The sequence below is a fragment of the Chitinophaga sp. CF118 genome, from assembly GCF_900112615.1.
Lineage (GTDB): Bacteria > Bacteroidota > Bacteroidia > Chitinophagales > Chitinophagaceae > Chitinophaga.
This window is the reverse complement of sequence record NZ_FOMK01000003.1, coordinates 922,745-980,415: the sequence shown is the minus strand read 5'-3', so window position 1 is coordinate 980,415 and position 57,671 is coordinate 922,745. Positions and strand designations below refer to the sequence as shown.

Sequence of the window (57,671 nt, the reverse complement as noted above, 5' to 3'; positions counted from 1 at the left end):
CACGACAGTAAGCCAGTTACAGGCAGCAGGATTAATACCGGTGCAGGACTATGAGAAAACGTATGCCCGTAAGCTGGACAGTACGGAATATACCATCAACAGGAAATTAGGGTTCATTACATTAAACAGCCAGCTCACATCAGACCAGGTGCTGGCTGTTGCCTATGAATACAGTTATAATGGCCGCACCTATAAGGTAGGAGATTTTGCACAGGACGTTCCTCCAGATGATAACAATAATGCAAACAGCCGGGTGCTGTTTCTGAAAATGCTGAAAGCAACTGCTGTAAGAACAAGGCTGCCTATATGGAATCTGATGATGAAAAACATCTATTCCACAGGTGCATATCAGCTAAGCAGCACCGATTTCACGATGGATGTATATTACAACGATCCCGGAACAGATACACGAGCTGCCAGTCAGCGACGTTATCTGCCCGATGCTGTAAATGAATACAGCGGAGCTCCCATCATTTCTATCCTCAACCTGGATAATCTCAACAATAATAATGACCCACAGCCCGATGGCGTATTCGACTTTGTAAGCGGATATACTGTAGATGCCTCTAACGGACGCATTATCTTTCCTGTACTGGAACCATTTGGCAAAGACCTGGCAAAAGCTTTCGGTGGTAATGCAGCACTTGAGAAACAATACCTCTATCCACAACTGTATGATTCTACCAAAACAGCGGCAGAACAATATTCCGCCCTCAACAGATTCGTAATTAAAGGTAGCTACAAAGCTGGCAGTTCATCTGAAGTATCGCTGAATGCATATAATATCCCTTCAGGTTCCGTCACTGTTACTGCAGGAGGTAAAACACTGATAGAAAATCTCGACTATACAGTAGATTATAATTTAGGCAGGGTAAAAATTATCAATGATGGCATCCTCAGTTCAGGATCTGCCATTAATATTGCATTTGAGAACAGCGGTGTATACGGGCAGCAGGTAAGGAATTATATGGGTACAAGGCTGGATTATACAGTGAATGATAAGTTATCACTCGGATCTACGATCGTTCACATGAGCGAACGCCCCTACACCACCAAAGTAAACTATGGAGAAGATCCTATTAATAACACTGTAATAGGACTGGATGGAAACTATAATTCAGCCTCTAAAACACTTACCCGTTTACTGAACAAACTTCCTAATTATAAAACTACCACACCCTCCCAGATAAGCCTCACAGGAGAAGTGGCAAGACTGTTTCCCGGACACAGTAAACTGATAAATTCATTTGGCAGCAGTGAAGGACAAGTATACATCGATGATTTTGAAGGAACAGAAAGTAATTACGATCTGAAATCACCTTCTTCCAGCTGGGCACTCGCCTCCACTCCTGCCGGTGCCACAGATACTACAGGAATGGAAATGTTTCCTGAAGCAACCCTGATCGATTCACTGGATTATGGGAAGAACAGGGCACTCATGGCCTGGTACATTATAGAACCAACACTACAGATCACCACCAATACGGGATTACCCGCAGGTATTACGAAAGATGATCAGTCAGATCCGCGCGTAAGAATCGTATATGAAAAGGAAATATTCCCAAATGTTTCTACTGAGTATACACAGTCCCAGCTCACAACACTCGATCTTGCCTATTATCCTGACCAACGGGGGCCTTATAACTTTGAAGCGGACAGAGCGCAGATAAATACAGACGGCACGCTTAAATCGCCTAAAAAACGCTGGGGAGGGATTATGCGTTCACTTGACAATACCGACTTTGAAGCATCCAACGTCCAGTACATAGAATTCTGGGTACAGGACCCTTTTATAAAAAATCCATCAAGCAGCGGCGGTGACCTTTATTTTAATCTCGGCAGTATTTCAGAAGATATCCTAAAAGATTCACATAAATCATTTGAAAACGGGCTGAAAGCACCCGGCTCTACTACTTATGATTCTACCACCTGGGGAAGGATGCCCACCTACGAGCAACAACTGACAAAGGCATTCGACAATGATGCTAATATCAGACAATACCAGGACGTGGGCTATGATGGACTAACCACCGCCGACGAAACCTATTACCGCAATAATTACCTGCAACAGTTGCGTAATAACTTCGGAGCAAATTCCGCGGCTTACCAGGCAGCACTGGCAGATCCATCCAATGACAACTACCACTATTACCGGGGAGATGATTATGATGCCAGGAAATTATCTATCCTTGAACGTTATAAACGCTTTAGCATGCCGGAAGGGAACTCTCCTGCTACAAGCAATAATGCATCTTATTCTTCTGCTGCTACCAATATACCGGAATCTGAAGATCTGAATTTTGATAATACAATGAATGAAACGGAAGCCTATTTCCAGTACCGTGTGCATATGAAGCCCAATATGCCTATTGGGTCCAACTACATCGTGGATAAAATCAACACTACCGTATCACTGGCAAATGGCACTTCCAATACAGAAACATGGTACCAGTTCAAGATTCCGGTAGATCAGTATAATGCGGCTATAGGGGGCATTGCAGATTTCAAATCCATCCGCTTTATGCGTATGTACCTGACCAACTTTGAAGATTCTGTTGTATTACGCTTTGGTAAACTGCAACTGGTACGTAACCAATGGCGCCAATATGGATATGAACTACAGGCAGGCGCAGGAGATATGGTGACCGCTGCCACTACAACGTCTTTCAATAACACCGCGGTTAACATAGAAGAGAATGCTACCCGTACACCGGTGGCATATGTACTGCCTCCAGGCTTGCAACGGGAAAGCAGTTTGAGTACCAGCAATTCCACCCTCCTGCTCAATGAACAATCATTGTCTCTCCAGGTCTGTAACCTGCAGGATGGAAAGGCAAGGGCTGTATATAAATCATTGGGAATGGACTTTCGCCGTTATAAGAAGTTACAGTTATTCATTCATGCGGAAGCCGTAGATAATGAGAATACATTAAAAGACAAAGACCTCGAAGCAGTAATCCGCATAGGAAGCGACTATACGGAGAACTTTTATGAATACCGTATTCCACTAAGAACTACAGCCTTTGGTGCTAAATCACAAACAGACGTATGGCCCACTGCGAATGAGCTTGATCTCACCCTTACAGATCTCAGCAGCCTGAAACAAACCCGTAATAACGCAGGCGCCTCAACTACTACTCTGTATGAGAAAGTACTTGCAAACGGTAACACGATTGCTGTGATTGGGAATCCTAACCTGGGAGATGTGGAAGGTATGATGATGGCAGTATCTAATCCGGCGAACGATGGTATATCTAAATGCGCGGAAGTATGGTTTGACGAACTGCGCCTCACCGGGCTGGAAGAGAAAGGAGGTTACGCAGCTACCGGCAGGATGAATGTGCAACTGGCAGATCTCGGTACACTGGCTGTTAGTAGCAGTATGCACACATCCGGTTATGGTGCGGTAAACCAGAGCCTGAATGAACGCTTCCAGGATAATCTCCTGCAATATGATGCTTCCATAAACCTGGACATGGGGAAACTACTGCCCAAAAAAGCACGTTTATCCATTCCGGTATATGCGGGTAAATCGCAATCTTCCAGTATGCCTGAATACGATCCTTTCGATATCGATATCAAACTGAAAGAAAAATTAAAACTGGCGGCAAATAAACACGAAAGGGATTCTATCAAAGAACAAGCACAGGATCTGACTACCATTACCAGTCTGAACATCACCAACCTGCGAAGAGTGAGTGATGGTAAGAAAAAGCTCAAGCCCTGGAGCATTGAGAACTTTAATCTTACCTATGCTTACACAGGAACAAAACAGCATAATCCGGCAACTGAAAATTATGAGCTGATCAAAAACCGTGGAGTACTGGGGTATGATTTTAACGAACAAAGTAAATTCAAAGAACCATTCAAAAATCTCATCAAAAGCAAATCTCCCTGGCTGGGATTGTTGAAGAGCTTTAACTACAACCTGCTGCCTTCCAATGTGAACTTCCGGGCAGATATTTCACGCCAGTTCAGCGCATCAAGGCTGCGCAATGTGGGGAGCGATTACAAGCTCAGAGAAACGTTTAGCAAGTACTTCAACTTTGATCGTTATTATGGTATTAAATGGGATCTTACCCGTAATCTCAGCTTCGATCTTACAGCAGTAAACAATGCCAGGATTGATGAACCGGATGGCCGGATCAATACCAAATCAAAGAAAGACAGCGTATGGAACAACCTGAAGAAACTTGGGCGTAACACCAATTATTTCCAGACGTTTAACAGTACTTATACCCTACCGCTGGCAAAGTTCCCTCTGTTAAGCTGGACCAATGTAGCAGTTAATTATGCGGCACAATACCGGTGGACAGCGGCTTCGCTGGCCAACAGGATCCAGGGGAATACCATTGAGAATACACAGACCACTGCTATCATTGCTGAGTTTAAATTCAGCGAATTGTATAACAGGTCTAAATTCCTGAAACAAATTCAGGGAACAGCCAGCAAGCCACAGCCCGGAAAAAAGGCAGCTAAAGAATCTGAGTTAAAGGTATCTCCTTTACTGAAAAAACTAATCAGACCACTGCTGGCTATCAAACGAATCAATATCAACTATTCAGAAAATAACTATACACGCTTACCGGGGTATATGGACAGTACACAATTACTTGGAATGAACTGGCATAGTAATCAACCCGGAATGGCATTTATATTCGGTTACCAGCCTGATTCAAAATGGCTGGATAACAAGGCTAAACGTGGACTGATCAGTAAAGACACTCTCTTTAATTCACAGTTTCAGCAACAGTTTACACAGGCACTGAATATACAGGCGCAACTGGAACCAGTTCCCAGTTTGCGGATAGACCTTACACTCACCAAATCATTTTCCAAGAATCATTCGGAACTATTCAAAGACCGTTATGGCTCTGGAGAATATGAACATCTTGACCCGTATGAAACCGGTGGTTTTGAAGTGACCAACATCATGCTCAAAACACTGTTCCTGCATAACGGTCTTACACAAAGTTTTACCAATTTCAGGAATTACCGCGCCATTCTTTCCAGCCGTTACTGGGCTGCCAATCCTTATACAAGAGACCCTACCCTGCCAGTGAATGATACAGGTGATGCGGCTTATAAATACGGTTATGGAAAGTATGAACAGAATGTTCTGATCTCTGCATTTCTTGCTGCGTATACAGGGAAAGATCCCAATAAAATCGGGCTGATAGCTACTTCCGGCCTGGATAAGATCCGGAGTAACCCTTTCAGGAGTATGATTCCCCTGCCCAACTGGCGTATTACCTACGATGGACTTAGCAGGCTGCAGGCATTCAGTGATCTTGTGCAAAGCCTCACGCTTACACATGCCTATATCAGCAGTCTGAGTATGAATTCCTTCAATACATCATCCAGTTACATGGATGAAAAATCACTGGGATCCCCAAGTTTCAGGGATTCCATTTCCGGCAACTACGTTCCTTATTATGCAGTGCCAAATGTTACCATGTCCGAGCAGCTATCACCTTTACTGGGGATAGATGTTACGCTAAAGAATAACCTGAACATGCGCATGGAATATAAGAAGACCCGCGCATTAAGTCTGAGCCTGACCGACTACCAGTTAACGGAGGCCCGTACCAGTGAAATTACAATAGGTGGTGGTTACCGGGTAAAAGGACTAATGCTGCCTTTCGCCGTGGGAAAAAGCGGTTCGCGTAAACTGGATAATGATCTTAACTTCAGGATGGATCTGAGTTACCGTGATGAGAAGTCGGTCAACAATCAACTGGATGGAGGTGTATCTGTTCCCACTTCAGGACAGAAGGTAGTCAGCATTGCCCCTTCGATAGATTATGTAATCAATAAAAAAGTAAATCTTAAATTCTATTATACCCGCAAACAAACGATTCCCGTATTATCGACTTCCAGTCCTACAATTACCACTACAGGAGGCTTAACATTACGGTTTATGCTGGGACCATAATCTCACATCGCATCTACTCCCCTGTGATAACTTTATTTTATTATTTTTATGTCAACAGGGAAAGAGGGGCCTACCAGCATGCCAGATACTTCACAGCATAAAGCACTTTTACAATTAATTTCGGAGGGCGATGAAAATGCATTCCGCAGTTTCTTCCATGCATGGCAAGGGCGACTTTTCCATTATATCCGGACTATCATCAAATCTCCACAGGTAGCAGAAGAGGTAGTTATGGATGTGCTAACCAAATGCTGGCTGGGCAGGGACCTTTTACCCCGTATCGATAACCTGGAAGGTTTTATGTTTCGCATTGCCTATCATCGTGCCATAGATTTTCTGCGGGCCGCCAACCGTGATCCCAAACTGGTAGACCTGCTCATGGAGCAAATAGAAATGGCAGATGCTTCAGCTGCAGACAACCGGGTCATCTCCAAAGAATATGATCAAAAGTTAAGGGAAGCTATAGGACTGCTAAGTCCACAGCGCCGCAAAGTATACCTGCTCAGCCGGGAAAACGGGTTATCCCATAAAGAAATAGCCTCCCGCCTTGGTCTATCCAAACATACCGTAAGTAATCACATCACTGAATCCCAACGCTTTATCCAGCAATACCTGGCAGAGCATCTCAATCTGGTACTGGTATTTTTGCTGTTCTATAAATAATTTTTCAATTGCATTAGTTGTACCCTCTTTTTCCGGCGTCTTGCTATAGAAGGCGGTCAATTTCTGCCTGTACATATGAATAGGATTAATCTTTTATGGCAACGATACCTGGATAATACCTGTACCCGTGAAGAACTGGAAGAACTGCTGGCAGCTACAGACAATGATGAGCTACGTAAAGTCATGGAACTGCACTGGCATAATAGCAGTGAACAGGAAGGCATTCCTGATGCAACAGCCAAACTGGAAGCCATACTGGCCAATACACCGAAGCCCTATAAAGTTAACTGGCGTCCCTATGTCGCAGCTGCATTAATAATAGGTATCATTGCTGGCATATACCTATATACCCAATCTACTGAAACCAAAACTATCGGTATCGTAAACAATACTCCCCACAATATTAAGACCGACATACAACCCGGTAGTAATAAGGCTATACTAACACTTGCAGATGGCTCTGAGGTTCCACTCGACAGTAGTGGCAGCAAACTACTGCAACAGGGAAATACTACCATCCGGCGTCAGCCGGGGCTTCTTCAATATGCCAGTACAAAGGAACATTCCGCAACGGCGAGTTTTAATACGCTTTCTACGCCCCGTGGCGGACAATACCAGATAATGCTGCCAGATGGTACAAAAGCCTGGTTAAACGCCGCATCAAAGCTTAAATACCCCACTGTGTTCAATGGGAAGGAACGGGTGGTGGAACTGGATGGCCAGGCATACTTTGAAATAGCAAAAAGTGGCAGTCAGCCGTTTAAGGTCCGGGTAAACAACACAGAGATTCTTGTATTAGGTACCAGCTTTGATGTAATGGCTTATTCTGATGAAAAAACGATCAATACCACCCTGCTGCAAGGTGCTGTAAAAGTGGTGGCTAATAATAATACCCAATTATTACATCCCGGAGAGCAGGCATTGGTCGCCATCGGCGCAGCTGCGATAGGAATTAAAAAAGTGAATACGGATGATGTGATAGCCTGGAAAAACGGGTACTTCTCTTTCCGGGATGCTGATCTGCCAATGGTTATGCGCCAACTCGCAAGATGGTATGATGTAGAGATCAGTTACCTGGGAGCCATCCCACAAGGCACCTTTTCAGGAGAAATAGGCAAAACGCTTTCCCTTGAACAGGCATTACAAATACTTGAACAAACAAGAGTACACTTTAAAATAGCTGGCAGGAAAATCGAGATCCTGCCCCAGTAATTTAAATATAAACTACTACCGTCAACCGGTGGTGAACAATTTTCCATGTTATGAAACTGACAGCTCTGCTACTGACATTTGTCTTGCTGAAGGCAAGCGCCAACTGTAATTCCCAACCGGTCACTTTTTCAGGTACTAATGTTCCCCTGGAAAAGGTTTTTGCCGCTATTAAACAACAGACCGGGTATGTATTTTTTCACCGTAATGAGGATATGATAGCGGCCCGCCCCGTATCTGTATCCCTCAATAAAGTTCCTTTGGAAACTGCGTTACGTAGTATTCTGAAAGACCAGCCACTCGCATTTGCCATCCAGGGCAATACTGTTGTAATTAGCCGTAGAACCAATATGGCAACACCGGTAACACCTGAGGCTCAGGTAGACAAACTCCAGGGAAAGGTCGTAAACGAAAAAAACGAACCGATTCCTGGTGCTACCATTCAGATCAAGGGAACACATCGTGGTACCGCTACCAATGAGGCAGGTATCTTTACACTCACAGATGTGCCTGATGATGCCGTGCTGGTGGTATCGGCACTCGGACTTAAAACCCAAACCATCACGCTTACAAAAAATCAGTCTACCATCACCATCACACTGGAAAGTGGTACAGAAGCCCTCGGAGAAGTGATTGTTGTAGGTTACGGACAGGTAAAGAAAACAGACCTTACCGGTTCTGTAACAACAGTATCCGTCAATGAAATAAAGAAGGTGGCCGTCACCTCACTGGACCAGGCATTACAGGGCCGGGCTGCAGGTGTACAGGTAACACAAAACTCCGGTGCCCCAGGTGGTACCACCACAATCCGAATCAGAGGAGGTAACTCCATACAGGGCGATAATGAACCACTCTACGTGATAGATGGAATCCCTTTTAAAAATGACGGAGCTTCAAGTGGTTCCAGCTTCAACGTACTGAGTACGCTCAATCCTTCAGATATTGAATCCATGACCATTCTGAAAGATGCGTCGTCAACCGCTATCTACGGTTCCAGAGGATCTAATGGTGTAGTGATCATTACAACCAAACGTGGCAAGGCTGGCAAATCAGTTATCAACTTTGATACTTATTATGGCATACAAAATGTACGCAGAAAATACCCGGTATTAAATGCACAGGAATATGCCAGATTTGTTAATGAGGCAAATACCAACGATGGGCTGGCTCCTGTATATACAGATGCCCAAGTCTCCGCCTTGGGTAAAGGGACAGACTGGCAGGATGAAATATTCAGACAGGCCCCCACTGCCAACTACCAGTTATCAATCAGTGGTGGTGATGAGAAAACGCAATATGCCATCTCTGCCGGATACTTTACACAAAAAGGAATTGTAGTCAATTCTGATTTTAACCGCTACTCATTCCGCATCAACCTGGACAGAAAACTAACCAACAAAATAAAGATCGGTAACAGCCTGTCAGTCAACCGTACACTCAATAACCAATCACGTACAGATGGTAGTCTTGGAAGCGCAGGGCTGGTAACTATGGCGGCTTTACAATTTCCGCCATTACTGCCGGTATATAAAAATGGCAGTTACCTCATTACAGATCCGGCGCTGAATTTCACAGCAGATAATCCCGCGGCACTTGCAAAAGAAAGTAAGAACAAGAACACCGCTTACCGTATTTTCGGAAACGTATTTGCTGAATACCAGGTAATAGAAGGGCTTAGCCTGAAAGTATTGCTCGGTATAGACGGTATTATGCAAAAACAGGACAGCTACCTGCCACGGAGTGTATCGAGCGGACTGGCACAGGGCGGAGCAGGATCTGTTTACAATGCACAATCTCTTACATGGCTCAACGAAAACCTGCTAACCTACACCAAAACAATCAATAAAATCCATAGCTTTTCATTCCTTGCAGGTTATACTCAACAGGCGAACCGTACAGAGAACAGTACAGCTTCGGCCAGAAGTTTTGTAAATGATAACCTTGGCACAGGTAATTTAGGCGCAGGTGCTGTAGCAGTAACACCTTCTTCAGGCATCGGTACCTGGGGGCTGGTATCATACCTTGGAAGAATTAATTACAGTTACAGGGATAAATACCTGCTCACTACATCTTTCCGTGCAGATGGATCTTCCCGTTTCGGTGCGAATAAACGGTTCGGGTACTTCCCTTCAGCTGCTATAGCCTGGCGTGTATCCGAAGAACCTTTTTTGAAATCTCTCAAGGCAATTAATGATCTGAAACTGAGAGTGACTTATGGATCAACAGGCAACCAGGATGGTATTGGTAATTACCCTGCTTATTCTCTTTTAAGTACACAAAACTATGTGCTGGGGAATAACGTAACCACGGGTATAGGGCCCTCTCAGATAGCTAATCCTGATCTCTCCTGGGAAACAACTACACAGTCAGATATTGGTCTGGATCTGGCACTTTTCAACAGCAGGATCAATATCACTACTGACGTTTATTTAAAGCGGACAAAAGACCTGTTGCTGAATGTAACCATCCCCGGAACATCCGGTTATTCCAGTGCTATTAAAAATCTTGGAGAGGTAGAAAACAAAGGAATAGAACTTAGTATCTCCACTAAAAACCTGGATGGTGTTTTTCAATGGACTACTGATTTCAATATTGTATCCAACAAAAATAAAGTGCTGAATATAGGCGGATCCCCGCAGATCTTTGCAGGAGAAGTAGCCAACATAGCACAAAACGTTAATTCCGGTATCATCCGTGTGGGTGAACCTCTGGGATCTTTTTACGGATATGTTACCGATGGCATTTATCAAACGGCGGCAGAGCTCACAGCGCTTACAGATGCCAGTGCTAAAAAAGTAGGCGACCGCAAATACCGCGACCTTAACAACGATAAAAAGATTGATGATAATGACCGTACTATTATAGGAAGAGCACAGCCGTCATTTCTTGGTGGCATCAGTAATACCTTCTCCTATAAAGGAATTGATCTCACCATCTTTTTCCAGGGAGTATCCGGCAATAAAATATTAAATGCAAACCGTTTTGAACTGGAATACCTGAACGGCACAACCAATCAGGATCGCGATATGCTTGACCGCTGGACACCAACACACACTAATACCGATATTCCACGTGCAGCCACTACCCGCCCGGCGAATCGTATTTCCACCAGGCAAATTGAGGATGGTTCTTACCTCCGGCTAAAGAATGTGCAACTGGCCTACAACTTACCAGCTGCTGCACTGAAAAGTTTGCATGTGCAATCTGTTCGTGTATACGTTACCGCTCAGAACTTTGCCACATGGACAAAATACAGCGGCTATGATCCGGAGGTAAACCGCTTTGGGCAAGACAGCCGTAGTCAAGGCTTTGACTACGCCAGCTATCCTGCTGCCAGGACTTTGCTTTTCGGACTAAACGTCAACTTCTAAACAACACTACGTATGAAAAACTACCTTCCTCTTATATTAATATTCCTTTGTTCCTGCAATCTGCTCGATCAAACATCCGAATCAAGTTTTACACCGGACAACTTCTATAAAAATGCAGATGATGCGAAAGCCTCAGTGAATGCGGCATATGATCCATTAAACACCCAGAACATGTACAACCAGGTAATGTGGGTATTGCAGGATCAGGCAACAGACGACGCTGAATGGGGAGGTGGACGTTCTACGGCCAACCAGGCAAAGAATGATCTGGACAAATACACCTTTACTGCTGCTACCAGCACATTCCAATCTATATGGACAACCGCCTATCAGGGTATCAATCGCGCTAATACCGTACAGGACCGTATACCCGCCATCGCTATGGACTCCGCCGTAAAAAGCCGTTTACTGGCAGAGGCCCGGTTCCTGAGAGGCTTTTACTACTTTACACTGGTAAGACTGTTTGGTGGTGTACCGCTAATCTTGCAGGAAACAACATCACTCAATAACCTGGCTGTTTCAAGATCTACGGAAGACGAAGTATATACACAGATTATTGCAGACTTTACAGCTGCTGAAAGTGCACTGCCACTCACTTATACAGGTGCAGATGCCGGCAGGGCTACAAAGGGTGCAGCAAAAGCATTTCTCGCCAAAGTATATTTAACCAGGAAGAACTGGCCGGATGCTGCAGCTAAATCAAAGGAGGTAATCGATCTTGGTATTTACAACCTGTGGGATAACTTTGCAGATGTCTTTGCACTACCTAATAAGAATGGCAAAGAAGCCATTTTTGAAGTGCAGGCCGTAGGCGGTGGATTAGGAGAAGGAAGTTATATGCAGGGTTATATGCGGCCTAATTTTGACCGCGTAAATGGTATTTCCGGCTTTGGAGATGATCCTGTTACTGCCAACCTCTATAATACTTATCGCCCGGAAGATAAACGCAGAGATGTTACCATAAAACTATATACTGCCACCAGTACACCGGCAGCACCTGCCAGCATCACCTTTCCGGCATATGTTTACAAATACCTGGACCCTTCGGCTACAGCCAATGGAGAAGGCAGTAATAACTTTCCCATTCTCCGTTTTGCTGATGTATTGCTGATGTATGCAGAAGCGTTGAATGAACAGGCTGCCGGTAACACAGCTGCTTACGATGCTATTAACCGCATCCGTAAAAGAGCAGGACTGGAAGATCTTCCGGCTACACTTACCCAGGATCAGTTCCGCGATAGCGTACTTCTGGAAAGAAGACTGGAACTGGCATTTGAAGGACACCGCTGGTACGATCTTGTAAGAACCAAAAGACTGATCAGTGCCATGAAGGCTCAGAATCCAGGCATCAGCGTTAAAGGAAATAACTATTTATATCCTATTCCACAAACAGAGAGAGATGTAAATCCTAACTTATCACAAAATCCGCTTTACTGATATGCATCGCCGTAGTTTTTTACAAACAGGACTACTCACTACTTCCCTGGCTTTCCAGGAGAAATACTTTCCTGCAAAAAAAGGTTTCTCAGGTTCTTCAGAAATTGTGAATGCCGGCATAGGTGGAAACAATACAGCCGATCTCCTGAAACGGATAGATACCGATTGCCTGGCACTTCATCCGGATCTCACTATCCTTATGATAGGAACAAACGACATGAACAGTAGGAAGTATATTCCGTTAACTGCTTATGAAAAGAACCTGCGGGAAATCGTTTCAAAAATCAGGGGGATTAACAGTCAGGTATTACTCATGAGTATCCTGCCTGCCTATGAGCCTTATTTGTATACCCGTCATCCGCAATCGTTTTACGCACCTGAAGGCCATAGCGGCAGGAAGCAGAAAGTGAACGAAGTGATTAAGAAGGTGGCAGAGGATTATCGTCAATCCTTCCTGGACATGGACCATATTTTCCAACGGATAGGCAATGTGGGCACCGGTCCGGATAGCCTCATACAGAATGAGGCTAATAGTAAAAAAACGGATGGTATTCATCCTACTCCGGAAGGTTACCGTACAATGGCTGTGGCTATCTTTGAGTATCTTACAGAGCGGCAACTTCCGCTAAACCGTATTGTTTGTTTTGGAGATAGCATCACATTGGGTGATGGAGGTACTGAAGGGAAAAGTTATCCTGCTTATTTAAAAAGATTATTATGAAAAAACTGATCGTTCTTATTACAACATTATTTTCTGCTCACGCTTATGCCCAACAAGCAGATGTAATTATCTACGGAGGCACAGCAGCTGCGGTTACAGCAGCCGTACAGGTAAGCAAAATGGGTAAATCAGTAATCATTGTTTCGCCAGACACTCACCTGGGAGGGTTATCATCCGGTGGATTAGGCTTTACTGATACCGGGAATAAATCCGTGATAGGCGGACAGGCTCGCGAATTTTATCACAGGGTATACCTTCACTACCAGCAACCTGATGCATGGCAATGGCAAAAACAATCTGAATATGGCAACAAAGGACAAGGTACTCCTGCCATGGATGGTACTGAGCGTACTATGTGGATCTTTGAACCGCATGTAGCGGAACAGATCTTTGAAGATTTCATTAAAGAAAATCACATTAAAGTATACCGGAATGAATGGCTGAACAGAACCTCCGGTGTATTGAAGAAGGCAGGAAAGATTGTATCTATCACAACACTAAGCCATAAAACTTTCTCTGGTAAAATGTTCATCGATGCTACCTACGAGGGAGATCTCATGGCTGCTGCAGGTGTAAGCTATCATGTAGGCAGGGAAGCCAATAGTGTATACAATGAACAATGGAATGGTATACAGGTAGGTGTATTACATCATGGTCATCATTTTAAAACGAACATTAGTCCGTATAAAATTCCGGGCGATGCTTCCAGCGGATTATTACCCCGTGTTTCTGATCAGCCTCCCGGCAAAAAAGGAGATGGTGATAATAAGATCCAGGCATACTGTTTCCGTATGTGCCTCTCAGATAATCCGGATAACAGGATCCCTTTTCCCCGCCCTGCCGGTTATGATTCCACGCAATATGAGTTACTGGTAAGAGTGTTTACCACAGGGGGCTGGCGTGAAACGTTCAATAAATTTGATCCTATCCCCAATCATAAAACAGATGTAAACAATCACGGTCCTTTCAGTACGGATAATATAGGAATGAATTATGATTACCCTGATGCTTCTTACAAAAGAAGAAAGGAGATCATTAGTGAACATGCACTTTATCAGAAAGGACTTATGTATTTTCTGGCTAACGATACCCGTGTACCTGTTGAAGTACATACTGCTATGCAGAAATGGGGATTGCCCAGGGATGAGTTTAAAGATAATGGTAACTGGCCCCACCAGTTATATATCCGGGAAGCCCGCCGTATGACAGGCGTTCATGTAATGACAGAGAATGACGTGATGGGGAAAAATGAGGTGAGTCAGTCTGTAGGTATGGGATCTTATACCCTCGATGCTCATAATGCGCAACGTTATGTAAAAGAAGATGGGTTTGTACAAAATGAAGGTGATATAGGAGTAGATATCAAACAACCTTATCGCATCTCTTATGGCGCTATTATACCTAAAAAAGAAGAATGTCAGAATTTACTGGTACCGGTATGCGTATCAAGTTCCCATATTGCCTTTGGGTCTATCCGAATGGAACCTGTTTTTATGATTCTTGGCCAGAGTGCGGCTACAGCTGCGGTATTAGCAATTGACGGGAAGAAAGCGGTGCAGGATGTTGATTATGAAAAACTGAAAGCACAGTTATTAAAAGATAAGCAAAGATTGGAAGCGGGTAATTAATTTTAATTACAGCCCCTTCTATTAATTTAATGAGGCCGGCCAAAAAGACTTTTTAGCCGGCCTCATTAAAATGGACTAATTATTTCTTCAGTAAATTATTCTTCACATAATCGTAACTCTTCTTAATGCTTACAAAAGGATCAATTGTGATTTTGTCCTGTTCTACAAAAGCATATTTCAAACCTGCGGTACTCGCATTTGCAAAGATCTTTTTGAAATCTACCGCACCTGTTCCCACTTCAGAAAACTTCACTGTTGGGAGAATTTCCATAGATGGTTTATGATCAGCCTCTCCTCCTGTGATTTTATCTGTAGCAGATTTATCTATATCCTTTACATGCCACATAGGAAAGCGTCCTGGATATTTCTTAAATAAAGTAACAGGATCGCTACCTGCTTTTATGGCCCAGAAAAGATCCAGTTCAAAACTTACCAGTGATGCTTCTGTTTCTTTCAACATGATTTCATATCCACTCATTTTTACATCCGGCTGCTGTTTAAACTCCCAATAGTGATTGTGGTATCCTATTTTTAAACCGGATTTTTTAGCCAGTTCACCTGCCTTATTTAACTGCGCTGCTATGAATTTAAAATCGTCGGCGGTCAGTTTATCCCATAAAGCATACGGTGGCACAGGCACTATCAGATATTCCTGCCCCAGTTCCGCCGCAATAGCAAGCTGTTCTTTTAGTGCTTCATCCTTACCGTTACCAGGGGTTAAGAAGTCATTCAACTGGTAATGTCCACTGTGAGAAACCAGGTTATTTGCTTTCAGCAATGCTTTCAGACCTTTAGGATCCAGTCCCCAGAATTGGTCTTCCTGATTAGGGCCTTTGTAACCATAATAGGTTTCCACATGCGCATATCCTGTCTTAGCCACCTGTTCTATAGTACCTTTTACATCTTTTGTAAGCTGGTCGCGCAGGGTATATAATTGAATTCCAATCTTATTAATGGTATTCGCATTTCCTCTGCTAAAGATATCGGATGGATTAATCATTAATCCTGCGGCAATCAAGCCGGCCTGTTGCATAAAAATTCTCCTGGAGCTCATGATTTTTAGTTTAAACGTGGCATATTATACCGGAAAATACCAAAAATAATAATAATCCGGGCATAATTTGGAGCAACGGTCATTTTTTGGTGCCGGAAAAAATAAGGGCTGCTACTCAAAGCAGCCCTCTTCGTAGGCATAGGGATATAGGATAGATAATATTCTTGGTTCTTACGGAATGTTTACTGTTACTCCAAACCGGAGTGTATTGGATAGAGGACTTCTTGTAATACCGTTGCCTGAAGGAACTACATACGCGATATTAAACATGGCTGTAGTATACTTATAACCAATACCTGTAGTGATATAGTTACGACCTCCATGATATTTATCTTCATAGAAATAACCTGCTCTTATAAAAAATTCATTATTATAGCTGTATTCTGCACCCAGAGATGTCTGGAAGGCCTTTAATCCACCGTTATTACTCCCGAAAGACTTAAAATAACTTTTCAACACATTGTATTCGTAATAGTTGGCAATGCCTACTGAATCAGTTGGGGGCACAGGTGTCAGTAATTTATTCACGTCAAGCCCAAACTGAAATTTACTTTTGCCATCCATAGGCAGGCTGTAGGCTGCCCCCAGGCCAAAGTTGGCAGGAAGGTATTCTTTGGAATTAGAATTACTGCTGTAGTTCATTCTTGAACCCAGGTTTGTTAAAGTAAGACCAGCAGCAATCCCTTTCCCATCTTCGTTTACTGCATTATAGAACATGGAAACATCCATACCAAAGGCATTCCCTGCCTTATATGAAATCAATGAATTACTGGCGGTTCCACTAGCCAGTTTGGAATAAATATAGCGGGCCGCCAGCGCAAGACTTAGCTTGCCGCTCAGCTTACGGGCATATCCTGCTTCCAGTGAGAATTCTTTGGGATGAGAACTACCAAGTGGATTACCGGAAACATCAGAGAACTGGAGGTTACCCAGGTTGAAATATCTCAGAGAAGCACTGATAGCCTGCACCTCATCCAGTTTGTGATAACCGGTAATGGTTGCCAGGTAGATATTACTACTGATATCCCTTAACCAGGGAGTATAACTGGCTCCTACCCCATTGGCTTCTTTATTAAATACAATTTTAGAAAGATTATAGAAAGATGCATTCGCATCAGGAGATGTAGCAATTCCTATTTCCCCCATCCCACCCGCACGGGCATCCGGAGATACCCGCAGGAACGGAGCAGCAGAAGTAGCAACATTGATGATTTTATTCTGTGCCTGGATCGTCACCGGAATTCCCATCGCAAACAAAGCAGCCAGTGAGGCGGAACGGAAAGAAAATCGTATCATCTGATAAATTTAATAGTCTATAAAAGTCCCGGCAACAATAGCTGCCGGGATAACTTTTGGCTTATCTGGCTATAACAACTGTTGTATTATAACTGTCTTTCTTAGTCTTTACCAACAGTACATAACTACCTGAAGGCAATCTCTGCACATTTATACTCAATACTCCATTCATAATAGTAGCAGAACGGTTTTGTAATACCTGGCCGGCCATGTTCGTCATGGAAACAAAGACATCCTCTCCTGTAATACCATCAAAACGTACGTTGATAACATCTGTTGCCGGCATCGGATATACCTGGCTAATACCTGCCGGAGTACGCATATCCAGTGATAATAACTCAGATGCGCTGTTGCCATTTCCAATAACATCTACACCCGCACCTGCTGGTACAGTTACTGTTACAGTACCATTAACTGCAGGAGAAATCATTATCTGGTAAATACCTGAAGATACCTGCAGGAAACCGGTTACTTTACCATTCGTTACTACTACATCATCCCAGCTAAATTCACTCACACTTTCAGAGAATGTAGCCGTTACAGTTACTGTACCATTTACAACAGTACCATTAGCCGTATTGGTACTCAGCTTAACCGTAGGACCAACAAGGTCTATCGTTAATTTAACTGTTTCACTATGTCCGCTCTCATTGCTACCATCCAGTTTAGAGGCAGTAACATTGATATTATGAACGGATTCAGACAGCGGAGGATTGTAAGTATAGGTCCAGTTGCCATTTGCATCTACCAGTGCAGTACCACTCTTTGAACCATCTGTATATATGGTGATCAATGTTCCTGGTTCTCCCTGGCCGGTAATAGCCGGTGTGGTTGTATTTACAGAACCATTTACACCTGGCAGTCTCGGAGGAAGCGGAACAGCCGGGAAGAAAGAATCCACAGCGAAAGGTAAGTCCGCACTCTTTCCACTTGTATTACCCGCAGCATCTGTAGCTGTTACAGTCACTACATGCAGACCATTTTTAATGGCTGGATCAAAAGTGTAAGTCCAGTTGCCATTAGCATCGGCGGTAGTAGTACCCACTGCAACATCACCATCATATATAGTAACAGTACTATTAGCTTCTGCTGTCCCTATTATGGTAGGTTTATTAGTTTTTATTACTCCATTTATGCCATCCACCAGAATTGGTGTTGTAGGCGTAGATGGTGCTTTTGTATCTATTATAATATCCAGTGCAGGACTGCTTTCACTTATATTTCCAACAGCATCTGTAGCGGTTACCGTGATAGTATGTGGGCCATCAGGTACTGCTGTAGGGAAAGTAAAGGTGTAGTTGCCACTGGCATTTACCGGAGCGGTACCTGCAATTACGCCGTTGTTATAAACAGTTACAGTACTGTTTGGCTCTGCTTTACCTGTGATTGTTGGATTTGAACTATTAATAAGACCATTATCGCTACCTACCAATACCGGAGCTGTTGGCCTGCCCGGAGCATGTGCATCTACAGAGAAGTTAAGGGCAGGACTCACAGGACTTATATTACCTGCTGCATCTGTAGCAGTGACAGTAATTATATGATCACCATCTGTCAGGTTTGTAGTAAAGGTATAAGTATAATTACCGCTGGCATCTGCTTTAGCAGTACCTACGGCTACCCCTTCACTGTAGATTGTAACTATGCTGTTAGCTTCTGCCTTACCACTAATGTCAGGCGTAGCATCAGCTGTAACACCATTCACACCACCTATTAGAACGGGTGCCGGTGGTCTTGCAGGACCATGTGCATCAACTGTAAAATTCAGCGCAGGACTAGCAGCGCTGGTATTACCTGCTGCATCAGTAGCCGTTACCGTAACACTGTGCACCCCATCTAATAACTCATTAGTAAAGGTATAAGTATAATTACCGCTGGCATCTGCTGTAACAGTAGCTACCATTGCACCATCGCTATAAATAGTAACGGTGCTGTTGGGCTCTGCAGAACCTTTAATATCAGGTGTAGGATCGGTGGTGAGATCATTAGTTCCACCTACTAATAAAGGTGCTGGCGGAGTAGCCGGCGCTTGTGTATCTACTTTAATATTCAGTGCAGGACTGGCGGCGCTGGTATTACCTGCCGCATCGGTAGCGGTAACAGTAATAGCATGTGCACCATCCGTCAGGTTTGTTGTAAATGTGTAGGTATAACTACCACTAGCACCAGTCGTAGTAGTACCTACCTGAACACCGTCGCTATAGATAGTAACAGTACTGTTAGCTTCTGCAACACCTCTGATGTCGGGAGTAGCATCATTAATCACACCATTAATACCGCCTACCAAAACCGGAGCTGGTGGAGTTGCAGGTGCACCGGTATCTATAGTGATACTCAGCGCAGGACTCATAGCGCTCACATTACCAGCTGCATCTTTATCTTTCACGGTGATACTGTAAGTACCATCTACCAGGGCTGTTGCGAATGTGTAAGTATAATTTCCACTAGCATTGGCAATTACAGAATCAAGAACTACACCTCCTTTATAAATGATCACAGTACTGTTAGCTTCTGCAGAACCGGTAATTGTTGGTTTGTTATTACTGATCACACCATTAATGCCGCCTACCAGTACAGGAGCAGGTGGTGTTGTTGGTGAAGTCGTATCTACAGTGATGTTCAGTGCAGGACTCATGCCACTCACATTGCCAGCTGCATCAGTAGCAGTTACTGTGATAGCATGTGCACCATCTGTCAATCCTGCTGTAAATGTGTATGTGTAATTACCACTTGCATCAGCAGTAGTAGTACCTACTGACATACCATCACTATAAATGGTAACAGTGCTGTTAGCTTCTGCAGAACCGGTAATAGTTGGTTTATTATTATTAATCACACCATTATTGCCGCCTACCAGTACAGGAGCAGCAGGTGTGGAAGGAGCATTGATATCTATGGTGATGTTCAGCGCAGGGCTCATGCCACTCACATTACCAGCTGCATCAGTAGCAGTTACTGTGATGGAGTGTACACCTTCTGTCAGTCCGGTAGTAAAAGTATAAGTGTAATTACCACTTGCATCAGCGGTAGTGGTACCTACTTGTACACCATCACTGTAAATAGTAACAATACTGTTAGCTTCTGCTACACCCTTAATATCCGGCGTAGCATCATTAATCACACCATTATTACCACCTACCAATACAGGAGCAGCAGGAGTAACAGGTGCGTTAGTATCTACTGTGATACTCAGTGCGGGGCTCATAGCACTCACATTCCCGGCAGCATCCTTGTCTTTCACCGTAATACTATAGGTAGCATCCGGCAGGGCTGTAATAAATGTATAAGTATAGTTACCACCGGCATCGACGGTAACAGAATCAATAGCCACGCCATCTTTAAAGATAATGACTGTACTATTGGCTTCTGCCACACCAGTGATTGTTGGTTTGTTATTATTAATCACACCATTATTGCCACCTACCAGTACAGGAGCAGCAGGTGTAACAGGTGCACTGGTATCTACTGTGATGCTCAGCGCAGGGCTCATAGCGCTCACATTACCTGCGGCATCCTTGTCCTTCACCGTAATACTATAGGTTGCATCTGGCAGTGCTGTAACAAATGTATAAGTATAGTTACCACTTGCATCGGCAGGAACAGAATCAACAGCCACACCATCTTTAAAGATGATCACTGTGCTATTGGCTTCTGCCACTCCCTGAATAGTTGGTTTACTGGTATTGATCACACCATTATTACCACCTATCAATACAGGCGCTGATGGCGTTACCGGTACACCGGTATCTATGGTGATGCTCAGCGCGGGACTGGAAGCACTCACATTACCAGCTACATCTTTATCTTTTACTGTAATGCTATAAGTACCATCAGCAAGCGCGGTAATAAATGTATAAGTATAACTACCACTTGCATCGGCAGGAACAGAATCAAGCACTACCCCATCTTTATAGATGATCACAGTAGTATTAGCTTCTGCTATACCTGTGATGGTCGGTTTGTTATTATTAATGACACCATTATTGCCACCCACCAATACAGGCGCTGCTGGCGTTACAGGTACACCGGTATCTATGGTGATGCTCAGCGCAGGACTGGAAGCACTCACATTACCAGCTGCATCCTTATCCTTTACTGTGATGCTATAAATAGCATCTGGCAGTGCAGTTGTGAATGTATAAGTATAGTTACCACCTGCATCAGCTGTTACAGAATCAACAGCTACACCATCTTTATAAATGATAACAGTACTATTAGCTTCTGCAGAACCAGTGATGGTGGGTTTATTATTATTCGTCACACCATTGTTACCGCCTACCAATACCGGCGCGGATGGCGTTGTTGGCGCAGTAGTATCAACGGTAATGCTCAGCGCAGGACTGGCAGCACTCACGTTACCTGCAGCATCTTTCGCCTTTACCGTAATGCTGTAGGTTGCATCAGGCAGCGCAGTAACAAATGTATAAGTATAATTACCGCTTGCATTTGCTACAACAGAATCAACTGCTACTCCATCTTTAAAGATGATAACAGTACTGTTGGCATCTGCAGTCCCCGTGATAGTTGGTTTGTTATTATTGATCACCCCATTATTTCCACCTACCAGCACTGGTTTTGCCGGAGTGGCAGGAGCTGTAACATCTACTGTTAGTGTAAATATATCACTGGCAACACTGACATTACCTGCTATATCTGTTGCTGTAACAGTAATATTGTGAGAAGTGACAGTTAAAGTACTGGAAGTAAAAGTCCATTTACCTGTAGAATCTGTTGTAACAGTACCCAGAGAAGTAACTCCATCATAAATAGTTACCTCTGTGGCTGGCTCGGCAGAGCCGGTCAATACAGGCGTCTGGGTATTAGTAGCATTACCACTACCAGCAGCCAGTGCTGGTGTGCCAGGTTTAGCCGGAGCTGTAAGGTCTATTGTAACCTGGAATACTGTACTCACAGCACTTTCTACAGAAGCAACCGTAGCAACAGCTGTAAAGTTGTAAGTACCATCTGTTAATATGGTACCGGTATAATCAAACATCCAGTTACCTCCACCATTAGCGGTTGTAGTACCTATCCCACCAAGATCCTCCCGGGTTAGTGTAATAATGGCATTTGAGGGACTGGTTCCCCTGATCACCAGTGTAGCATCATTTGTGATCTTGTCTGAATTGCTACTGCCACCATCAGTGGTTATCCTTACAATAACTGGCGCTGCAGGAGCACTCCTCATTATTCTGCTATAGTCAATATTCAGTACAACATCACTCGCATAACCACCATATTCAACTACATAACCCAGCAAGGAAGTGAGAGGAAGGTCATTCCATTTACCGTTATTAGTAGAATATAACTGTACAAACTGCTCGTTCGTATTTTGGTAATTATTAGGTTCTCCAGCATTCCAGTTCATGAAAGCGCTACCTACAGCCACAGGATTTGTAAGCGTAGTAGAAATGGCCTGTCCTTTTTCCGGACCTGTTATCCAGTAATAGCGTCCATCTGCAGCAGTTTGGTTTGCATATAGCGTACTCCCTGCAGCACCATTGATCTCCTGATAATTGCAGGATGCCCCCACCCAGCCATCAGATGAAAGTTTGGCCTTTATAAAATCATTTTCAATTTGTGATGAACTCGTAGCAAGATATCCCTGTAATCCATACAATGTTCTGGTTGCCGCTGCAGCTTTTGCATTAATCCAGTTCATTGGAGTAGTAACATATTCGTAATAATGCGGCTTTGAACCTACAGTATAACTTACAACACTCCCTAATACAAACCGGATAGTTCTGTCTGCAATGTTGCCACTGGTGGTTCTGAATGTAACAGTTCTGTACAAATCCTGCCATTGAGCAGCCGTAGCTGTTCCTGTAAATGCCAGGATACCTGTTCCTGTATTGTAGGAGGCTGTTACTCCAGAAGGTAAAGCTGCCGCTGTCCAGGCAAGCAAATCTCCTGATACAAAACCTGTATCAACATATACCTGTCCGTTAGTAATGTTATCACTACCTTTTACCTGGATCTGGTTATCAACAACTGTTGCAGCTGTAAAAGCTGATTTCTGAAATAAACCTTCATTAGGAGAAGTAATAGACGAAGCATTACTGGTAGCAGCTACTGTAGCTAATGTAAAGTAGTCTCCTTTTGTAATACTTACATTAGAGATACATACCCTGTCTACAAATATTGTAATACCGGTACTCACAACTGTGGCATCACTAAAATTACCATCCTTATCTATCAGTAAAGCAAAATTACCTGAATTGGATACGTCAATACCTAATCCTTCCAGGTTAAAACAAATATCTACTGTTCCGATGTTACCGTTAAGATCTGCTCTCCACTTCTGTGTTAAACGGGAAGTGTAAAGAGGAGGTGTTTCGGAAGAAGAAGCATATCCCTTGCGGTCATTGGCAAATGTTAAGACAACACCTGCTGTAGAAGTAGAAGACGGATTAGTCACCATCACAATATCACTGGAAGCAGTGCTTATTGTATAATTACCGCCACAGGCCGATGCAGGTTTACCTACACCATTAATATCATTATTAATAGGAACACCTAATGTATAATTTGCACCTACGTTAATGAAGTCGACTGTATATTTATTAGCCAGATAACGGTTCACGGTTTCAAGTTCACAATCTGTCAGTTTACGATTATATATGATGATCTCACTAACATCTCCATTGAAATAATTATCATCACCATCCAGCCCTATCTTAAAAACAGATTGACCGCTGGAGGCAGCAGTCATGTCAGTAAACGTTGATAATTTCTTTCCATTAATATAAACGGCTGATGCGTTACTGGCCCCGGTATTCACTCCGGTTGTCACCTGTCCGCTATAGATTCCGGTTACCAGCCTCGTTTCGCCCACAGCGGAGGCCCCTGCGATGACGGCCGCTGTACCTCCTGTAGATAAACTACCATCTGTGGTCCCTGTACTCCATTTAGAATTAAAGAAGCGCTGCTGGCTGCCATTATCATTACCCCATACAGCCTGGTTGCTACCATCATTGGTTCCCTGTCTATATACAGCAAAAATGGTAACTACCGGAGCAGTAACAGCCCTGATATCCAAACCACTTACTGTAAACCCGGTACCCACTGAAGAAGATGTTCTGTTGAAGTGTATAACAGGAGTACTATTCGCTCCTCCACTGGTATAAGTAGCTGTATTGGTACCTGAAGATGTAGCATTATGATTATTGCCTGACTTGTCTTTCCATGTAGTAACCGTACTTCCAACTGTTGGAGTGGCTCCTCCCGCGTTCACATCAGATGCATCCAACCACAGAACGGTACCACTATTAACTCCAGCGGGGCCTGTCTGTGCTGATAAAACAATGCTGTACAGACAGCACAATAAAGTGATGCCCAAACATTTAAGTAGAAATAATCTCATTTTTACATTTAATTAATTAGTAGATCCTACGCCACGACGAATGTGGACATTAGTCTATCAGCACATATGTTTATTAGAATTAAAAGAAATTTCATAATCGGTATAGGTTCGCATATAACGCAAAAATACATAATATAAAAAGATGTTTTATTATAATTTTTTTCAATACATTGTAGTACTATTACTACAAATAATAGATGTCGTAACATGTTCGTACACTTCTTTTTTATTTTCTTAGGTATATGTACTTGAAAATCTGATGTTGTAACGTATTTTTACACAATAACCTCGTTATGCATAACATTTTGGTTGTAGATGATCAGGAAGTAGTTCGCTACGGAACAACGCTCATTCTACAAAAAACGATTGAAAATGTACAAGTCAGCGAAGCCGGAAATTTCGACGATACGCTAAAAATGCTATCGTCAAAGCCATTCGATCTGGTAATCCTTGATATTGACATGCCAGGGGGGAATAATCACCAGATGCTGGATGTTATAAGGCTCAGACATCCTGATATCAAGATCCTTATATTTTCCAGCTACGATGAACAGATTTACGGATGGCGTTACCTGGAAGCAGGTGCCGATGGTTTCCTTTCCAAAAAAATGGGAATAGAGGAGATAAAGAATGCCGTAAAAAGCCTGCTGAGGAATGAGAAATATCTCAGCCCCCTGTTAAAACAAACGTTGCTGAATAACATCAGCAATAAAAAATCAATTACCTCTAACCCGTTAGACCGTCTTTCCAACCGGGAAAGTAATATCATGCAATTGCTGATCAAAGGCACCAGCGTAGCAGAAATTGCACAGCAACTCAGCTTACAGATTTCTACTGTAAGCACCTATAAAAAAAGAATCTGTGAAAAGCTGCAGGTGTCCAATATTGTGGAGATGATAGACAAGGTGCAGCTATATAGCTGATTATTTCAAATACTTATTTAGTGATAGTCCTTTCAAAGATTGAATACCGGCTATTACTTCTGCGGCATTTAACTTTGCACCAGCTTCCACTGTATGTGTATGATCTTTAGTCCCAAAGTAAGTGCTGGCAACTTTTGCCTCTCCTTCTTTATCATAAATATCTGCGATCAACCCGTTTAACTCAATAAATAAAGCACCTTCTTTTTCTGCAGTCGTTTTGGCCCATAATCCATAATCTGTTGTTGCACGTGCCACCTTTCCATCTTTCCATACATTACGGGGTATTGGAGAGCAAACTACAGGAATAGCACCCTTTGCTTTTGTTTCACTGATTACTTTGGCGAGATACCATCCATAGGTATGTACTACTTCCTGTTGTTTAGTAATAGGATTAAATATCTCCCTGCTTTCCGGTCCGGTGCCTTTAATAGTTCCACGGGCACGGGCTGTATCATCCAGTGGGCCGCCATCATTATGACCGAATTGCATAATTACATAATCGCCTGGTTTTAACCTGGTAAGAATACTGTCCCATAAACCTTTGGTCTGGTAAGAGCGACTACTGGTACCTCCCAGGGCACGATTGCTGACGGTGATCTTTGCAGTATCAAAGTAATCTCCTATAAAATGGCCCCAGCCCCATTGATCATTATCTCCTTTATCTTTACCATTCTTAACAGTGGAATCACCAATCAGGAATAACGTGGGCTTACTTTGCTGGTTACCAAGCAATAAAACAGATGTGATAAAAGTTAAAAACAGTTTGTACATAACGTTAAAATAATTGATAAATTCTTAAATGGTTAATCTCCTGTCGAGACCAGGTGGAACGGAATCCGAAATATCCTGATTTTAAGGGTACAGGATCTGCATATTTAAAGTAAAGTACATCATCTACCCAATAACTACTAACTCCATCTTTTACTATTATTGTAATCTTGTATTCCTTTCCTTTTTGTAATAAGTGGTCTGCATCCTTATACTCCTGTAATAGTGTTCTGGTGCCATTGCCTTCGTACTTGCGAAAGCGGGTAGTACTGTTGGTATTACCTCCCATCCCTACATAATACAATTGCAGTGAATCATATTGCTCCAGCACACCGGTACGCGTGAACAGATTTTGGTTGCGCGGATCTTCTGCCATCCAGAACTGATTAAGATCTGAAAGCCTGTCGTTTTCTTTACCATCTACCAGCACTTTTCTTTTATATTCAATCTTTATATTTCCACGTAAACGCAGATTTAACCAGACTGTCACGCCCCCCTTTGTATCCATCACCAGTTTGCCATGATCCGTATATACAGATGAATGAGGACCAGGAACCATTTCAATGATCCATTTTGTACTATCGCCGAAATGATCTTTAAAAAGGAGTTTCTTCCGTTGAGCAAATGAGCTAAGCAGGATAAAGCTGAAAAGGATACTTAATATTATTTTCATGCACTATTTTGTTTGCTGGCTCTCTACATAATCCAGTATTGTACTGATTTCTTTTCCAGGCCCATTAGTCTATCGGCACTGTAGACATAAAGATATTAAAATAATATTATTAATTTCATGTACCAAATGGTCGGTATTATGAAGGAGTCAAAAGAACATATATTGATTACATCACTTAAACTCTTCCTGCAGAAAAGCTTCAAAGATGTAACGATGAAGGATATCGTAGAAGGGGCAGGTATGTCCAAGGGTGCGATCTACCACTATTTCAACAGTAAAGAACAGGTGTTTGAAGAGGTAGTTGAACATTTCTTCATAAATATGATGATGACTGACCTTAATGCAATTCCGTTACATTCATTGAAACAATTTTATACAGATCTGATATCTGATATGGAAGAAAAGAGAAAGAAGCGGGGGAAACTCATCCACGAGAATAAGGATGATCCATTTAATGTCAATTATTATTATCTCATTTTTGATGCTATGAAAATCCTGCCGGATTTCAAGGAAAAGCTTTTTGCTCACCAGAAAGAAGAAATAAAGGTATGGACATACCGGATAAAGCATGCCCGTGAAGCTGGTGAAATAAAATCAGCCATGACGGATGCACAACTTGCCAAATTGTTTATTTATTCCGGTGATGGTGTAGGTATCAGTATGATCATGGAAGAGACAAGCAACAAAATGAAAGCCGAAATAAAAACCCTTTGGGATGGATTGTACAATTCTATTAAAGCGTAAAAACCACAGATTCCTTAACAACTAATTGGTTCTTGTTCTTCCGATGTAGATATTACGGACATTCAGATAAGTATCTGCCGTAGGACCGGGACTGCCACTGGAGCCTTCCATCTGCATATTAATGATTACATACAACGGCTTGCCTACAAAATTGGCATTATGCACGGCCTTCCATACCCCATCAATATAATAATGAATATCTACATTGGTAGCGCTCACTTTAGAGATCCACACCCGGTAAGTATGCCAGCTGCCCGGAGAGGATACTGTTGTTAACGTACTGGAAACATCGGAGGATGTTCTGAAAGTATTCTGCCAGTTGGTAGCACTTCCTTTAAATTCCATTATATCACTTTCCGGTGGCCAGCTGTTTACTCCGGTTAGCCAGAATGCAGGCCATGAACCCTTTACAGTAGGTACCTGGAAATCACCTTTTACTTCCCAGTTTGGAAACTGGTCATTTACCAGGATATGTTCTTTTGTATTCACTGCACCGGAATGATAATGAATGGGCAGATAAGGATCTGCACTGCTATTTCCCTCATTCCAGCTAATCTTTGCAGCTTTGATAGTTAATACGTTATTGCTGAGATAAATGTGGTTATGATCTGTACTGCTGCCATACATACGTGCAGTACCGTTATGATCAGATCCCCATGGATAGAGGTAATTAAAAGCAGCTTCAAATGCGGTGTAGCTGGCAAATGCTGTATTGTCTAACACCGTTTCCCAGGTATCTGCAGCAACGGCAGCTACCTGTTGCTCCTGTAAAGTAAGCGGTTTAACAGTCGCCGTTTTCTGACAGGCAAATAAAAAGGGAACCATCAATACAAATATTGTTTTCATAAAGTGGGTTTTGTGAGATGAATGAATATAGTTGCGGAATCTGTGGCCAGTGTTGGGTTTTTAAATGATCAGTGGTTAACGAATGATCTTCACTTAACAATATAACAAAAAAAATGGACAGATATTTGCTATAAGCCTTTTAATATGAAATATGCCGATAAAGACATCCAGGAGATGGAGGATTTTTTTAAAACTGCCGAATTGCCACAATCAATTGAGTTATCTAAAGGAAGTAACATTATCGATCTTCCAGCTTTTGTGTTCAGCCACATGGCTATTATCAAATTAAGAAAGGGAGTAGCGCTGTTTGAAGTATTTTACGACCGCCTTCTTTTTGTAAAAAACAAAATATCGGCTATGGCTGATGCGCCTCAGGAAGCAGCATAATTAAAAAGTAAAGAGGATCACTTACGCGATCCTCTTTACTTTTTAATTACAATAATAATATATCAATACGATGTGCCTGAACCATTTTCGCCTGTTCCGACCAGGAAAAGATGGTAAAATATCCATCCTGCGAGGCTACCAATGCCAGGGAACCATTCTGATCATGAACAAACTGTGCTGCTGAAAAGTGCCGCGTTCCTCCTATACTTGAAGGGTGTACTAATACAGGAATCCCCCCTATAACAGGTTCCATCATCAGCATCTGATCTACCGGTGTTGATTTTCCCGAACGGGTAATTTTGGCACCAAATGCCATCAGCTCAAGCTGATCATTGATCAGCGTAGCACCATCAACAGCCGTAAGTCCTGTAATATTCTCCACCTCTCGCTTTAAAGCACTCTGCCAGTAAATTTCAGTCACCTTGCTGCCATCCTGCCGGATCAGATCTGCTACCCCGGAAAATGCGGGGAACACCGGATACTGAAGTGGATGAATAATAGAGTCCCGCCAGTGATCATTATTTGAAGGTGTAACCAGCAAAATACCTCCCCGCTTATGTGCCCGCATTGATACCGCTATCTGGATCAATACATTTACAGAATCATTCCACAAAGGCGAAGAATTAAGACCGAGTAAAGAAGTAAGAATGGCAGGGCTATCCGGTAACAATCCCCTGCTTTCATCTACCACCTTCACCTGGTCACCTTTCAGCACTGCCACATTCGTGAATTTACCCAATCCTACTAACCGCCGGTGTTTTACTACCAGCAACCCCGGTTCAGACACATCCAGTACAAAGCAGAAGTTAGGAAGTTTGATAGTAGTTCCCCAGATATACAATTCATTGCCATCATGCCATACACCTACATGCACACCTGCCCGCTCTACACCAGGTGCCAGTTTAGTAAGCACTTTCACATTGAGTGGCAACCGCTGCTCAAACAATAATGGCTTTCCTGCCTGACAGGGTTGCAGAAATGCAAGAGAGATCTTCGTTGTATTTCCTTCTTCTCTCCCCAGGCTTGCCCAAAATGCCACATCAATCATATTCTCTACGATAACTGCATTAGGCACTGTTGCCAGGTCTTCTTCACCTTCTGCCTTTGCCGCTGCCAGATGTTTCAGAAAATGTTCTTCTATTGTGCCGGCTACCTTATTGGCAGCCTGATAAGTAGATTCATACATTAACTCCATAAAAACTGATTAACCAGGATCACATCAAAAATAACCTCAAAGCTATAGAAAAACAGCATAGTGTTTGCCCGACCCCTGAAATTGTTGTACAAAGCATTGATGGCAAATATTTTGCAAAGATGGCTGCAGCAACCGGATCATGGGTAATTTCCTGGAGTAAACGATTTAGAGCCGGTAACAGATAGCATTGATATTCATACCGGCACCCACTGATGCAAAGAGAACAACATCTCCCTGTTTAAGTTGATGATCTGGTATGGTTCCCTTTCTCACCATATCAAACAATGTTGGCACTGTTGCAACGGAGCTGTTGCCCAATTCACGGATATTCATCGGCATTATATTCACCGGAATATCTTTAATACCGTACAACATATAGAACGCCTTTATAATGGCAATATCCATCTTTTCATTTGCCTGATGGATAAAGATTTTCTTTACTTCACGGATGTCTACTTCACTCTTTGTTAAACATGCCTTCATCGCTTCAGGAACATGCTTCAGGGAAAATTCATATACTTTGCGGCCCTGCATCTTAATATAACGGATACGTGGGTCTGCATCAGGGAAATAAGATTTCCCCATAAAGATGTAATTCAATTCTTCCTGGACAAAGGACTGTGCAACAGCGCCCAAAATACCTGGTCCGTCCGGAATAGCTTCCTGTCCTTCTACTATTACAGCACCGGCACCATCACTGAATATCATGCTATCCCTGTCATAATTGTCAATCACACGGCTTAATGTTTCTGTACCAATTACAAGGCATCTTTTAGCCTGATCGGATTTAAAGAAAGCATCTGCCTGGATTAATCCCTGGATCCACCCCGGGCAACCGAATAACACATCGTAAGGGATGCAGGAAGGATTTTTTATTTCAAGGGCCAGCTTCACACGGGAAGCAAGGGAAGGCACAGCATCTGATTGAATCGTATGCTTGCTTACGTTCCCAAAATTATGCGCAACAATGATCTGATCAATTGTTTCAGGATCAATACCTGCATCCTCAATCGCAACAGCGGCAGCAATAGCCGCCATATCTGAAGCATTCATTTCAGTATTCGCATACCTCCTTTCGTAAATCCCTGTTATCTGTTCAAACTTTTTTATAATATCTAAAGCGGCATTTGGAATACGTTCCTGATGATCGTCATAAAAATCATGTATGGCAAATTCATTGTTACTCTTTTTATTGGCCGGAATAAAACTACCGGTACCCGTTATTATTGTTCTTATCGGAATAAACATACCTGAATTCATTAGTTAACACTAAAACGACCAGTCAATCCAATGACCAGAATTTCATAAGGCAAAGATAGTCATCCCCAAGGTAAGTCTAATTGATAACAAACAACAATAGATATGAGTTGAAAAAGTCATACATTAACTTACCTTTATACAAATAAGAACGATGAACAGGGATCACGAATTTTATATGCACAGGTGCGTGGCACTGGGTATCCTGGCAGGTCACCGGGGAGATAGCCCTGTAGGGTCAGTTATTGTAAAAGACGGTCATGTTATCGGGGAAGGTATTGAAGGAGGAAAGACAAACATGGATATTACCTTCCATGCCGAAATAGAAGCCATCAGGCATGCTACGCATGCTTTGAAAAGCCAGGATCTTTCAGATTGTACCTTGTATACAACGCATGAACCCTGCATTATGTGTTCTTATGTAATCAGGCACTCCAAAATAAATACGGTGGTAATAGGAATTACAACCGGCGAGATCGGCGGATATAGTTCTCAATATCCTGTTTTACTGGACACATCCATTAAAATATGGGGTACTCCCCCCACATTGATAACCGGGATCCTGGAAGATCATTGCAGAGACCTGCGTAAATAATTACCATCAGGCTGCTATCCATATAAAAAATAATGCTATATACCTGAACTTATCTTAATCACTACCTTTTTAACTTGTGCAGGTGCATTTATACGAATATTAGGCATATGCAGATCTGAGGGGAAGAAAATAGCAAAGTTGCCCTGATCCAACCGGGAAAAGAATGCAGGAGTTTCTGCAAACAGCATAAAATCCGTCAGTTCGTCATAAGCTTTGGAAGGTAGTTTCTCCTGGAGAAAATCATGCCCTACCAGTTCCGCTCCTTTCACAATATATTGTACATCAATATACTTCTTATGGGATTCCATCTGTTCATCTGCGGGATCAACAGTTTCATATTCATTTACAATGGCAAAGATATTAGTACCATCAATTTCATATTTGCCCTTTGCCACTTGTTCAAAGTCAGTTTGTGTCAGGTATTCAAAAGCTTTAATAAAACGGGGGCCCAGGCCATAGTACAAATGGGCATTCTGTAGTGTATCGAGTATCATAAGATAAATAATTCGGCGCAAAAATAGTTATTTGCCCGTATAAGCCAACCCATCATATTTTAAATGTGCCCATATCCTAACGATTGATCTCGTTCAGCAGTATGGCGAATTCCTTCATATGCTCCATCGTTGCTGCAATATTGTTTTCTGTTGACTGGAACAATGCCCTGAATACTTCCATTTTATCCAGGAGATCCGCCGGTGCTGAAGGATACTTTTTCAGGATCGTAATACTTTCTTCTACCTGCAACAATGCATAGCCGGAGAGTTTAAAGGAATAAGGAGGCTCCCTGAAATAAATTCTGATCTCCGTCAGCCGGGTAACATCCTGATTGCTCAATTTCATACCTATTAATATTTAAATTTTGCTGTCGTATTACCACACTTACCCGCTTTACCACGTTCAAACTATTTGCCATTTATGGATGTATCGTTTTGCGTTACTTTTATGTTTTACCAATACATTATATCATGTCAAAGCGTAAATGGATTGTTAGTTTATTATTCTTAGTGATCTGCTTTACCGGCATGCAATTCATCCGGCCTGAAATAAAAAATCCACCGGTTACCGGCGATATTGCCGCTCCGGCAGAGGTAAAAAATATCCTGAAAAGATCATGCTATGACTGTCACTCCAACGAAACCAACCTTAAATGGTTTGATAAAATAGCTCCTGCTTACTGGCTGGTAGCCGGCCATGTTAAAAAAGGCAGGCAGGCTCTCAACTTTTCAACCTGGGATAGCCTCGCACCTGCCGACCAGAAAGGCAACCTCTATCTTTCCCTGAACCAGATCCTCTTTAAGGAAATGCCAAGAAGTGATTACAGCTTGTTACATCCTACTGCAAAGATCACTGAAAATGATATCACTACCCTGAAAAATTATGTAACCAGTCTTACACCAGTCAAAATATCAGATACTTCGCGGTTCACTGCAGTGGAGAAACAGTATAATGCGTGGATCACCAGGGCAGCCTCTTCTCCTGATGTAAAACCAGTGTTAAACGGGATCGGCTATATAAATGACTATGCTGCATGGAAGGCGATCAGCACTACAGACAGGTTTGATAATAATACCCTTCGGGTGATCTTTGGTAATGACATTGCCGTTCGCGCAATAGAACAGCAGCATACCAATCCATGGCCCAACGGGACTGTGTTTGCCAAAGTGGCCTGGGAACAACTGATTGATGCCGACGGACAAGTACATACGGGCGAATTCAAACAGGTAGAGTTTATGATTAAAGACGCCCAGAAATATAAGTCTACCGCAGGCTGGGGATGGGCAAGATGGAAAGGCCTCGATTTAAAACCTTATGGAAAAACAGTGTTGTTTGCTACAGAATGTGTGAACTGCCACAAGCCACTAAAAGATAATGATTTTGTATTCACTACTCCGCTCTCTTTAAAAGAGGATTACCTCAAATGGAACGTCATTACCACACAAGTCGATAAAAAGAACAAAACCATGTCTACCCTTTATGGTAATGATATTGCTTTCCGGTATGCCCGTAATCCGAAGGGAACTACCTATCCTGTGCACGCCGAACTTGCAATGGTTACATGGAATCAAAAGGCAGATGAGCATTGGTTTGGCGCGAACATTCCTTCACAGATAAAATCTGTTGAACTGGTTAAATTCGAGCCGGATCCTGTTTATCAGGGGAATGGCGATGCGACTGTGAGAACAGCAGCTATTGTTCAGCAAAGAATGTCAGTAACGCCTTAAAACTGTTTACCTTACTTTTTAGATAACAAAAGGAACTTTAATAATACACCGTTAGTCCACCCGAAACCATCCTGGTTAGGATACTCTCCTCCGCCTCCGGCCAGTGAGGTATCTACCACATTATATTTTTCCAGCAGTTTACCCGTCTGCCTGAAGATCTTGATGTTTTCGTGTGTCCAGCGGGTAGCGATATCATGAGCGAGTGAATCTTTATGATATTTTAGTAATCCGGTTACAGACATATACTGCAATGGAGCCCATCCGTTTGGAGCATCCCACTGCTGCCCTGTTTGTACCGGTGTAGTCACTAACCCTCCGGGTTTCAGGAAATCGCGGCGCAGTACTGTTACCATACTATCTGCCTGTCCCTTCCGTGCTATTTCAAAGAAGAAAGGGTACATCCCTGCAAGACTTACACTTGCCGTCTGCATTCCTTTTTTAAAGTCATAATCCCGGAACCATCCTTCCTGCTTATCCCAGCAATAGCGCTGGATTGCCTCTATCCTTTTCGTAGCAGCCAGCTTCATATTATCAGCTCTCACAGTATCTCCCTGTATTTTGTAAGTAGAAGCCAACAGGCTTTCCAGGTAGTACAGCAGACAGTTGAGATCTACAGGCACAATATCTGTGATGTGGATAGTTTCCAATGTCTTACCATCGGCCAGCCACCGGCTGCTATAATCCCAGCCGGATTCTGCCCCGGTGCGCAATTCCCGGTAAACATCCTCTACCGGCTTCCTGCCAGATCTTGCCGCAGTTGCAACATCTTCTGTCCATGCCTCTTCCCTGGGCCAGTTACCAGTATCATAATAACGGTTAAGAACCGCACTATCCGGCATGATTACCACATGTCCCATTGTTTTCCCCAGGGTAGCTCCTGCCATCCAGAAATTATATTCTATCTCCAAAGCCATTTTATAGGTGGACAAGATCTCCTTTTCTTTATCAGGATGACCAGCCAGCATCAATTTCACCATTAATGCAAAAAAAGGAGGCTGTGAACGGGTTAAATAATAAGTACGGTTACCATTGGGTATAAAACCATAAGTGGAGACCAGCCAGGAAAAATTATCCACCATATTCTTAATCAGGTCGGTACGTCCGCTTTCCTGTAATCCCAGGAAAGTAAAATAACTATCCCAATAGTAAATCTCACGGAAACGGCCCCCCGGCACTACATATGAAAATGGCAGATTGATCAGGGAACTTCCTGCATTATATTGATCAGGCTCACGTTTAAGCACATCCCATAATGCATTGATATGTGCATCCACGGGCTGATTAGTATCTGTAACATATTTGCCTGCTATGGGTTGCGGTATAGTAAAGTGTTTACCTACAAACGCCTTCAGATTAAAATCTTTACCATTCTTTTCTTCTTCATACAACCTTAGAATCTTTTCAGGATCATCATTCGCAATACAATCGGCAAATGTTTTACTGTCTTCGAAAATATTTGCCGATTGAACATCCTGGAATAATCCGGGGAATTCGGCTTTAGGGCTGGTACGTTTAATCACCACTTTAGGCCGGCAAGCAGCAATGAAAAGCAGGGTAACTATAATAATAAGTAATGGGGACTTCTGGCTCATGTAGCTGAAGTTAATATTATTACTAGATTTTCAGCCTCACTTTTTTCTTCTCCATCCATCCTACAATAAGAATCACTGCAAAAGCCACCGCTATAGACCTGATGATACCGCCAAAGCCTTCACTCAGAAAGGTGGGGAAATGAAAATGTACCAGCTCGAATATAGAATACAACAGATAAGGAATCAGATAACAGGTAAGCGTACTTGTTCCTGCAGGCCGGATCCGGTTGAACCAGTTCATTTTCCCTTTTACATCCACCAGCCATATCGTCACGTTAAACACTAATATACTAATTCCGGAACAGATCAGCACCCAGGCAGGTGTAGAACGGATCTTTGAAATACCATCTGTATATGGTCGCAATATGATCCCCGCAGCAATGCCCCCTATTCCCAGCAGGGCAAAAGTCAGCAGTTGGGTATTCCTTTTGTCATCCTTCATTAGTTTAATGTAGAGGGAGGAAACCACGGCTCCCGCCATGATCAGCGATACAGAACTACCATCACCAATCAGCCACAACTTTGTAGTGAACCAGCCACCATGATTAGTAATGTTTATCAACAAAAATGCCGCAAGGATAGCGACTAAAGCCGGAAACCGGCCTTTTACCAGCAGGAACAATGTAGCACATACCAGGTAAGCCCAGCCTATAATTCCCAGGATGCCCCACCATGAAGGTCTCATCCAATGAGAATTTTCGGGAGTACTACCACCTTTATAGAGTATAGCCATTAGTAATAACAACAACACCCCTGTACCCATCAGCAGGTATTTACGCGTACGGTTTATTGTTTCCGGATAATCCAGCCATATCAGGAAGAAACCTATCGTGATCAGGATTTCCCATACGGCATGAGGTAGCAATGCTGCTTCATTATTATAACTTTCAAGATTTACATGGAAAAACCCCATTACTATCAGCGCAACAGATCGCACAATAATATGCCACTCTGTACCCCAGAAAGACTCCTGCCGGCTAATTCGTCGGCCAATGGCAATTGGAATGGAAAGCCCTACAATGAACAGGAAAGCAGGGAAAACCGTATCTGCGAATCCAAGACCGTCTTCGTTGGCCTTTACGTGTTCGATCCACGCAGGGATATTACTGACGCCACTCACATCATTTACAAATATCATTGTCAGCATGGTGATAGCCCGGAATGCATCAATAGATAACAGACGCTGAGATAATTTCATCATGATTTTGGTTGTAATAAGTTGTAATAGCTAAACATACAAATATTCGCCGGAAATTAATAACAAAAAGAAAAGCCGCATTTCTGCGGCTTTTTTAAGGATAAGCATAATAAGTTTTACATATTTTGTTTAATAAGCTGCTCAAGGTTACCAGCAGGAACAACCCCGGATTGCCTCCAAAGGATCTTTCCCTTTTTGAACAGGATCAGAGTGGGTACACCCTGTACCTGGTATGCTGATGCAGCTGCAGGATTTTTATCAACATCTATTTTTATAATCGTTGCATCCGTTCCTACTTTTTGCTTTAACTGCTCCAATATTGGCGTCATCGTTTTACACGGTCCGCACCAGGTTGCAAAGAAATCTACCAATACCGGTTTATCACTATTTATAACTTCTGAAAATGTAGCCATATCAATTTATGATTGCCTATAAAGTTACGAAAAAGAGATGTTAACATTTCCATAAAACGGTATGGATTAGACTGCTATTGCTACATTTGAAAGCGTATCAATATAGTTGGCTTCCTTTAACACATTATCTACTCCATAAAAGAGTTGCTGACTGTTAATGTCCATATAGCTTAGCAGATCAATCATTTCCTGAAAATGTGATCTGGCATAGGCAGTCCCAATCGTATTTCCTGTACCAAAACAGATTGCCTCATGATGAGCTACCCTATTCCTGATTGAATTTATTTTACTCAATTTATGATAGATGAAAGTCTGATTATGATGGAAGGGAATATTAGGAAAAATAGCCAGCAAGGTACTTCCTCCTGCATGAAACTGTCTACCGGCGAATAGATGTTTCCAAAATCCGAAACTTAACTTCGCTAATAATTTATCATGTGTATAATCAGATCCCAATTCATCATATACTCCCATTATTTTATTGACAGAGTTTTGGCAATCATTACGGACTAAAAACCCTCCTGGCAGAGTCGACGCCAATAGCCAATCAGGATCACCGGTTATCGCTGAATATTGTGCCCGGTAATGTAAGTCAATTTTATTTCTCAGAACAACCTCGAAAATACCTAAAACAGCCAGGAAGGCTTTTGAGATTCGTATATTAGCCCGATAAAGGCTATAAATTCTGCGCGCATTATTATTACATGCGGCTTTGTATCTGACTAATCTCGGGGATGAGATTAACCTTTCAAATTCAGCGTATTTCATTAACAAACAATTTTTGAAAGAAATTTGGATTAAATGTTTAATTATTCGAAAGATATTATTATCTTCGAAGTGTTATTCCCGGTTTGCCGCTGCTTGCATGCATCCGGGTCTTTTTTTTGCCCTCCCTTTTTTAAAAGCACCCAAAATAAGCGCCCCCTATAGATTAGCAATATAATAAATTTACTTGCATAAATAAATGCCTGAATATTAAAATTCTTCTCTTATACTTATTCAAATCCATAAATTATCTCGGATATAAAAACGGAGAGCCTGTTGCCAGCCCCTCCGATAAAAAGCATTAAAATCATTTCCAGTTAAACTCATAAGTACCTGACTGCAATAAGGTCATTGCCTCTTCCACTACAGTACCATTCAGATACGGTTTTAAACCCTTTACAACCGGCAGTGTAACCGTAGCAGTTGAATTTGGTGGAATAATCACAGTGTAAACTACTTTCTTACCAGTTTTTGTCCAGGAAGAACTGATAGTACCATATGGACCATTATGCGTTGCTTCAAAATGATCAAGACCTGCTACAAAATTAGGAGCAAGTAATACGTTTTTAAAACCCGGATATGAAGGATCTGGTTTAATACCACCAAGACCTTTATAGATCCACGCACCAATTTCGCCAAACATAATATGGTTCATGGAAGCATCACTCTTTGCATCGATCTTCCAGTTTTCATACAAAGTAGTAGCACCGCTCTCAATCCACCAGCCCCAGGAAGGATATGTTTTCTGAGAAGCTATTTTATACGCAATATCAGCATAACCATTTTCACTCAGGGCATTCAGGATTGCTTTTTGTCCTAATAAACCAACATCCAGATGGAACTGGTCAGTTTCCACTCGTTTGGCAAGATTGGCTGCTACATTGCTTTTCAATGCGTCTGGAACTAGTCCCCAGTAAAGCGGAGCACTTAATTCCGTTTGCAATCCGGTTCCATAAATAGCAGTTCCTTTATTTAAATATTTATTATTAAATGCGTTCTTAATTTTAACGGAAAGGGCCAGGTATTTCTCATAATCGGCCTGATTACCGAGGATCTTTGCTGCGTTGGACAGGATCAATGCATCTGCATAATAATAACAGGTGGAAGTCAGTTCAACGGGCGTTACAGACTTCACAGGAACCCAGTCTCCCAATCCCCAGGTAGTTAGTCCTGTTGGGCTTATAAGATCAATATGATCTACGTAACGTTTGATATTGTCGTAGCAGTCGGACAATAACTTCTTATCTCCGTAAAAGAGATAAATATTCCAGGGGATAATTGCAATAGTGCTGGTCCAGTCAGGACCATTACCCCACTCATAACCCCAGCCATTTGTAGGAATAATAGAAGGTAATACGCCATTCGGCTGCTGTTCATCGCGGTGATCGGCCAGCCATTTTTCATAGATAGTGATCCCGTCAAAGCTGTACAATCCGGTTTCTATCGCAATCTGTGCATCGCCTGTCCAGCCATTCTTTTCCCTTTGCGGACAATCCGTAGGATAGCCGAACAGGTTAGAGAGATACGAATTATTGGTGGCAGACCAGATCTTGTCTATTAACGGATTTGAAGAAGAAATATGACCAACAGCAGGTACATCACTATGCATAAAATAACCTACCAGGCTTTCCTTTCTGAGAGTTATAGGATTGCTACTATTAATTTCAACATACTGGAAGCCCTTGTAATTAAAATGTGGCATAAAAGTTTCTTCGCCCTTCCCACTCAGAATATAAACATCTGTCTGGAAGAGATCAGTAGAATCCGTAGGACGGTAATGCACGTCTATATTAGAGATGTCAGTATGTCCATCAGGATATAAACGCTCTGCATGTCTGAGGCGGATTACAGTTCCCGCATCTCCTTTTACCGTAATCTTACTCACACCTGCGATATTTCTTCCCAGGTTAAAAATGTAGTTGGTATCATTGAATTTCGTCATGGTGTATGCAGGAATCTCTTCAACATTCCTTATCGGGTGCATCACCTGCGCTACAATGTTGGTAGAAGGTGCCTGGCGGTAGATCACATTTTTCCATTCCTTATCGTCATAACCAGGTGTGTTCCAGCCTGTTTTTACGAGGCGGGCATCATAATGTTCTGCAGTGTAAATACTGTTAAAGATAATAGGGCTCTGTGCTGTTTTCCAGCTTTTGCCTGAGCTAATAATTTCAGTGGTACCGTCTTCGTAGGTAATTCTGAGGTCCAGGCAAAAAGCAGGACGATTGCGCCAGGGAGCATTGTGGAAATTCCATACCGCTGTGGACTGGTGATTATACCATCCGTTACCCAGCAATACACCGATTGCATTTTTACCTGATTGCAACTGAGATGTTACATCGTAGGTGAGGTATAATGTTCTGCGGTCAAACCGGGTATACATGGGATCCATGCGGTGATTCCCTATTTTTTCCCCGTTAATGTATAACTCGTATAAACCGGCAACAGCAATGTATGCCCGCGCAGATACTACCCTTTTAGATGTGTTAAAAGTCCTCCTGAAATAAGGAGCAGGTTTTATATCGCAGTCCTCATTATCTGAGATCCAGGAGCCGACCCAGTTCTTCATGTCCATCATACCGGTTTCAAAACTGGCAATTGGTCCACCTGTCAGTTTCCTTCCTTCGTGGTCGATTAACTCTACTCTCCAGTAATATTTTGTAAATGGCTGTAGTGGCTGACCATTAAACACTACATGGTTGCTGTCTGATCTTACCCATACGGTATTCCAGATTTTCCCCTCTCCTGCTGCTACTGCGCTGGAATCAGTGTCCACATGAACCCAGTAGGCTTTTTGCAGGCTACCCTCCCGTTTGTCCTCCATTTTCCAGGATAACCGGGGATTACGGGAATCTATACCAATAGGATTATGGAGATATTCACATTCCAGGGCAACTGACTGTGCCATGGAAACGGAAGTAAAAAACGCACTGATAAGCAATGCAGTGGCAAGGGCCCTGAAACCTGATGTGGATTTTAGCATGATAAAAGACTTATTGAAAACGAATAATATAGTTTAGCTGAAAAAAGTACCCAAGTACAAATTAATACTGTAATACCTGTTAACTGTCCCTTAGTATCTTTTACGCTCCGGGTCTTGCAAAACCTCCTCTTTGATTTGTAATAAAATATCTGATATGCCTGCATATCTCTTCTTTACGAATTGGATATCTGTTCGGGTATTCATAGGTAAATAGGTTTGGCTGTAAAGCTATAAAATTTCGCTTATATCTTTAAATGAGATGCTTTATCTGTCTGAACGTCAGGCTCATCCTTCCATTACTGGTATCAGACTGAGGAATAGAGTGTTGCCAGACCCGTTGTACTTCCTGTGTCATATATATTAATGACCCGGAGGGTAGTTCAAAGTCGATCAACTCATCCTGCTCCTGTATTTTTCTGAATCGCAGTGTTCTGGTTTCTCCTACTGATAATATGGCGATTCCGGTATTCTCAACCAGCAAATCTGTCTGGTCTGAATGAAATCCCATTTTCGAATTACCATCAAGGTAGTAATTGATCAGGCAGTTATTGGGTTCAAAGCCAAACTCCTCTTCAATTCTGGTAGCAATATCCTCCAGTTCGGGAATGAACCTTGTATAAGGATAACTGAGTTGAGAATAATTATACGCTACTCCAAAACTTGCGGTTTTCCTGTTGGCCATCCTGTTGTCCCATTCAACATTTACTTTCAATAATCGGAACAGCTCTTCCGGAGCGCTTACAAATTCTTCTATGTATTTAATTCCATGCATTCTCGCTCTAATTTATCTTGGTAAGTAAATATCCCCAACCTTAAAAATATATTATTATATTCATACTACGTTATAAAGTACATTCCCAAGTCTCCTGAACGCTTATTTTTCTTAACCCTAAATTATATTCACATGAAAAAGAAAACAGTGCAAAAACTGCATCTCGAAAAGATCAAAATTGCAAATTTAAGTGCTACAAAACAACAGACTACGAAAGGGCAAAAACCTACCCTGCCTGAATCTGTATGTATTTGCAGCTGGCCGACTGAAAATTTATAACGTTTCAGATAGGGCCGATTAAAAAGCCTATACCAGCATCCTGGCTGAGTATAGGCTTGCTTTAACCGGTAAAAGAGGCTAATTTAGAGCCAAACCTATACCATGAATGTTAGAAACGTGCTTCCCCTATGCTTTTTTCTTACTATGTCGACCGTGTTGCATGCGCAGACTAAACTAAGCATTACGATGGCTGGTAATGCGGCAATACGCATCCTGATCGACGATAGAAATTATATCTGTCAGGATAATTCACTGACAATAGAAGATCTTACACCAGGATATCATTCCGTGAAACTCTTCCTGGCTAAAAAAGAAAGATGGAATAACCCGGCTTATGGGCAAATGGTGTATAATGCTAACGTAATACTGAAATCCCAGGTATATACAGACATTGTAGTAAATCGCTTTGGTAAGGCTTTGATTGATGAGCAACCACTGTCCAGAGGTGATTACTATGATAATATGGACCGTGGAAACGGAGGAAGGGACTGGGACAGGGATAATAACTATCCTCCAATAAATAACAATACGCCTCGTTCTCCCCAGCAGATGTCAGATAACGCATTTAATATGGCTCGTGAAACCATTCGTAAAGAAAGTTTTGATAATAGCCGTATGACTGTCGCCCGGCAGATTGCTGACAACAACTATTTCACCACTGTACAGGTAAAAGAACTCGTTAAACTCTTTTCTTTTGAAGACCGCAAACTGGACTTTGCAAAATATGCTTACGGAAGAACTGTAGACAAGAATAATTACTTTATAATAAATGAGGTGTTTACCTTTTCAAAAAGTAAAGAGGAACTGGCTGATTATATCAGGAACTACAGGTAGATTTTATCTTTAAATTTTGACTGCATGTATGACCCATTTGAACAGTGCAGATACTAATAAAAGGATGCATATATCACTAAAGATATGCATCCTTTTATTAGTTCCAGGAAACATTGAATTAAGCAGGACTTCTTCTTTGATAAAAAGTTAATGATGCCACTAAGCATACGGCTTACTACCTTGAGGAAAAGCCGCCAATCCGGTTCTTTGCTGTTGGTTCCTTATAAATAATGGTGAACAGGATTTTCTTATCTGCCGCACTATAAGACTGGTCTGTTGAAATAATTTCAATGTCTTCATTAGTTGCAAAAAATGTATCCAGTCCACTTTTAAGTTGCGCCGCATTTTCTGCCTCAGTCGTATAAGTTTTGTAAATCATATTGATAGTTTTCCCTAAAGTGGTGCATTTAAGTTAGAAAAACAAAATAAAAACCACATCTACTGCTCTCCCTGTTAATAAATTTCCCAGTAAAGCAGATCGTACACTTTTTATATCAAAACAACACAAAGCGTAGAATTACCTAAATGATAAGGTATTTATACGCTATCCTTTTTATTTCTAAAATCCCTAATTTTGTGTTCATGATTGTCAATAGAGCAATACCCCAAATACAACGTTAAAAGAATTCCATTTTTATTAGTTACCTCCAAAAAAAAACATCATGGCAGAAACAAAAATCACCGCCACAACGCCGGAGCAGCTTGCACAATTGCTGTATAACCGGCAAACATTCCTGTTGAATAAAGTCTTTACACAGGACATTCAAAAGTTTAACAGTATCACTGCATGGGAAGAAATTACCTGTGTAGGATACAATCCCGAAAAAAGTAAACTGGAAGCCATTGTCAGTATTAAACAAGCCACTGGTTATAGCGGCGGACTTTGTACTAACGGTTCCAGGGAATACGTACGCTTTTTTGTCGATTTCAAAGACGGCAACGGTTTTCAGGACATGGGCTATTCCGGCTTTAAAGTAGCCGATATTTCAGAGTTGCCTGCTGGCCCTCAGCACCCCCTCAAATACATGACCCACTTGTTTATCGATGACGAAAAACATCGTAAATTCCTGGATTGCAGAACCGCGGTTATTCCTACTGTGCGTGCAGTGTTGTCATGGAATACTATCCCTTCCGGTAACCCAAACGCGATCCCATATTATGGAAACGTGAAAGATGTTAATATCCAGTTAAAACGCAGAACTCTCATTCTGTGGGGAGATATCTTCAATGCGTTTGAAGTAAAAGTAAAACCGGACTTCCTGGCTCACATCAACGTAAAAGAAGAAGTACATATTCCGGCACCACCTTTGCCTCCTATTGAAGCGCTTTACCAAACCTATCAACGCGCCAAAGTACCAGATCACCGTACCTTCTATTCATCCATTGCACCCGTTATCGCTAACGAAACTCAGTTCATCAAGGCACCCAGTTACAACCTGTTTGAAATCCAGAAACTAAAGGTGAATATCAAAGCAATCACAGATCTGATTCTGAAACCGGTAGGTCAGGCAGATGTGACTTTTGAAGAACTGCAATGCGTAGGTTTAAACACCGCTCTGGATACATTAGGTGCTGTAGTCAGGATTAAAAAATCAAGTGGTTTCAGCGGAGATCTTTGTCATAACGGTTCAAAAGAACATGTTGCATTCTGGGCAGACTGGGATAACAACGGAACCTTTGACCAATACCTTGGTACTTCCAGTATCACCGTACATGATATCGATAATATTCCTGCTGATGGACTGTGCTACAATGTAGACCTGCCCGTTAACCTGAATGGACGTATCAGAACTTGCGCCCTTCCGAATGTAATACGCATCCGCGCAGTACTTTCATGGCAGTCTCTCCCATCTACCACTAATCCTAACCTCCTCAATACCTGGGGGAACCGTCTGGATGCGGTTGTACAGATCCGTCCAAGCCAGGCTCCGTTTGTAGATGCACAGCTGACACTTGTGGGAAGTGTAGATCGCGACTTAATAGATCCGCTTACCTTCCTCGTTAATTCGGATACTACTAACCCTACTTCGAACAACAACCGTCCGTATGGTGGCTGGGTAAGCTTCAACGGTATCATTGACCGTAATGGCTTTAACGGAGTGATTAAATACAAAATTGAGTACAAGAAATATGGTGCATCAGATCTTACTTATGCTCCTATTTCCACTGCGGAAAGTTTCCACATGATTAACTTCATTCCTAATCCAAACGTAGAGTTCAACGACGCACAGGTTGCTCCGGATGGCTGGTTCACCTACAAACAAAACCCTGCTATAGGATTGTACAATGAATACAATTACCTGGGCGGCTGGAGTACCGGCGCACTTGCAGATGGTAATTACACTATCCGGTTCACGCATACAGATGCTAACGGTAATGAACAAATTGCTGATCTGTTTTCACTGGTTGTTTGTAATGTGGAAATGTCCATAAGTCAAACGGCTAATACAAGCGTTGATCTGTCAAAAAGCCTCGATCTGGTGATTGATGGCGGAGATTGTCATTGCTATGATAAGACACCTAACAATCACTTCGTAAATGGTCATCTGAGAGCAGTACATCCTTATTTCGCGAATTGGTCATTAGATCTGCAACCATCGTCTCATACACATGGCACAGTACCAAATCCTTCCAGTCGTTATTACGATGCATTACCTAATGCAGGAGATATTGGCAACCTGGCTAATAATGCAGATGATGGTGATGATAATGCACCTTGGAGCGTAGATGTATCAGGGTTGGATAATTGCGGATATACTGTAAGTCTGGCTGCGCATACACGCGTTATACGGAACAGTTCTACCCAATTCCCATGGTATGGAATAAAGGCTGTTGGTTTCTCTGTAACCGATATATGCCCTAATAAATAAAGTTTCAACAGATACCCCGGAAAATTTCCGGGGTATCTGTTACTTTGATATACAGTTAGAATAGGATTTTGTAGTATTTGATATTCTGTAACATAAATAGCTGGATGAGGTTATATCCGGCTAATTGCATTTGATAATACCTGAGTTAATTTTGCTGACTTCGAAATATCAATTTTGTCTCTTACCTTTGCGCCGACATATCTTAATTATATTTCGTAAACTAAGCGAATCTATCCAATGAGTAAAACCTTTCTTTTCGCCTTCCTTCTTGTCATTGCCATGTCTGGTTGTACCAAAAAGGATACAACTTCCAAAGTTGATCCTATTAACAATTCAGATACCACCGCTACCTGGTGGCAACCTGTAGCAGGTGTTACATTTGACTGGGATCTGGCTGATGTTACTTCAAGTGATACTTTCTTTACCGATGTAGTAGATGTGGATGCTTTTCAAACTTCACAGGCAACTGTAGCTGCTTTACATGCTAAAGGGAAAAAAGTAATCGCCTATGTTTCCGTAGGAACACTTGAAAATTACAGAGATGATGGTAATCTGTTACCGGCCGAAGTGATCGGGAATGTGTACCCGGAATGGCCGGATGAAAGATGGCTGAATATTCACCAATTAGACAAAATAAAGCCATGGCTGATTTCACGCTTCACAATGATCAGGCAAAAAGGATTTGATGCCATCGAACCAGATAACCTGGATGCTTACGAAAATGAAACTGGCTTCGATATCACGCTAACGGATACGAAAAATTATTGTAGCTACCTGATAGAGCTGGCTCATTCTATGGGTTTAGGTATTGGTCAGAAAAATGTTCCGGAATTAACCGACAGCTTTAGTTTGAAGTTCGACTGGGCACTTACTGAAGATGCTTTTGACCAGGGATGGCAGGATGATATGCTTCCTTACATCAGTAAGAATAAACCCGTTTTTGTTACGGAGTATTCTGATGTGACGTCGCAAACTAAATTTCAAACAGTGGTATGCCCTGCGGCGAAAACGAAGAAATTCAGCGCGGTATTTAAGAAAAGAGAACTTGACAAATGGAGTTATTTCTGTCAATAATCTACAAGAAGTTACTTATAAAAACCGGGCAATAAGCCCGGTTTTTTATTGTAAAGTTAATCCTTATCATTCCGGATATAAACTGGCATTATGCCTTCTACTGAATATTCATACTTTTTAAATAAGAATTCTTAACTTCCCGTATTGTCAGTGAAATAAGTTACAACCATCAATGGAAGCTAAGGAAATCTTAAAATCTCATATTGCTAAAATAGTCTCGTTAACAGATGAGCAGTTTGATTATTTCTTTTCTCATTTTAAAAAAGGAAGTTTTAAAAAGGGACAGGCTATTATTTCCGCGAACGATCTGGTAGATTGCGAATATTTTGTGGTTTCCGGCTGTCTAAAATCCTTCTACATAAACGATGATCTGAAAATGTTCATCCTCCAGTTTGCTATGCCTACCTGGTGGGCTTCCGATTACAATGCATTATATAATCATACCAAAGCTACCATTGATGTAGACTGTATAACCGATGCAGAAGTACTCTGCCTTACCAACGACGATAGGGAAAAGTTATGTAAGGAGATTCATAACGTTGAACATTTTTTCCGGTGGAGAACCAATAAAGGATTTGTTGCAGCTCAAAAAAGGCTGTTATCCTTTATGAATAACAATGTGAAATACCGGTATGAAGAATTTTTGAACCTGTACCCCGAAGTGTATAATATAGTTCCTAAAAACCTGATTGCTGCATACCTGGGTGTTTCAAGAGAAACGCTTAGCAGGCTATACCACCCCGAAAAGTGATTTACATCACATAAATTTCCCCCTATCCTCAAATGTGATGTAGGTCACGTAACCACCTGAAAAATCCTTGCTTCCTTTGTGTTGTAATTAAAACACAAAACAATGGAAACTAAAAAATTTGAAATCGTAACCACCCAGAGCAATATTGACTGGGTAGGTAGAAAAGTAACAGGTGCGCACAATGGTACCATCGCCGTTAAAGAAGGTTCACTTATTTTGAACGATAGTAAACTTACGGGTGGTAAATTTATTATCGATACTACGTCCATCAAAATACTGGATGTAACAGACCCGGCAACTAACGCACAATTTGCTGGTCACCTCGCTTCCGACGATTTCTTCTCTATTCAAAAATATCCGGAAGCAACGTTCCAAATCACCTCAGTTTCAGGCAATCACATTGAAGGCGATCTGACCATCAAAGGCATTACACATCCTGTTGGCTTTGATCCAGAGATCAATGTAAACGGCGAATTATTAACCGCAACTGGCAAGCTGGTAATTGACCGTACCAAATACGAAATGAAATTCCGCTCCGGTAATTTCTTTAAGGATTTGGGCGATACCCTGATCTATAATGATTTTGAACTAGATATTAGTATAACCGCCAAAGTTGCTTAGGAAGCCACTTTAGCCTAAAAATTAAAGTTATGCCATACGTTAAAATAGAAGTAACCCGCGAAGGTGTTACAAGAGAACAAAAGCAGATCCTGATCAAAGGGATAACCGACCTAATCAGTGATACACTGAATAAAGATCCGCAATTAACCTTCGTGGTTATTCAGGAAATTGATCTGGACGACTGGGGTCATAATGGAGAACAGGTATCTGTTTTGAGAGAAAAAGGTATTACAGCTACTAAAAAATAACAACATGAAAAAGCAAACAATAATTGTTACAGGGGCATCGTCAGGCATTGGAAAAGAAATAGCCCGCTATTTTTTAGAAAGGGGCGACAATGTGGTGATTAATTCTTCCACCACTGAAAAATTGGAACAGGCTTATCAGGAACTGGGAGGTGGTGAACACCTCGCCATGGTGGCCGGGAATGTAAGTAATAAAGCAACCGGTGAAAAACTAGTAACCACCGCTATCTCAAAATTCGGCTCAGCAGACGTACTCGTGAATAACGCAGGTATCTTTGAAACCAGGCCATTCCTTGAGGTGGATGAAGCTTACCTCGACCGGTTTCTTAATACAAATCTGAAGGGCACTTTCTTTACCACGCAGGCTGTTATTCCGCAGATGCTTAAACAGCAGGACGGAGTAGTGATCAATATCGGTACGCCACTGGTAAACCACGCGTTGGGAGGTGCTCCTACTACTGCACCACTTTCTTCTAAAGGAGCAATCCATTCACTCACTATACAACTGGCTGCTGAATTCGGCAAAAGTAACATCCGGGTTAATACGGTTGCGCCAGGTGTGATCCGCACTCCTATGCATGGTGAAGAAGCCGATCAAAGTGCAGGAATGCATTTGCTGAACCGTGTGGGCGAGGTAGAAGATGTCGCTCAAATGGTTTATACCGTGGCAAAGAGTAACTTTATTACCGGTGCTATTATCAACGTAGATGGGGGTATGGCTGCCGGACATAATCTGCAATAATATGAAAACGCTTCTGTTAACCGCTTTTTTGCTCTGCAGTATGCTGGTATTAAAAGCTCAAAATTCAAGGAAAATGGAAAGCAATCAGCAAGATTCATTAGCAATCACCCAGGCACTGGAAAACTATTACTTCAAAGGTATCTACGAAGGCAATATAAGTACCCTGGAACACATTTTAAACCCCGGTACTTTATTGTTCGGGGATGTAAAGGGGCAGCCTTATGCAAAAACGCTGGATCAGTACCTTGATGGTGTAAAGAACCGCAAAAGCCCGAAAGACTCCGGTAAACCTTTTAAAGGTGAAATCATCTCGGTTAATGTTATCAACTCCATAGCTGTTGCCAAAGTGCATGTTAAAATGTACGACTTTAATTATGATGAGTTCCTGTCATTTCATAAAATCGATAACCATTGGATGATTGTAAATAAAATGATCACTGACGTAAGCCAATAAATCTTAAGGTTATGTGGTACAAAACTAAAGCATCAGAAATACTGGGTATTGAATATCCTATCCTGCAAGGACCTTTTGGTGGTAATCTCTCATCTGTTGAACTGGTATCAACAGTGTCTAACGCAGGGGGCCTTGGGGGCTATGGAGCCTATACATTAAGTCCGCAGGAGATAGTCGATGTAGATCAGCAGATCAAAGCGGCAACCAATAAACCTTACAATATTAATCTGTGGGTTTCGGATACAGATGCGGTGGATGGTACAGTTTCGGACGAACAGTTTAAGCAGTCGCAACAGCTATTCAAACCGTATTTTGATGAGCTGGGAATTGCCTTACCTGAAAAACCGGCACCGTTCAGGTCCCGGTTTGAAAACCAGGTGGAAGTAATCCTGCACCAGAAGCCACCAGTATTCAGCTTTATGTTTGGTACCCCATCTGCCGATATCCTTGAACAATGCCGAAAGCTTGCTATTGTTACAATAGGTGCAGCCACTACACTGGATGAAGCCATAGCACTGGAATCGGCCGGAGTGGATCTGATTATTGCTTCAGGTTTTGAAGCGGGCGGACATCGTCCATCATTTCTGGCACCAGCAGAATCATCTACTACCGGAACCTTTGTATTGCTTCAATTGATTAAAGAAAAGGTTAAAACACCGGTTATAGCAGCAGGCGGCATTGCCAATGGAAAAAGTGTTGCTGCAGCAATGGCCCTTGGTGCAGATGCCGTACAGATCGGTACTGCTTTCCTGGCCTGCGATGAATCTAATACTACAGCCATTCACCGGCAAATGCTGTTTTCGGATGCAGCTAAGTATACTACTTTGTCAAGGGCATTTACCGGGAGACTAGGCAGAGGAATTACCAGCCGCATTGCAAAGGATCTGATTCATAAAGAAAAAGGCTTTCTACCCTTTCCATTGCAAACACAGTTTATGTCACACTTAAGGAAAGCAGCTATAGAACAAGAAAAATGGGATATGATTTTATTCTGGGGTGGGCAGATTGCACCAATACTGAAACATACCAAAGCAAGTGAATTGATGAAGTCAATATTGGAAGAAACCACTGCCTACTTTGACCATTTAAAAGCTTAAAGCCATGAACACTGCAAAAGTATGGTATATAACAGGGGCCTCTCAGGGATTAGGACTAACTCTCGTAAAAAAACTGCTCGAACACGGATACCGCGTTGCGGCTACTTCCCGCGATGCGCATACTCTTAGCCAGGCAGTTGGGGTGATAGACAAGGATCGTTTTCTCCCACTGGCTGTTGATTTGAATAATCCGGATTGTATTGATGAATCTATACAGCAAACGCTGACTGCATTCGGGCAGATCGATGTGCTTGTTAATAATGCTGGTTACGGGATGGCAGCAACTGTGGAAGAAACAGATGAACAGGATATCAGGAACATTTTCGATGTTAATGTATTCGCAACCATAAATGTGGTTAAGAAGATCCTGCCGATAATGCGAAATCAGCATTCGGGCTACATTATAAATATTGGTTCGGTAGCTGGTTTTGTAGGGGCTCCCGGCTGGTCTGTTTATTCTGCTACCAAAGCAGCAGTGGCGGCTTTCTCAGAAGTGATTGCACTGGACGTTAAAGAATTTGGCATTAAGGTTACTGTAGTTGAACCATCGGGATTCCGGACTGGCTTTTTGACTAAAAATTCACTTGCGCTTACCGCCTCCAAAATCGCGGGTTATGAAGCTGTAAAAAATACACAGGATCGATACCTGTCCATGAACGGCCAGCAAGCAGGCGACCCGGATCGTGCAGCGGAAATATTTATCGAATTAGCTGAGAATCCGGCGCCTCCTATGCACCTGTTTCTCGGGAATGATGCTTATAACAGAGCTTCAGAAAAACTGTCCGCCATGTCTTCAGAGTTGGAACAGTGGAAATCAACAACTACCGGGGCAGATTTCAAATAATTAACATCCTATACTCAGGCTTATTTTATATCGGTGTCGGTAAAATTTTGATACCGTAAGGGCATCTCAGAATAATTTTTCACCATCCGTAAATCTAAATCGTAAATCAATTTTTACACAATACCGTTTAGTTAAGCTTTTTAACTAAACGGTATTGTATTTATTGATAAGGATATTGTATTATTGTAATAACAGCCATACAGCTACGAACCCGGGTAGCATAATGGCTGGATTTCTCAGAAAGAAATTACTGCCGGCATAATTTACATAGTCTTCAATAACTTAACAATACCCTGTATTCTAAATGTTCCCACATGAAAATTTCACACAAATACCTGGTTTTACAGTTACTAATGTTGATCCGGCTATCCGTTTACGGACAGGATGGCACTAAAGAAAAAATACTCCAGGTGGAGAAAAACCTGGTAGGTTCAATACAGTTGTCTGGCGAAACGCCCTGGACGATGCAAGAGCGGATGACCCATTATAAAATACGTGGGCTAAGTATTGCAGTGATCCAAAATTATCATATAATTTGGGCCAAAGGCTATGGCTGGGCAAATGATAGTTTAAAAATACCTGTTACCACCCAAACACTTTTCCAGGCAGCATCGATCAGTAAATCTCTGAACGGAGTAGGTCTCCTCAAACTGGTGCAGGAGAAAAAGCTGGATCTTTATAAGGATATCAATACTTACCTCACAAGCTGGCAATTTCCTTATGATAGCCTGAGCAAAGGAGAAAAGATATCGGTAGCTAACCTGTTAAGTCATACCGGAGGATTAACAGTACATGGTTTTAGAGGTTACGACCAAGGAGTCACCTTGCCGACGACAATACAAATCCTTAACGGTCAAAAACCGGCAAATTCGGCACCTGTACGTTCAATGTATGCACCAGGCAAAAAATCGGAATATTCCGGAGGAGGCATTACCATATCCCAGCTAGTTTTGATGGATATAACACATCAGCCGTATGCCGATTACATGAAAAAAGAAGTACTGCGGCCTTTAGGTATGACCGCCAGCACTTATGCCAACCCTCCTGTTGATGTTAAACCGGACTTACTAGCTACTGCTTATGATGGAAATGGAAAGTCAATACCGGGGAAATACCATATTTACCCCGAAGAAGCAGCTGCCGGACTATGGACTAATCCTACTGATCTGGCAAATTATATTATCGAAACGCAGTTAGCATCCGAGGGCAAATCAGCCAAAGTGCTGGACCAGTCAACCACCCTACTCCGGCTTACACCCTACCTGGATAAAAATGCCGCACTGGGGGTATTTATTGAAAACCTCGATAGTACCAGATACTTTGGGCATGGCGGGGCCAATGAAGGGTTCCGCAGCCAGTATTATGGAAGTTTACAGGGTGGGAATGGAATAGTGGTGATGGTAAACTCGGATAATGGTAATATTATACCGGAAGTGATTAACAGTGTAGCAAAGGTTTATGGGTTTAAAGGCCTGTACCGTTCTACTATTAAAAAAACAGTGTCAGTACCTGATTCAGTGTTACAAACTTATGTTGGCCAATATGCCCTGTCTCCTACTTTTATTTTAACCGTAACTAAAGAAGGTAAAAAATTATATACTCAAGCCACAGGGCAAGCCAAATTTGAGATCATCTCCGAGACCCAAACTAAATTTTTCCCAATAGAATTCCCGGCCGATCTGGAGTTTATAAAGGATTCAACAGGGGTGATTAATGCTGTAGTGCTTTACCAGAATGGGTACAGGAATGAGGCTAAAAAGATCAAATAAGTTATTCAGCGTTTTTACAAACAAGTATGAACAATAAGTATTAAAAAGGGAAAGAGAATTGACGTTCTCTTTCCCTTTTTAATACTTATTATTCCTGATGAAGGAGAGGAATTTACATTTGTTGTTTGTAGATGCCAAAAGTATGAATGGCAGGAGATGCTTTTCCGTCAGTGATTCGTAACCGAACCTGAGTAGCAGTTACTGGTTTGAACTTAACAAGCCATTTGTAACCAATAGACTGTTTTCCAGTTGCCTCCGGAATTGGAATCCAGGTTTTACCATTCTTTGAGTATTCCACAGACCATCCGGTGGTACGATGTCCCAGTTCAATTACCTCTTGCAGCATCAGAACATCAAATGTTTTTGCAGCACCAAGGTTGAAAACTATTGTATCGGTATTAAAGCCGTCTGCTGCCGCATAATAAGTGTTTTCAAGATTATCTACCATATAAGATGGCTGATATTTTGCGCCACGGGAATGAAGTGTTTTTATAGCAGCTCCACTGGCAAGATTGGTTTTAAAAGTGCCACGAATCAGAGCACCCAGGCTATCCGTTCTTTTAGCATCAATAGGAGAAACCAATCCTTCTTTATTAGGCGGATAATTCAACAATAACACACTATTATGACCTACTGAGTTAAAATAAATATCCCACAGTGCAGCAACACTTTTCACGTGAGCATCTTCTTCCGTGTGATAAAACCAGCTTGGACGAATTGAAACATCTACTTCGGCTGGCGCATAGGCTGTTCCATTAACTTCACCGTGATTTAATTCATTAATATGATCCGGCTCTTCTTTTATTGACGATGGATTGATGGTTGACCAGCATGGATCACCGGCTATACCTGATTCATTTCCCATCCAGCGGCAGTCGGCAAAGAGATAAGAGTTTTTTGTTCCAAACACAACGCAATTGGGTTGCAAATGGCGGACAGAATCTGCCCATCGTGTATAAAAAGCTTGAGTAAGTTTATCGGCTCCTGCCCCATCCCACCATATTTCCCAGATGGGACCATAATTCCTTAATAACTCTGATAATTGGCTGGCATAGTAATCACTATAGTCAGCAGTCCCGTACCTGGAATCATGCCTGTCGTGTGGTCCAAGATAGATCCCCGCTTTTATTCCGGCGGATTTGCATGCATCTGTAAATTCTTTCACAACATCACCCTTACCATTTTTCCAGGGGCTGTTTTTAACCGAATAGTTTGTGTGGGCAGTTGGCCAGTTACAAAAGCCATCGGCATGTTTTGCCACAAAAATAGCTGTGCCGATGCCGGCGCTTTTTAGTACGCTTGTCCACTGATTACAATCTAATGCAGTAGGATTAAATCGTTCAGGGCTTGCTGTTCCATCACCTTCATTATCATTGGTAAAAGTATTCATACCAAAATGAAAGAAGGCGATTATTTCACGGTGGTACCATTCAATCTGCCTGGCATTAGGTACTGGTCCTACAGGAGTTGGGGCCGTTTGTCCATTAGCATAAAATGGAAGAAACGCACCTATGGCCGCAACAAACACAAGGCGATTCTTTAATCGCAATACAATCTTTTTAATGCTCATATAAGTTAATAAATTATAAATTGGATCTAACAAAATCCAACGACCTGAACAATTCAATGAAATTCCGTTGTAAAATATAAAAATATTCTACATCAAAGGGAAAATTCTAGCTGATAGATTATGAGTTAATTGAAGGAATGCTGATACCGTTCGTCATTTTAATAAAAAAGGTATTGCACATTATAAAAAGCGGTATTATCTTTAGCTACACCTCCCAATTTCAATCATCATGAACATCCTCAAAACTGTCACTTGTGCCATGCTTATAACAGCTGGCAATCCAGCTATATCACAAACTATCGGGGTATTTGATAGAAGTACCGATGTAGGGGCTGTATTGCACAAAGGCAATGCTACCTATGATGCTGCCACGCAGATATATGAACTATCTGGCACGGGTAATAATATCTGGTTTGGAAACGATGGACTTCATTTTGTCTGGAAAAAGATGAAAGGCGATTTCATTTTACAGGCCCGTGGAGAATTACTTGGAAAAGGTACAGAGCTGCACCGGAAATTTGGATGGATGGTGCGTACCAGTCTTGATAGCAGCTCAGCGACTGTTGCTGCTGCAGTACATGGTGATGGGCTCACCTCTTTACAATACCGCAAAACAGCACATGCGGATATGGAAGAAATCCAGTCTGCTATAAAAGCACCTGATGTCGTACAACTGGAACGGAAAGGAAATAAGTATATTATGTCTGTAGCACATTCCGGAGAGCCTTATACAGTGGTACAGATAACTGATATAAACCTGGAAGATGAAGTATATGTTGGTCTGTTCATCTGCTCTCATAATAACAATGTAGTGGAAAAAGTAAGGTATAATAATGTGCGTATTATTGTACCGGCAAAAGAAAACTTTGTTCCTTACAAGGATTACATTGGCAGTCATATTGAAGTGCTTAACCTAAGCAACGGGTACAGGCAGATTGTTTACTCCAGCAAAGCGTCTTTACAGGCCCCCAACTGGACAACCGATAATAAAAGTCTCATCTACAACTCCAAAGGCCTGCTATATCGTTTGGATTTTGGCAAAAAAACTCCTGTAGTAATCAACACCGGCGCTGTAAAGGATAATAATAATGATCATGTACTTTCCTTTAATGGCAAAATGCTGGGGCTTAGCGGCACCGTTAGTGATACACAGGATGGTTCTTTCGTATATACAGTTCCGGTTACCGGAGGAACTCCCAAACAGATTACACCATTAACTCCTTCTTATCTGCATGGCTGGTCACCGGATGGTAAATACCTGCTGTACACCGCCAGAAGGAATAATGATTTTGACATTTACAGAATACCTGCCAGCGGAGGAAAAGAAGTACAACTAACTAATACCGCCGGATTAGATGATGGTTCTGAGTACAGTCCGGATGGAAAATACATTTACTTTAACTCCACCCGCTCCGGCACTATGCAACTCTGGCGTATGCACGCAGATGGCAGTGAGCCAGAACAGCTCACTGCTGATGAATATAATAACTGGTTCCCACATGTATCACCAGATGGTAAATGGATCGTTTTTATTTCTTTTTCAAAGGATGTTGCGCCGGATGATCACCCCTTCTACAAACAGGTATATTTGCGGTTAATGCCTGCCGCCGGAGGAAAACCAATAGTAATGGCTTATGTATATGGAGGGCAGGCTACTATTAATACGCCTTCATGGTCGCCTGATAGTAAGAAAATTGCGTTTGTAAGTAATTCGGGGGATATACAGATTCCATAACGTGGGGAGGAATGTCTAGTCGGAGTTTTTTTAGTTATGGATAGAGCATGTTTCATTTAGATCCTAATTGTACTGGATGTTGTTCTGGAAGATTAAAAGAAGTGGAAGCTATTGGAGATGGTGTGATGTTTCAATCCTTCTTATGGTGGATGTTGTAGAACTTTGGGCAGAACCGGTAGGACATCCAGCATAACAAAAATTGAAACTCCCCATTCCTAAATACTTTTATGTATTTTTAGCCCCCTACTACACCAACCAAACCACAATTAAACAGATCTTCCGAAATGCCAAACCGTAAATCAACAATCCTCAGGGTTCTATTATTTTGCGCTATTTGTGCCCTCATTCTCACCATAACCTCAGGTTCAGTAAAGGATTTGCCCTCTGACTGGAACCAGCATTTACTACTTATCATCACAATCGGCATTACTTTTGGTTTGACAATATTATTTACGAAATGGGATAAACGTCCATTGAAGAGTGTCGGAGTAGTTGCTAACAATATGACATTCAGGAAGCTGGCTATTGGTTTCGGAATAGGTATATTAATGACTTTGCTTCAGCCTGCATTTGTATTATTATCCGGGCATTATAAAATTATTCTCTCCCCTTCCATTAACGCTTACACGATAATTTTTTATTTGACACTTTATATCTTGGCCGCCATTCGTGAAGAACTTGCATTTCGCGGATATCCTCTATTTACCTTGAATAACAGTTTAGGATTATGGCCGGCACAACTTATTATTCTTGTCATATTCTCTTTGGAACATGTT

At 42.1% G+C, this 57,671-nt stretch carries 44 protein-coding genes (2 of these 44 running past the window's edge); 26 read left to right on the top strand and 18 right to left on the bottom strand.

The features are described from left to right. The 7 genes from sprA to BM176_RS16160 form a co-directional block, all read left to right on the top strand. Window positions 1-5,935, top strand: partial view of a T9SS outer membrane translocon Sov/SprA gene (gene sprA, locus BM176_RS16190; RefSeq protein ID WP_255373520.1) — the 3' portion only. It extends 1,253 nt beyond the left edge of the window; only the last 5,935 of its 7,188 coding nucleotides appear in the window; its start codon lies beyond the left edge, outside the window; it ends in the stop codon at window positions 5,933-5,935. Window positions 5,936-5,983: 48 nt separating this feature from the next. Then, complete coding sequence (locus BM176_RS16185; protein ID WP_090104804.1) at window positions 5,984-6,598, top strand: RNA polymerase sigma factor; 615 nt, start codon at window positions 5,984-5,986, stop codon at window positions 6,596-6,598. 75 nt (window positions 6,599-6,673) lie between these two features. After that, complete coding sequence (locus BM176_RS16180) at window positions 6,674-7,810, top strand: FecR family protein (protein ID WP_090104803.1); 1,137 nt, start codon at window positions 6,674-6,676, stop codon at window positions 7,808-7,810. A gap of 50 nt (window positions 7,811-7,860) precedes the next feature. Then, on the top strand, window positions 7,861-11,178 hold the full coding sequence (locus BM176_RS16175) for a TonB-dependent receptor (protein WP_090104801.1): 3,318 nt from the start codon (window positions 7,861-7,863) through the stop codon (window positions 11,176-11,178). 12 nt (window positions 11,179-11,190) lie between these two features. Next, window positions 11,191-12,615: a RagB/SusD family nutrient uptake outer membrane protein gene (locus BM176_RS16170; protein WP_090104799.1), complete on the top strand. Its 1,425-nt coding sequence runs from the start codon at window positions 11,191-11,193 to the stop codon at window positions 12,613-12,615. Window position 12,616: 1 nt separating this feature from the next. Beyond that, window positions 12,617-13,336, top strand: a complete 720-nt coding sequence (locus BM176_RS16165; RefSeq protein WP_090104797.1) for an SGNH/GDSL hydrolase family protein — start codon at window positions 12,617-12,619, stop codon at window positions 13,334-13,336. Next, complete coding sequence (locus tag BM176_RS16160) at window positions 13,333-14,964, top strand: FAD-dependent oxidoreductase (RefSeq protein ID WP_090104795.1); 1,632 nt, start codon at window positions 13,333-13,335, stop codon at window positions 14,962-14,964. Before BM176_RS16165 ends, BM176_RS16160 begins: the two co-directional genes overlap by 4 nt. 79 nt (window positions 14,965-15,043) lie before the next feature. Here BM176_RS16160 and BM176_RS16155 read toward each other — a convergent pair whose 3' ends face one another. The 3 genes from BM176_RS16155 to BM176_RS16145 all read right to left on the bottom strand — a co-directional run bounded on the left by BM176_RS16155 (window position 15,044) and on the right by BM176_RS16145 (window position 24,677). Continuing rightward, window positions 15,044-16,018: a sugar phosphate isomerase/epimerase family protein gene (locus BM176_RS16155; protein ID WP_090104793.1), complete on the bottom strand. Its 975-nt coding sequence runs from the start codon at window positions 16,016-16,018 to the stop codon at window positions 15,044-15,046. Window positions 16,019-16,189: 171 nt separating this feature from the next. Next, window positions 16,190-17,314, bottom strand: coding sequence for a type IX secretion system outer membrane channel protein PorV (gene porV / locus BM176_RS16150; RefSeq protein WP_090104791.1), 1,125 nt, complete (start codon window positions 17,312-17,314; stop codon window positions 16,190-16,192). Window positions 17,315-17,375: 61 nt separating this feature from the next. Further along, window positions 17,376-24,677: an Ig-like domain-containing protein gene (locus BM176_RS16145; protein ID WP_143097829.1), complete on the bottom strand. Its 7,302-nt coding sequence runs from the start codon at window positions 24,675-24,677 to the stop codon at window positions 17,376-17,378. A 293-nt stretch (window positions 24,678-24,970) separates the two neighbouring features. Between BM176_RS16145 and BM176_RS16140 the strand changes: the two genes are divergently transcribed. Beyond that, a complete protein-coding gene (locus BM176_RS16140; protein ID WP_090104787.1) occupies window positions 24,971-25,600 on the top strand; it encodes a response regulator in 630 nt (209 codons plus the stop codon). Here BM176_RS16140 and BM176_RS16135 read toward each other — a convergent pair whose 3' ends face one another. Both BM176_RS16135 and BM176_RS16130 read right to left on the bottom strand, forming a co-directional pair. Next, window positions 25,601-26,371: a rhamnogalacturonan acetylesterase gene (locus BM176_RS16135; protein WP_090104785.1), complete on the bottom strand. Its 771-nt coding sequence runs from the start codon at window positions 26,369-26,371 to the stop codon at window positions 25,601-25,603. It abuts the gene before it with no gap. A 4-nt stretch (window positions 26,372-26,375) separates the two neighbouring features. Beyond that, on the bottom strand, window positions 26,376-27,041 hold the full coding sequence (locus tag BM176_RS16130; protein WP_090104783.1) for a DUF6250 domain-containing protein: 666 nt from the start codon (window positions 27,039-27,041) through the stop codon (window positions 26,376-26,378). Window positions 27,042-27,179: 138 nt separating this feature from the next. Between BM176_RS16130 and BM176_RS16125 the strand changes: the two genes are divergently transcribed. After that, a complete protein-coding gene (locus BM176_RS16125; RefSeq protein ID WP_177230426.1) occupies window positions 27,180-27,785 on the top strand; it encodes a TetR/AcrR family transcriptional regulator in 606 nt (201 codons plus the stop codon). A 21-nt stretch (window positions 27,786-27,806) separates the two neighbouring features. Here the strand turns inward: BM176_RS16125 and BM176_RS16120 are convergent, their stop codons facing one another. Next, a complete protein-coding gene (locus BM176_RS16120; protein WP_090104779.1) occupies window positions 27,807-28,631 on the bottom strand; it encodes a LamG domain-containing protein in 825 nt (274 codons plus the stop codon). 144 nt (window positions 28,632-28,775) lie between these two features. On the opposite strand from BM176_RS16120, the gene BM176_RS16115 reads away from it, so the two are divergent. Further along, window positions 28,776-29,018, top strand: coding sequence for a DUF6965 family protein (locus BM176_RS16115; RefSeq protein WP_090104776.1), 243 nt, complete (start codon window positions 28,776-28,778; stop codon window positions 29,016-29,018). Window positions 29,019-29,064: 46 nt separating this feature from the next. Here BM176_RS16115 and BM176_RS16110 read toward each other — a convergent pair whose 3' ends face one another. Together BM176_RS16110 and BM176_RS16105 are read right to left on the bottom strand one after the other, a co-directional pair. Continuing rightward, window positions 29,065-30,213, bottom strand: coding sequence for a putative sensor domain DACNV-containing protein (locus BM176_RS16110; protein WP_090104774.1), 1,149 nt, complete (start codon window positions 30,211-30,213; stop codon window positions 29,065-29,067). Window positions 30,214-30,378: 165 nt separating this feature from the next. Further along, complete coding sequence (locus BM176_RS16105; RefSeq protein ID WP_090104963.1) at window positions 30,379-31,461, bottom strand: 3-oxoacyl-ACP synthase III family protein; 1,083 nt, start codon at window positions 31,459-31,461, stop codon at window positions 30,379-30,381. 163 nt (window positions 31,462-31,624) lie between these two features. On the opposite strand from BM176_RS16105, the gene BM176_RS16100 reads away from it, so the two are divergent. Then, window positions 31,625-32,065 (top strand): nucleoside deaminase, encoded by a 441-nt coding sequence (locus tag BM176_RS16100; RefSeq protein ID WP_090104772.1) that lies wholly within the window; start codon window positions 31,625-31,627, stop codon window positions 32,063-32,065. Window positions 32,066-32,100: 35 nt separating this feature from the next. Here the strand turns inward: BM176_RS16100 and BM176_RS16095 are convergent, their stop codons facing one another. Then, entirely contained in the window at window positions 32,101-32,559 is a 459-nt protein-coding gene (locus tag BM176_RS16095) for a NanQ anomerase/TabA/YiaL family protein (protein WP_090104771.1), read from the bottom strand. A gap of 76 nt (window positions 32,560-32,635) precedes the next feature. Further along, window positions 32,636-32,905, bottom strand: coding sequence for a hypothetical protein (locus BM176_RS16090; RefSeq protein ID WP_090104769.1), 270 nt, complete (start codon window positions 32,903-32,905; stop codon window positions 32,636-32,638). 125 nt (window positions 32,906-33,030) lie between these two features. Between BM176_RS16090 and BM176_RS16085 the strand changes: the two genes are divergently transcribed. Continuing rightward, window positions 33,031-34,287 carry a cytochrome P460 family protein gene (locus tag BM176_RS16085; protein WP_090104767.1) on the top strand — a complete coding sequence of 419 codons (1,257 nt, stop codon included), beginning with the start codon at window positions 33,031-33,033 and terminating at the stop codon, window positions 34,285-34,287. A gap of 11 nt (window positions 34,288-34,298) precedes the next feature. Here the strand turns inward: BM176_RS16085 and treF are convergent, their stop codons facing one another. The 6 genes from treF to BM176_RS16055 form a co-directional block, all read right to left on the bottom strand. Then, window positions 34,299-35,879 carry an alpha,alpha-trehalase TreF gene (gene treF / locus BM176_RS16080; protein WP_090104765.1) on the bottom strand — a complete coding sequence of 527 codons (1,581 nt, stop codon included), beginning with the start codon at window positions 35,877-35,879 and terminating at the stop codon, window positions 34,299-34,301. Between the two features lie 22 nt (window positions 35,880-35,901). Further along, window positions 35,902-37,080 (bottom strand): DUF5009 domain-containing protein, encoded by a 1,179-nt coding sequence (locus BM176_RS16075; RefSeq protein ID WP_090104763.1) that lies wholly within the window; start codon window positions 37,078-37,080, stop codon window positions 35,902-35,904. A 113-nt stretch (window positions 37,081-37,193) separates the two neighbouring features. Then, window positions 37,194-37,490, bottom strand: coding sequence for a thioredoxin (gene trxA, locus BM176_RS16070; protein WP_090104760.1), 297 nt, complete (start codon window positions 37,488-37,490; stop codon window positions 37,194-37,196). 66 nt (window positions 37,491-37,556) lie between these two features. Beyond that, window positions 37,557-37,964 (bottom strand): hypothetical protein, encoded by a 408-nt coding sequence (locus BM176_RS32765; RefSeq protein ID WP_218162218.1) that lies wholly within the window; start codon window positions 37,962-37,964, stop codon window positions 37,557-37,559. A gap of 598 nt (window positions 37,965-38,562) precedes the next feature. Beyond that, a complete protein-coding gene (locus BM176_RS16060) occupies window positions 38,563-41,238 on the bottom strand; it encodes a glycoside hydrolase family 78 protein (RefSeq protein WP_090104756.1) in 2,676 nt (891 codons plus the stop codon). A 250-nt stretch (window positions 41,239-41,488) separates the two neighbouring features. Further along, window positions 41,489-42,010, bottom strand: coding sequence for an alpha-ketoglutarate-dependent dioxygenase AlkB (locus tag BM176_RS16055; protein ID WP_090104754.1), 522 nt, complete (start codon window positions 42,008-42,010; stop codon window positions 41,489-41,491). 132 nt (window positions 42,011-42,142) lie between these two features. Here BM176_RS16055 and BM176_RS32505 point away from each other — a divergent pair, with 132 nt between their 5' ends. Both BM176_RS32505 and BM176_RS16050 read left to right on the top strand, forming a co-directional pair. Next, entirely contained in the window at window positions 42,143-42,289 is a 147-nt protein-coding gene (locus BM176_RS32505) for a hypothetical protein (protein ID WP_177230425.1), read from the top strand. 102 nt (window positions 42,290-42,391) lie between these two features. Continuing rightward, window positions 42,392-43,123: a DUF4476 domain-containing protein gene (locus BM176_RS16050; protein ID WP_090104746.1), complete on the top strand. Its 732-nt coding sequence runs from the start codon at window positions 42,392-42,394 to the stop codon at window positions 43,121-43,123. Between the two features lie 175 nt (window positions 43,124-43,298). On the opposite strand, the gene BM176_RS16045 is transcribed toward BM176_RS16050, so the two are convergent. Continuing rightward, window positions 43,299-43,502, bottom strand: a complete 204-nt coding sequence (locus BM176_RS16045) for a hypothetical protein (protein WP_090104744.1) — start codon at window positions 43,500-43,502, stop codon at window positions 43,299-43,301. 283 nt (window positions 43,503-43,785) lie between these two features. Here BM176_RS16045 and BM176_RS16040 point away from each other — a divergent pair, with 283 nt between their 5' ends. The 10 genes from BM176_RS16040 to BM176_RS15995 all read left to right on the top strand — a co-directional run bounded on the left by BM176_RS16040 (window position 43,786) and on the right by BM176_RS15995 (window position 53,590). Next, the gene (locus BM176_RS16040) at window positions 43,786-45,993 is read left to right on the top strand and encodes an Ig-like domain-containing protein (RefSeq protein WP_090104742.1); all 2,208 of its coding nucleotides are present in this window, start codon (window positions 43,786-43,788) and stop codon (window positions 45,991-45,993) included. A gap of 237 nt (window positions 45,994-46,230) precedes the next feature. Further along, entirely contained in the window at window positions 46,231-47,067 is an 837-nt protein-coding gene (locus tag BM176_RS16035; protein WP_090104740.1) for an endo alpha-1,4 polygalactosaminidase, read from the top strand. Between the two features lie 172 nt (window positions 47,068-47,239). After that, entirely contained in the window at window positions 47,240-47,818 is a 579-nt protein-coding gene (locus BM176_RS16030) for a Crp/Fnr family transcriptional regulator (protein WP_090104738.1), read from the top strand. A 102-nt stretch (window positions 47,819-47,920) separates the two neighbouring features. Continuing rightward, window positions 47,921-48,439, top strand: a complete 519-nt coding sequence (locus tag BM176_RS16025) for a YceI family protein (protein ID WP_090104736.1) — start codon at window positions 47,921-47,923, stop codon at window positions 48,437-48,439. Window positions 48,440-48,468: 29 nt separating this feature from the next. Next, on the top strand, window positions 48,469-48,687 hold the full coding sequence (locus tag BM176_RS16020) for a tautomerase family protein (protein WP_090104735.1): 219 nt from the start codon (window positions 48,469-48,471) through the stop codon (window positions 48,685-48,687). A gap of 4 nt (window positions 48,688-48,691) precedes the next feature. Then, window positions 48,692-49,426, top strand: a complete 735-nt coding sequence (locus BM176_RS16015) for an SDR family NAD(P)-dependent oxidoreductase (RefSeq protein ID WP_090104733.1) — start codon at window positions 48,692-48,694, stop codon at window positions 49,424-49,426. A gap of 1 nt (window position 49,427) precedes the next feature. Next, the gene (locus BM176_RS16010; RefSeq protein ID WP_090104961.1) at window positions 49,428-49,880 is read left to right on the top strand and encodes a nuclear transport factor 2 family protein; all 453 of its coding nucleotides are present in this window, start codon (window positions 49,428-49,430) and stop codon (window positions 49,878-49,880) included. 11 nt (window positions 49,881-49,891) lie between these two features. Then, complete coding sequence (locus BM176_RS16005) at window positions 49,892-50,977, top strand: NAD(P)H-dependent flavin oxidoreductase (protein WP_090104731.1); 1,086 nt, start codon at window positions 49,892-49,894, stop codon at window positions 50,975-50,977. A 4-nt stretch (window positions 50,978-50,981) separates the two neighbouring features. Then, window positions 50,982-51,821 carry an SDR family NAD(P)-dependent oxidoreductase gene (locus BM176_RS16000; protein ID WP_090104729.1) on the top strand — a complete coding sequence of 280 codons (840 nt, stop codon included), beginning with the start codon at window positions 50,982-50,984 and terminating at the stop codon, window positions 51,819-51,821. Between the two features lie 314 nt (window positions 51,822-52,135). Continuing rightward, window positions 52,136-53,590: a serine hydrolase gene (locus BM176_RS15995; protein WP_090104727.1), complete on the top strand. Its 1,455-nt coding sequence runs from the start codon at window positions 52,136-52,138 to the stop codon at window positions 53,588-53,590. Window positions 53,591-53,702: 112 nt separating this feature from the next. Here BM176_RS15995 and BM176_RS15990 read toward each other — a convergent pair whose 3' ends face one another. Continuing rightward, on the bottom strand, window positions 53,703-55,160 hold the full coding sequence (locus BM176_RS15990) for an alpha-L-fucosidase (RefSeq protein WP_090104725.1): 1,458 nt from the start codon (window positions 55,158-55,160) through the stop codon (window positions 53,703-53,705). Between the two features lie 229 nt (window positions 55,161-55,389). Between BM176_RS15990 and BM176_RS15985 the strand changes: the two genes are divergently transcribed. Together BM176_RS15985 and BM176_RS15980 are read left to right on the top strand one after the other, a co-directional pair. After that, window positions 55,390-56,895: a TolB family protein gene (locus BM176_RS15985; RefSeq protein ID WP_090104723.1), complete on the top strand. Its 1,506-nt coding sequence runs from the start codon at window positions 55,390-55,392 to the stop codon at window positions 56,893-56,895. Between the two features lie 284 nt (window positions 56,896-57,179). Further along, window positions 57,180-57,671 carry the 5' portion of a CPBP family intramembrane glutamic endopeptidase gene (locus BM176_RS15980; RefSeq protein WP_090104721.1) on the top strand. It continues 309 nt past the right edge of the window, so only the first 492 of its 801 coding nucleotides appear in the window; it begins with the start codon at window positions 57,180-57,182; its stop codon lies beyond the right edge, outside the window.

What these genes read in the sequence shown, in the direction of transcription:
- BM176_RS16185 (WP_090104804.1), top strand. Translation starts at nt 5,984, where the DNA reads ATGTCAACAGGGAAAGAGGGGCCTACCAGCATGCCAGATACTTCACAG.
- BM176_RS16180 (WP_090104803.1), top strand. Translation starts at nt 6,674, where the DNA reads ATGAATAGGATTAATCTTTTATGGCAACGATACCTGGATAATACCTGT.
- BM176_RS16175 (WP_090104801.1), top strand. Translation starts at nt 7,861, where the DNA reads ATGAAACTGACAGCTCTGCTACTGACATTTGTCTTGCTGAAGGCAAGC.
- BM176_RS16170 (WP_090104799.1), top strand. Translation starts at nt 11,191, where the DNA reads ATGAAAAACTACCTTCCTCTTATATTAATATTCCTTTGTTCCTGCAAT.
- BM176_RS16165 (WP_090104797.1), top strand. Translation starts at nt 12,617, where the DNA reads ATGCATCGCCGTAGTTTTTTACAAACAGGACTACTCACTACTTCCCTG.
- BM176_RS16160 (WP_090104795.1), top strand. Translation starts at nt 13,333, where the DNA reads ATGAAAAAACTGATCGTTCTTATTACAACATTATTTTCTGCTCACGCT.
- BM176_RS16155 (WP_090104793.1), bottom strand. Translation starts at nt 16,018, where the DNA reads ATGAGCTCCAGGAGAATTTTTATGCAACAGGCCGGCTTGATTGCCGCA.
- porV (WP_090104791.1), bottom strand. Translation starts at nt 17,314, where the DNA reads ATGATACGATTTTCTTTCCGTTCCGCCTCACTGGCTGCTTTGTTTGCG.
- BM176_RS16145 (WP_143097829.1), bottom strand. Translation starts at nt 24,677, where the DNA reads ATGAGATTATTTCTACTTAAATGTTTGGGCATCACTTTATTGTGCTGT.
- BM176_RS16140 (WP_090104787.1), top strand. Translation starts at nt 24,971, where the DNA reads ATGCATAACATTTTGGTTGTAGATGATCAGGAAGTAGTTCGCTACGGA.
- BM176_RS16135 (WP_090104785.1), bottom strand. Translation starts at nt 26,371, where the DNA reads ATGTACAAACTGTTTTTAACTTTTATCACATCTGTTTTATTGCTTGGT.
- BM176_RS16130 (WP_090104783.1), bottom strand. Translation starts at nt 27,041, where the DNA reads ATGAAAATAATATTAAGTATCCTTTTCAGCTTTATCCTGCTTAGCTCA.
- BM176_RS16125 (WP_177230426.1), top strand. Translation starts at nt 27,180, where the DNA reads ATGAAGGAGTCAAAAGAACATATATTGATTACATCACTTAAACTCTTC.
- BM176_RS16120 (WP_090104779.1), bottom strand. Translation starts at nt 28,631, where the DNA reads ATGAAAACAATATTTGTATTGATGGTTCCCTTTTTATTTGCCTGTCAG.
- BM176_RS16115 (WP_090104776.1), top strand. Translation starts at nt 28,776, where the DNA reads ATGAAATATGCCGATAAAGACATCCAGGAGATGGAGGATTTTTTTAAA.
- BM176_RS16110 (WP_090104774.1), bottom strand. Translation starts at nt 30,213, where the DNA reads ATGGAGTTAATGTATGAATCTACTTATCAGGCTGCCAATAAGGTAGCC.
- BM176_RS16105 (WP_090104963.1), bottom strand. Translation starts at nt 31,461, where the DNA reads ATGTTTATTCCGATAAGAACAATAATAACGGGTACCGGTAGTTTTATT.
- BM176_RS16100 (WP_090104772.1), top strand. Translation starts at nt 31,625, where the DNA reads ATGAACAGGGATCACGAATTTTATATGCACAGGTGCGTGGCACTGGGT.
- BM176_RS16095 (WP_090104771.1), bottom strand. Translation starts at nt 32,559, where the DNA reads ATGATACTCGATACACTACAGAATGCCCATTTGTACTATGGCCTGGGC.
- BM176_RS16090 (WP_090104769.1), bottom strand. Translation starts at nt 32,905, where the DNA reads ATGAAATTGAGCAATCAGGATGTTACCCGGCTGACGGAGATCAGAATT.
- BM176_RS16085 (WP_090104767.1), top strand. Translation starts at nt 33,031, where the DNA reads ATGTCAAAGCGTAAATGGATTGTTAGTTTATTATTCTTAGTGATCTGC.
- treF (WP_090104765.1), bottom strand. Translation starts at nt 35,879, where the DNA reads ATGAGCCAGAAGTCCCCATTACTTATTATTATAGTTACCCTGCTTTTC.
- BM176_RS16075 (WP_090104763.1), bottom strand. Translation starts at nt 37,080, where the DNA reads ATGATGAAATTATCTCAGCGTCTGTTATCTATTGATGCATTCCGGGCT.
- trxA (WP_090104760.1), bottom strand. Translation starts at nt 37,490, where the DNA reads ATGGCTACATTTTCAGAAGTTATAAATAGTGATAAACCGGTATTGGTA.
- BM176_RS32765 (WP_218162218.1), bottom strand. Translation starts at nt 37,964, where the DNA reads ATGGGAGTATATGATGAATTGGGATCTGATTATACACATGATAAATTA.
- BM176_RS16060 (WP_090104756.1), bottom strand. Translation starts at nt 41,238, where the DNA reads ATGCTAAAATCCACATCAGGTTTCAGGGCCCTTGCCACTGCATTGCTT.
- BM176_RS16055 (WP_090104754.1), bottom strand. Translation starts at nt 42,010, where the DNA reads ATGCATGGAATTAAATACATAGAAGAATTTGTAAGCGCTCCGGAAGAG.
- BM176_RS32505 (WP_177230425.1), top strand. Translation starts at nt 42,143, where the DNA reads ATGAAAAAGAAAACAGTGCAAAAACTGCATCTCGAAAAGATCAAAATT.
- BM176_RS16050 (WP_090104746.1), top strand. Translation starts at nt 42,392, where the DNA reads ATGAATGTTAGAAACGTGCTTCCCCTATGCTTTTTTCTTACTATGTCG.
- BM176_RS16045 (WP_090104744.1), bottom strand. Translation starts at nt 43,502, where the DNA reads ATGATTTACAAAACTTATACGACTGAGGCAGAAAATGCGGCGCAACTT.
- BM176_RS16040 (WP_090104742.1), top strand. Translation starts at nt 43,786, where the DNA reads ATGGCAGAAACAAAAATCACCGCCACAACGCCGGAGCAGCTTGCACAA.
- BM176_RS16035 (WP_090104740.1), top strand. Translation starts at nt 46,231, where the DNA reads ATGAGTAAAACCTTTCTTTTCGCCTTCCTTCTTGTCATTGCCATGTCT.
- BM176_RS16030 (WP_090104738.1), top strand. Translation starts at nt 47,240, where the DNA reads ATGGAAGCTAAGGAAATCTTAAAATCTCATATTGCTAAAATAGTCTCG.
- BM176_RS16025 (WP_090104736.1), top strand. Translation starts at nt 47,921, where the DNA reads ATGGAAACTAAAAAATTTGAAATCGTAACCACCCAGAGCAATATTGAC.
- BM176_RS16020 (WP_090104735.1), top strand. Translation starts at nt 48,469, where the DNA reads ATGCCATACGTTAAAATAGAAGTAACCCGCGAAGGTGTTACAAGAGAA.
- BM176_RS16015 (WP_090104733.1), top strand. Translation starts at nt 48,692, where the DNA reads ATGAAAAAGCAAACAATAATTGTTACAGGGGCATCGTCAGGCATTGGA.
- BM176_RS16010 (WP_090104961.1), top strand. Translation starts at nt 49,428, where the DNA reads ATGAAAACGCTTCTGTTAACCGCTTTTTTGCTCTGCAGTATGCTGGTA.
- BM176_RS16005 (WP_090104731.1), top strand. Translation starts at nt 49,892, where the DNA reads ATGTGGTACAAAACTAAAGCATCAGAAATACTGGGTATTGAATATCCT.
- BM176_RS16000 (WP_090104729.1), top strand. Translation starts at nt 50,982, where the DNA reads ATGAACACTGCAAAAGTATGGTATATAACAGGGGCCTCTCAGGGATTA.
- BM176_RS15995 (WP_090104727.1), top strand. Translation starts at nt 52,136, where the DNA reads ATGAAAATTTCACACAAATACCTGGTTTTACAGTTACTAATGTTGATC.
- BM176_RS15990 (WP_090104725.1), bottom strand. Translation starts at nt 55,160, where the DNA reads ATGAGCATTAAAAAGATTGTATTGCGATTAAAGAATCGCCTTGTGTTT.
- BM176_RS15985 (WP_090104723.1), top strand. Translation starts at nt 55,390, where the DNA reads ATGAACATCCTCAAAACTGTCACTTGTGCCATGCTTATAACAGCTGGC.